General features: G+C 50.1%; 56 protein-coding genes (2 of these 56 cut by a window edge). 12 read left to right on the forward strand and 44 right to left on the reverse strand.

Features of this window, described 5'->3' with window-relative positions; genetic code table 11:
• From infC to ACFQ0N_RS08645, 3 genes are all read right to left on the reverse strand, one after another.
• Positions 1-472, reverse strand: the 5' portion of a protein-coding gene (gene infC, locus ACFQ0N_RS08635; protein WP_379324889.1) for a translation initiation factor IF-3. The gene continues 20 nt to the left of window position 1, outside the view; 472 of the gene's 492 nt are visible here — the first part of the coding sequence; the start codon lies at positions 470-472; its stop codon lies off the left edge, out of view.
• A 52-nt stretch (positions 473-524) separates the two neighbouring features.
• Positions 525-725: a cold-shock protein gene (locus tag ACFQ0N_RS08640; protein ID WP_379324891.1), complete on the reverse strand. Its 201-nt coding sequence runs from the start codon at positions 723-725 to the stop codon at positions 525-527.
• Between the two features lie 223 nt (positions 726-948).
• The gene (locus ACFQ0N_RS08645; RefSeq protein WP_204820473.1) at positions 949-1,149 is read right to left on the reverse strand and encodes a cold-shock protein; all 201 of its coding nucleotides are present in this window, start codon (positions 1,147-1,149) and stop codon (positions 949-951) included.
• A 322-nt stretch (positions 1,150-1,471) separates the two neighbouring features.
• Here ACFQ0N_RS08645 and ACFQ0N_RS08650 point away from each other — a divergent pair, with 322 nt between their 5' ends.
• Positions 1,472-2,551: an undecaprenyldiphospho-muramoylpentapeptide beta-N-acetylglucosaminyltransferase gene (locus ACFQ0N_RS08650; RefSeq protein ID WP_379324893.1), complete on the forward strand. Its 1,080-nt coding sequence runs from the start codon at positions 1,472-1,474 to the stop codon at positions 2,549-2,551.
• Here ACFQ0N_RS08650 and ACFQ0N_RS08655 read toward each other — a convergent pair.
• The 7 genes from ACFQ0N_RS08655 to ACFQ0N_RS08685 all read right to left on the reverse strand — a co-directional run bounded on the left by ACFQ0N_RS08655 (position 2,548) and on the right by ACFQ0N_RS08685 (position 7,810).
• Positions 2,548-3,081 carry a redoxin domain-containing protein gene (locus tag ACFQ0N_RS08655; RefSeq protein WP_379324895.1) on the reverse strand — a complete coding sequence of 178 codons (534 nt, stop codon included), beginning with the start codon at positions 3,079-3,081 and terminating at the stop codon, positions 2,548-2,550. The two genes, ACFQ0N_RS08650 and ACFQ0N_RS08655, sit on opposite strands and share 4 nt — an antisense overlap.
• 21 nt (positions 3,082-3,102) lie before the next feature.
• A complete protein-coding gene (locus ACFQ0N_RS08660) occupies positions 3,103-3,828 on the reverse strand; it encodes an ABC transporter ATP-binding protein (RefSeq protein WP_379324897.1) in 726 nt (241 codons plus the stop codon).
• Positions 3,821-4,639: an ABC transporter permease gene (locus ACFQ0N_RS08665; RefSeq protein ID WP_379324899.1), complete on the reverse strand. Its 819-nt coding sequence runs from the start codon at positions 4,637-4,639 to the stop codon at positions 3,821-3,823. The genes ACFQ0N_RS08660 and ACFQ0N_RS08665 overlap by 8 nt, the downstream gene beginning before the upstream one ends.
• The gene (locus tag ACFQ0N_RS08670; RefSeq protein WP_379324901.1) at positions 4,639-5,229 is read right to left on the reverse strand and encodes a nitrous oxide reductase accessory protein NosL; all 591 of its coding nucleotides are present in this window, start codon (positions 5,227-5,229) and stop codon (positions 4,639-4,641) included. The genes ACFQ0N_RS08665 and ACFQ0N_RS08670 overlap by 1 nt, the downstream gene beginning before the upstream one ends.
• Entirely contained in the window at positions 5,226-6,584 is a 1,359-nt protein-coding gene (locus ACFQ0N_RS08675) for a right-handed parallel beta-helix repeat-containing protein (RefSeq protein ID WP_379324903.1), read from the reverse strand. The genes ACFQ0N_RS08670 and ACFQ0N_RS08675 overlap by 4 nt, the downstream gene beginning before the upstream one ends.
• Positions 6,581-6,976: a FixH family protein gene (locus ACFQ0N_RS08680; RefSeq protein WP_379324905.1), complete on the reverse strand. Its 396-nt coding sequence runs from the start codon at positions 6,974-6,976 to the stop codon at positions 6,581-6,583. Before ACFQ0N_RS08680 ends, ACFQ0N_RS08675 begins: the two co-directional genes overlap by 4 nt.
• Positions 6,977-7,093: 117 nt before the next feature.
• Positions 7,094-7,810 (reverse strand): response regulator transcription factor, encoded by a 717-nt coding sequence (locus tag ACFQ0N_RS08685; protein ID WP_379325385.1) that lies wholly within the window; start codon positions 7,808-7,810, stop codon positions 7,094-7,096.
• Between the two features lie 203 nt (positions 7,811-8,013).
• On the opposite strand from ACFQ0N_RS08685, the gene ACFQ0N_RS08690 reads away from it, so the two are divergent.
• Positions 8,014-8,352, forward strand: coding sequence for a hypothetical protein (locus ACFQ0N_RS08690; RefSeq protein ID WP_379324907.1), 339 nt, complete (start codon positions 8,014-8,016; stop codon positions 8,350-8,352).
• 564 nt (positions 8,353-8,916) lie between these two features.
• Here the strand turns inward: ACFQ0N_RS08690 and ACFQ0N_RS08695 are convergent.
• The 25 genes from ACFQ0N_RS08695 to ACFQ0N_RS08815 form a co-directional block, all read right to left on the reverse strand.
• Positions 8,917-10,020, reverse strand: coding sequence for a hypothetical protein (locus ACFQ0N_RS08695; RefSeq protein WP_379324909.1), 1,104 nt, complete (start codon positions 10,018-10,020; stop codon positions 8,917-8,919).
• 51 nt (positions 10,021-10,071) lie between these two features.
• Positions 10,072-11,292, reverse strand: coding sequence for a leucine-rich repeat domain-containing protein (locus ACFQ0N_RS08700; protein ID WP_379324911.1), 1,221 nt, complete (start codon positions 11,290-11,292; stop codon positions 10,072-10,074).
• A gap of 338 nt (positions 11,293-11,630) precedes the next feature.
• Positions 11,631-13,394: a M56 family metallopeptidase gene (locus tag ACFQ0N_RS08705; RefSeq protein ID WP_379324913.1), complete on the reverse strand. Its 1,764-nt coding sequence runs from the start codon at positions 13,392-13,394 to the stop codon at positions 11,631-11,633.
• Positions 13,391-13,750, reverse strand: coding sequence for a BlaI/MecI/CopY family transcriptional regulator (locus ACFQ0N_RS08710; protein WP_379324915.1), 360 nt, complete (start codon positions 13,748-13,750; stop codon positions 13,391-13,393). Before ACFQ0N_RS08710 ends, ACFQ0N_RS08705 begins: the two co-directional genes overlap by 4 nt.
• 593 nt (positions 13,751-14,343) lie before the next feature.
• Positions 14,344-14,541, reverse strand: a complete 198-nt coding sequence (locus tag ACFQ0N_RS08715; protein WP_379324917.1) for a hypothetical protein — start codon at positions 14,539-14,541, stop codon at positions 14,344-14,346.
• A gap of 103 nt (positions 14,542-14,644) precedes the next feature.
• Positions 14,645-14,989, reverse strand: a complete 345-nt coding sequence (locus ACFQ0N_RS08720; protein WP_379324919.1) for a c-type cytochrome — start codon at positions 14,987-14,989, stop codon at positions 14,645-14,647.
• 135 nt (positions 14,990-15,124) lie between these two features.
• Positions 15,125-15,889: an SDR family NAD(P)-dependent oxidoreductase gene (locus ACFQ0N_RS08725; RefSeq protein WP_379324921.1), complete on the reverse strand. Its 765-nt coding sequence runs from the start codon at positions 15,887-15,889 to the stop codon at positions 15,125-15,127.
• A 177-nt stretch (positions 15,890-16,066) separates the two neighbouring features.
• On the reverse strand, positions 16,067-16,891 hold the full coding sequence (locus ACFQ0N_RS08730) for a carbohydrate ABC transporter permease (RefSeq protein ID WP_379324923.1): 825 nt from the start codon (positions 16,889-16,891) through the stop codon (positions 16,067-16,069).
• Positions 16,892-17,755, reverse strand: coding sequence for a carbohydrate ABC transporter permease (locus tag ACFQ0N_RS08735; RefSeq protein ID WP_379324926.1), 864 nt, complete (start codon positions 17,753-17,755; stop codon positions 16,892-16,894). It lies immediately after the preceding gene.
• A gap of 289 nt (positions 17,756-18,044) precedes the next feature.
• Positions 18,045-19,310, reverse strand: coding sequence for an ABC transporter substrate-binding protein (locus ACFQ0N_RS08740; protein ID WP_379324929.1), 1,266 nt, complete (start codon positions 19,308-19,310; stop codon positions 18,045-18,047).
• A 112-nt stretch (positions 19,311-19,422) separates the two neighbouring features.
• A complete protein-coding gene (locus ACFQ0N_RS08745; RefSeq protein ID WP_379324932.1) occupies positions 19,423-21,252 on the reverse strand; it encodes a cache domain-containing sensor histidine kinase in 1,830 nt (609 codons plus the stop codon).
• A gap of 39 nt (positions 21,253-21,291) precedes the next feature.
• Positions 21,292-22,908, reverse strand: a complete 1,617-nt coding sequence (locus ACFQ0N_RS08750; RefSeq protein ID WP_379324934.1) for a response regulator transcription factor — start codon at positions 22,906-22,908, stop codon at positions 21,292-21,294.
• Positions 22,909-23,107: 199 nt separating this feature from the next.
• Positions 23,108-23,830, reverse strand: coding sequence for a FadR/GntR family transcriptional regulator (locus tag ACFQ0N_RS08755; RefSeq protein WP_379324936.1), 723 nt, complete (start codon positions 23,828-23,830; stop codon positions 23,108-23,110).
• Positions 23,831-24,081: 251 nt separating this feature from the next.
• A complete protein-coding gene (gene aldA / locus ACFQ0N_RS08760; RefSeq protein WP_379324939.1) occupies positions 24,082-25,530 on the reverse strand; it encodes an aldehyde dehydrogenase in 1,449 nt (482 codons plus the stop codon).
• 101 nt (positions 25,531-25,631) lie between these two features.
• A complete protein-coding gene (locus tag ACFQ0N_RS08765; RefSeq protein WP_379324941.1) occupies positions 25,632-26,906 on the reverse strand; it encodes a TRAP transporter large permease in 1,275 nt (424 codons plus the stop codon).
• Positions 26,903-27,391 (reverse strand): TRAP transporter small permease, encoded by a 489-nt coding sequence (locus ACFQ0N_RS08770; RefSeq protein ID WP_379324944.1) that lies wholly within the window; start codon positions 27,389-27,391, stop codon positions 26,903-26,905. The genes ACFQ0N_RS08765 and ACFQ0N_RS08770 overlap by 4 nt, the downstream gene beginning before the upstream one ends.
• 66 nt (positions 27,392-27,457) lie before the next feature.
• Positions 27,458-28,477, reverse strand: coding sequence for a TRAP transporter substrate-binding protein DctP (gene dctP / locus ACFQ0N_RS08775; protein ID WP_379324946.1), 1,020 nt, complete (start codon positions 28,475-28,477; stop codon positions 27,458-27,460).
• Between the two features lie 3 nt (positions 28,478-28,480).
• Complete coding sequence (locus ACFQ0N_RS08780) at positions 28,481-29,509, reverse strand: NAD(P)-dependent oxidoreductase (protein WP_379324948.1); 1,029 nt, start codon at positions 29,507-29,509, stop codon at positions 28,481-28,483.
• Between the two features lie 39 nt (positions 29,510-29,548).
• A complete protein-coding gene (locus tag ACFQ0N_RS08785; RefSeq protein ID WP_379324950.1) occupies positions 29,549-30,331 on the reverse strand; it encodes an HpcH/HpaI aldolase family protein in 783 nt (260 codons plus the stop codon).
• Between the two features lie 210 nt (positions 30,332-30,541).
• Complete coding sequence (locus tag ACFQ0N_RS08790) at positions 30,542-32,173, reverse strand: MDR family MFS transporter (RefSeq protein ID WP_379324952.1); 1,632 nt, start codon at positions 32,171-32,173, stop codon at positions 30,542-30,544.
• Positions 32,174-32,177: 4 nt separating this feature from the next.
• Positions 32,178-32,615: a MarR family winged helix-turn-helix transcriptional regulator gene (locus ACFQ0N_RS08795; RefSeq protein ID WP_379324954.1), complete on the reverse strand. Its 438-nt coding sequence runs from the start codon at positions 32,613-32,615 to the stop codon at positions 32,178-32,180.
• Positions 32,616-32,963: 348 nt separating this feature from the next.
• Positions 32,964-33,794 carry a carbohydrate ABC transporter permease gene (locus tag ACFQ0N_RS08800; protein ID WP_379324956.1) on the reverse strand — a complete coding sequence of 277 codons (831 nt, stop codon included), beginning with the start codon at positions 33,792-33,794 and terminating at the stop codon, positions 32,964-32,966.
• Positions 33,795-33,815: 21 nt separating this feature from the next.
• Complete coding sequence (locus ACFQ0N_RS08805; protein ID WP_379324958.1) at positions 33,816-34,715, reverse strand: carbohydrate ABC transporter permease; 900 nt, start codon at positions 34,713-34,715, stop codon at positions 33,816-33,818.
• A gap of 83 nt (positions 34,716-34,798) precedes the next feature.
• On the reverse strand, positions 34,799-36,097 hold the full coding sequence (locus ACFQ0N_RS08810) for an ABC transporter substrate-binding protein (protein ID WP_379324960.1): 1,299 nt from the start codon (positions 36,095-36,097) through the stop codon (positions 34,799-34,801).
• 53 nt (positions 36,098-36,150) lie between these two features.
• Positions 36,151-38,247 (reverse strand): amylo-alpha-1,6-glucosidase, encoded by a 2,097-nt coding sequence (locus ACFQ0N_RS08815; RefSeq protein WP_379324962.1) that lies wholly within the window; start codon positions 38,245-38,247, stop codon positions 36,151-36,153.
• A gap of 337 nt (positions 38,248-38,584) precedes the next feature.
• On the opposite strand from ACFQ0N_RS08815, the gene ACFQ0N_RS08820 reads away from it, so the two are divergent.
• Positions 38,585-39,604 carry a LacI family DNA-binding transcriptional regulator gene (locus ACFQ0N_RS08820; protein WP_379324964.1) on the forward strand — a complete coding sequence of 340 codons (1,020 nt, stop codon included), beginning with the start codon at positions 38,585-38,587 and terminating at the stop codon, positions 39,602-39,604.
• Between the two features lie 59 nt (positions 39,605-39,663).
• On the forward strand, positions 39,664-39,876 hold the full coding sequence (locus ACFQ0N_RS08825) for a hypothetical protein (RefSeq protein ID WP_379324966.1): 213 nt from the start codon (positions 39,664-39,666) through the stop codon (positions 39,874-39,876).
• 480 nt (positions 39,877-40,356) lie between these two features.
• On the opposite strand, the gene ACFQ0N_RS08830 is transcribed toward ACFQ0N_RS08825, so the two are convergent.
• From ACFQ0N_RS08830 to ACFQ0N_RS08855, 6 genes are all read right to left on the reverse strand, one after another.
• Positions 40,357-40,668: a 2Fe-2S iron-sulfur cluster-binding protein gene (locus ACFQ0N_RS08830; protein ID WP_379324968.1), complete on the reverse strand. Its 312-nt coding sequence runs from the start codon at positions 40,666-40,668 to the stop codon at positions 40,357-40,359.
• Between the two features lie 15 nt (positions 40,669-40,683).
• Entirely contained in the window at positions 40,684-42,405 is a 1,722-nt protein-coding gene (locus ACFQ0N_RS08835) for an FAD-binding protein (RefSeq protein WP_379324970.1), read from the reverse strand.
• 18 nt (positions 42,406-42,423) lie between these two features.
• On the reverse strand, positions 42,424-43,197 hold the full coding sequence (locus ACFQ0N_RS08840) for a LamB/YcsF family protein (RefSeq protein ID WP_379324972.1): 774 nt from the start codon (positions 43,195-43,197) through the stop codon (positions 42,424-42,426).
• Between the two features lie 26 nt (positions 43,198-43,223).
• Complete coding sequence (locus ACFQ0N_RS08845) at positions 43,224-44,228, reverse strand: 5-oxoprolinase subunit C family protein (protein ID WP_379324974.1); 1,005 nt, start codon at positions 44,226-44,228, stop codon at positions 43,224-43,226.
• A complete protein-coding gene (gene pxpB / locus ACFQ0N_RS08850) occupies positions 44,225-44,956 on the reverse strand; it encodes a 5-oxoprolinase subunit PxpB (RefSeq protein ID WP_379324976.1) in 732 nt (243 codons plus the stop codon). The genes ACFQ0N_RS08845 and pxpB overlap by 4 nt, the downstream gene beginning before the upstream one ends.
• 131 nt (positions 44,957-45,087) lie before the next feature.
• On the reverse strand, positions 45,088-46,476 hold the full coding sequence (locus ACFQ0N_RS08855) for an MFS transporter (protein WP_379324978.1): 1,389 nt from the start codon (positions 46,474-46,476) through the stop codon (positions 45,088-45,090).
• Between the two features lie 202 nt (positions 46,477-46,678).
• On the opposite strand from ACFQ0N_RS08855, the gene ACFQ0N_RS08860 reads away from it, so the two are divergent.
• The gene (locus tag ACFQ0N_RS08860) at positions 46,679-47,434 is read left to right on the forward strand and encodes an IclR family transcriptional regulator (protein WP_379324980.1); all 756 of its coding nucleotides are present in this window, start codon (positions 46,679-46,681) and stop codon (positions 47,432-47,434) included.
• Between the two features lie 147 nt (positions 47,435-47,581).
• Here the strand turns inward: ACFQ0N_RS08860 and ACFQ0N_RS08865 are convergent, their stop codons facing one another.
• Positions 47,582-48,016: a hypothetical protein gene (locus ACFQ0N_RS08865; protein ID WP_379324982.1), complete on the reverse strand. Its 435-nt coding sequence runs from the start codon at positions 48,014-48,016 to the stop codon at positions 47,582-47,584.
• A gap of 117 nt (positions 48,017-48,133) precedes the next feature.
• On the opposite strand from ACFQ0N_RS08865, the gene ACFQ0N_RS08870 reads away from it, so the two are divergent.
• Positions 48,134-48,721, forward strand: coding sequence for a TetR/AcrR family transcriptional regulator (locus ACFQ0N_RS08870; RefSeq protein ID WP_379324984.1), 588 nt, complete (start codon positions 48,134-48,136; stop codon positions 48,719-48,721).
• Between the two features lie 816 nt (positions 48,722-49,537).
• Here the strand turns inward: ACFQ0N_RS08870 and ACFQ0N_RS08875 are convergent.
• Positions 49,538-50,512, reverse strand: a complete 975-nt coding sequence (locus ACFQ0N_RS08875) for an ROK family protein (RefSeq protein WP_379324986.1) — start codon at positions 50,510-50,512, stop codon at positions 49,538-49,540.
• Positions 50,513-50,686: 174 nt separating this feature from the next.
• On the opposite strand from ACFQ0N_RS08875, the gene ACFQ0N_RS08880 reads away from it, so the two are divergent.
• The 4 genes from ACFQ0N_RS08880 to ACFQ0N_RS08895 are packed head-to-tail and all read left to right on the forward strand — an operon-like array spanning position 50,687 to position 54,425.
• The gene (locus ACFQ0N_RS08880; protein WP_379324988.1) at positions 50,687-51,745 is read left to right on the forward strand and encodes an SIS domain-containing protein; all 1,059 of its coding nucleotides are present in this window, start codon (positions 50,687-50,689) and stop codon (positions 51,743-51,745) included.
• A gap of 24 nt (positions 51,746-51,769) precedes the next feature.
• Complete coding sequence (locus tag ACFQ0N_RS08885) at positions 51,770-52,567, forward strand: DeoR/GlpR family DNA-binding transcription regulator (protein ID WP_379324990.1); 798 nt, start codon at positions 51,770-51,772, stop codon at positions 52,565-52,567.
• A 29-nt stretch (positions 52,568-52,596) separates the two neighbouring features.
• Positions 52,597-53,463 carry a class II fructose-1,6-bisphosphate aldolase gene (fba, locus tag ACFQ0N_RS08890; RefSeq protein WP_379324992.1) on the forward strand — a complete coding sequence of 289 codons (867 nt, stop codon included), beginning with the start codon at positions 52,597-52,599 and terminating at the stop codon, positions 53,461-53,463.
• The gene (locus ACFQ0N_RS08895) at positions 53,460-54,425 is read left to right on the forward strand and encodes a 1-phosphofructokinase family hexose kinase (RefSeq protein WP_379324994.1); all 966 of its coding nucleotides are present in this window, start codon (positions 53,460-53,462) and stop codon (positions 54,423-54,425) included. Before fba ends, ACFQ0N_RS08895 begins: the two co-directional genes overlap by 4 nt.
• A 62-nt stretch (positions 54,426-54,487) precedes the next feature.
• Here the strand turns inward: ACFQ0N_RS08895 and ACFQ0N_RS08900 are convergent, their stop codons facing one another.
• The gene (locus ACFQ0N_RS08900) at positions 54,488-55,384 is read right to left on the reverse strand and encodes an AraC family transcriptional regulator (RefSeq protein ID WP_379324996.1); all 897 of its coding nucleotides are present in this window, start codon (positions 55,382-55,384) and stop codon (positions 54,488-54,490) included.
• Positions 55,385-55,965: 581 nt separating this feature from the next.
• On the opposite strand from ACFQ0N_RS08900, the gene ACFQ0N_RS08905 reads away from it, so the two are divergent.
• Both ACFQ0N_RS08905 and ACFQ0N_RS08910 read left to right on the forward strand, forming a co-directional pair.
• On the forward strand, positions 55,966-57,111 hold the full coding sequence (locus tag ACFQ0N_RS08905) for a Gfo/Idh/MocA family protein (RefSeq protein ID WP_379324998.1): 1,146 nt from the start codon (positions 55,966-55,968) through the stop codon (positions 57,109-57,111).
• Between the two features lie 36 nt (positions 57,112-57,147).
• Positions 57,148-57,671: the start of a glycoside hydrolase domain-containing protein gene (locus tag ACFQ0N_RS08910; RefSeq protein ID WP_379325000.1), read on the forward strand. Its footprint extends 1,147 nt past the window's final position; 524 of the gene's 1,671 nt are visible here — the first part of the coding sequence; its start codon is at positions 57,148-57,150; its stop codon lies off the right edge, out of view.

The raw sequence follows: 57,671 nt of genomic DNA on the forward strand, positions 1-57,671 counted from the left end.
CAGCAGCTTGCTTGCCGCTCACTTGAATGCCTGTCTCTTTTGTGCCGTGGACGGTCAGATCCTTTGCCAACTGCTCCAGCAGCTCCCGGGCACGCTGGCCTTCCTTGGCGCCCTGCAATTTAATGACAAGTTGAACAGAATTGCCGGAATCAAGCCATTTCCCGGCTTGCCGACGTTTCGTCTCGTAGTCGTGATCTTCGATGTTTGCGGTGAGCCGCAGCTCTTTTACCTTCATCGGCACTCCTGAGCGCTTGCGCTCATCATGCTTCGCTTTATTTGACTCTTGCTTGGCCTGCCCCCGCGCGACAAGCTTGCAGGGCGGCGGGCTGCTCATGAGCGATGTGCCCACAAGATCCGCCTTGTATTGCTTCGCCATCGCCAATGCTTCCGCGCGAGAGACGATCCCCATATCTTCGCCGTTCAGTCCCGTTAGCTGGACTTCAGACGCCTTGACCTTTTCATTCAAAATCATGTCTGGCTTCCCCCGGTTTGCCTCTTTCCCCCGATCACTGCAGCCTGGGCTGCTATTGCCGGCTGGTATGGTTGACGAGTGCAGGAAGTGTCTTCGTTCCACTCACCATGGACGACGAGCATAACGGGCAAACAGGCTTTGCCTCGAATGCAAAATCGTCCCTCATCCAGCCATTGCAGCCGTCATTGGTGCAGGACCAGATTGGCGTAACTTCTTCCGGAATTTCTTCTAACGGTTTTTTACGTGAATACATGGAACGAACCCCCTCAGTCAAAATTGGGCGAGAACAATGACTCCAACCATAATTGTATGCAAGCTTGGTCATTCTTAGACCTCACTTGCGGCATATCTGGAATGAGCGGTCACTCTTGCCTGGATCGAGCAGAAAAGTATCGGCCATCTACACTTGCTTGGTTGTAAAAAGACTGCCCTTAACCAGTTACAGTTAAGGACAGTCTTATGCTATAAGTTTTAACTTACAGTTTTACTACGTTTTCCGCTTGTGGGCCGCGGTTGCCTTGAACGACGTTGAATTCTACACGTTGACCTTCGTCAAGCGTTTTGAAGCCATCGCCAGTAATTGCGCTGAAGTGAACGAATACGTCGTTGCCGCCTTCAACCTCGATGAAGCCGAAGCCTTTCTCAGCGTTAAACCATTTAACTGTACCTGTTTGCATGCTACGTACACCCTCCAAAAACATATAATTGTTTCTCTCTATGCAAACGAAAATTCACATATTGGAAAAGGTAATATAAACAAAATATTAACCCTTTACAATATGTGAATTCAGGTCTCCATTTCGATTACACTCATTATAGCACACTCCTGAACGGATCACAAGCCGTTTCCAGCATTAGAAAAAATTCGCTCTTTGCCTCACAATTTCTTATGAGCTTCATACGATTACATTAAAGCTGCGTTCTCCAGTTGCAGGGGTTGCCCTGCCCGAAATCGAATTATTTATTACAGAATGACTTTATTGATTAGGAGCTTGAAGAATGAAAAAGATTATTTTTACCGGCGGCGGTTCAGCCGGACATGTGACCGTTAACTTAGCCCTTATCCCCCGCTTCCAGCAAGAAGGCTGGGAAGTCGAATATATTGGCTCCCATAACGGGATTGAAAAGCAGCTGATTCATTCCCAAACCGACGTTGCCTACTTTGGCATCTCCACAGGCAAGCTAAGACGCTATATCGATTTAAAAAATATAAAAGACCCTTTCAAAGTAATCGGCGGCATTTGGCAGGCTTACCGTTTAATCCGCAAGCAAAAGCCGGATGTCATCTTTTCCAAAGGAGGCTTCGTCTCCGTCCCCGTCGTACTGGGAGCGTGGATGAATAAAGTTCCGGTGCTGATCCATGAATCCGATCTTACGCCAGGGCTCGCTAATAGGCTCGCCATCCCATTCTCTACTATCGTGTGCACTACATTTCCCGAAACGGAGCGGCATTTGCGTTCAGCCAAAACCCGTTATATCGGAGCAGTGGTCCGGGAAGAGCTCGCTCAAGGCCAGGCCGCCCGCGGCAAAGCGTTTTGCAAGTTTCCGGAAACAAGCAAAAAGCCTGTCCTGCTTATTATGGGCGGCAGTCTGGGCGCAAAAAAAATCAATGAGACCGTTCGCGCAGCATTGAAAGAATTGACATCCAGCTTCCATGTTGTTCACCTTTGCGGTAAAGGGCAGCTGGATCCATCGCTTGAAAATCCATACTACCGTCAATATGAATATGTAAACGACGAACTGCCCGACATTTTGGCAATGACCGACATCGTCATCTCGCGGGCAGGCTCTAATTCTATATTTGAGTTTCTGTCACTGCGCAAGCCAATGCTGTTAATCCCCTTAACAAAAGCGCAAAGCAGAGGCGATCAAATTTTAAACGCCCGCTCCTTCGCGGCTGCAGGGTATGGCGAAGTATTGGAAGAGGAGGCGCTGACGCCGGCAGCGTTGAGCGGCAGCGTTGCCCGCTTGTATACCGAACGCGGCAAATATATTGCGAATATGGAAAAAAAACGAACGGCTAATACATTATCTGTTCTATTCGAGCTGATTAAAAAGACCGCCAAGAGCAAGCGCTAGTTCTTGCCGGGCCGCACAAGCTCCAGCAGCTCTTTCGCCTGGGCATCGCTGGCGATCTCACCGGGAACAATGTCAACAATTTTTTGTTCGGCATCGATCAAAAAAGTAGCGGGCAAGCCTTTTATCCAATAAGCTTCCGCTGCTTTCCCTCCCGGGTCGAGCAAGAGCGGGAATTCAATCCCGTTTTCCTCCGCGAATTCCTTCACCGTGCCCCGCGACTGCCCTACATTAACGCCAAGCACCTCTACTCCTGGAATTGCGCTGCGGTAGGCATGCTCGATTCTCGGCATCTCTTTAACGCAGGGGGCGCACCAAGAGCCCCAAAAATTGAGCAGTACGCCTTTACCGCGATAATCGGACAAGCTGACGGTATTCCCCGCCAAATCGGTAGCCTTAAAATCAGGAGCGATGGCTCCGATCCGCACAGGTTCCTTAATGTCCTTCCCGGGCTGCATGAACACATAAATGCCTGCGGCAAGCAGGACTATCAATAAAATACCGCCAAGCCAGCGCCGCATCGCAACATTCATCCGGCACTCCCCCCTTCCCGGTTAATCCGCTTCGTAGCCGAACAACTCTGTAAACGTCCGCTGCAAACCAAATGCGCCGTCAAGCTCGCGGTAAGACTCGATCGAGCCTGCCCTGGCAATTTGCCCGGCCTTTAAGAAGATGACATCATCTGCTACGGCATCCGCTATTTGCAGCTGGTGTGTAGAGAATATAACGGCATGCCCCTCCCGCTTCACCGCTCTTACCAGTTCCACAAAGGAATCCATCCAATAGGGATCCAGTCCGTTCGTCGGCTCATCCATAATAAGCAGCGGCGGCCCAGCCAGCAAAGCTTGGGCAAACAGCAGCCGCTGGCGCATTCCCTTCGAATATGAGCTTACAGCCTTGCCGCTAACATCGGCCAGCCCGACAAGCTCAAGCACTTCTTGCACCCGCGCTTTGGACACGCGGCGCAGCGCAGCCCAGAAAGCAAGCGTCTCCTTGGCTGACAGACCGTGACTAAATTGATAATCATCCGGCATATAGCCGATTTGCGCGGCATACCGCTTGCGGTCGTCCTTCCACTGCAAGCCATTGACAGAAATTTTGCCTGCAGTCGGCTGGGTAATGCCCGTTATCATGCGAAGAATCGTGCTTTTTCCCGCGCCGTTGCCTCCGCATAGGGCAAGTACCCGTCCGGCGCCGATGGCCAGCGACACTTTCCGGATGATCTCTTGCTTGTTGATTGTTTTGCCTACCTCTTCCAGCTGCAGGATCGGATCAGCCACGCGATCTCCCCCTTTCCCAAACAAAACGTGCCGCTGTTATGGCAGCGGCTACCCATGCAAGACAGACGCCTGCAAACAGCCAGCCCCCGCTTGGACGCCGAATCCATTGCACCCATTCATAATACTCGGGACCGAGTGCCGATCCGCCCCCCAGCTTTACAATGACGAACAGCCGCACCAGCTCCGCCGGGTTAAGAAAGGTCAATCCGGTCAAAGCCGGCTTGATCCACAAATAAGGCACGAAGCCAAGAATAGCCACAAGAATAGCAGGCCACCCTATAATGGCAAAAAACCAGATCGCCACACTGATTGTCAATGCTTGCCAGCGGTTGCGCGCAACGGTTCCGATCCCTAGGGCTACCGCCAGAAACAGCAAAACAAGCCCGCCGGAAAACGCCGCAAACAGCACAAAGGTCTGAAGTTCAAACCCGCTGCCCGCTATCGCTCCAATCAATCCCGTAATGCCGTATCCAACCGCCATAATCGTCCATAAAACGGCTATCAGACCTACATATTTGCCTAAAATGAACTGCAGCGTACCAAGCGGATAAGCGGAGAGCAGCTGCCAGCTCCCCTCCTCCTTCTCCGAAGTAAGGGAGAAAGACCCTAATAACAGGGTCATTAACGGAACTAAATACAAGACAAGATTCAACATCGTACTCGTCACACTGGAATAGCCTTCTACAACATTTTGGGCATTGATCAGCAGCAATGCGAGGCTGAAGATCGTAAAGAGCGCCATAAATGAATAGGCCCATGGATTGCGGAATCCAATACGCAACTCACGCGAAGCGACAATGAAAACATCCATTATGAATGAGCGTCCTTGTCATTCTGGTGATCGCCGCCATGATCGCTGCCATGTCCTTCCTCCATGCCATGCTCTTCTCCCGCATCGCCATCTTGCCCGTGATCATGTCCATGTCCGCCGCCCATTTGCTCCATGTTTTGCGACCAGCTATGGTTAGCCAGATCCGCCGCTTTCAGCAGCGTGCCTGTTTTCTCTGCATCAATAAACGCTTTGGCAGAAGCCTCGTCCTTGAACGAATAGATGCCGTAAGCCATTGGTGAACGGAAGGACGAGTCGTAGGCATAGTAAGCATCTTCATACTTGATCCACTCTTTATTATTATAATCCCGTACATATTGCGCTCCGATCTCATCCGTGCCGTTCTTCGACTTCCATTCATTCATACAGCCGATATCGTCAAACTTGTACGTCTTGCCCTCTTTCGTCGTCAGCTGCGTAGCAAACGCGTCATCCTTCACCTGCATATTGCAGATCGCACATTTATCCGTATCTTCATTAATCGCGACCGGTTCATATTTGTTGCTGCCGCAAGCAGCCAATACAGCAACGGCCAGGATGAGGAGCATCCCTGTTATTAAACCTTTTTTCATCGTCTTCTTCCCCCCGCATAATAAATAATAGTCGCACCTGCGATGAGCAGCATGACTGCGCTCGCGAATAGCACACCGGCTTGTCCATGCCTGTCTGCTCCCTCCGGCTTATATAGCGCGGGCTTCATAAGCGGCGCACGGTCAGTCGCCCAACTATCGCGTCCTTCTGCAAACATATTTTCCAAAAACAGCATCCCCGGCGATTGAAAAAACAGCTGAAAAGCCGGCGTACGCGAAGTCAATTGCTGAAAAAAGGGATTGATCGCATAGGTCGTATCGCTCCTGCCATCTCCGTCGACATCAATACCTTTAAAAGCATCCCAAAAGTTCGCTTCCAGCTCGTTTCCTGTGCTGTCTACAGCCTCAGCCTCAATCACATTCGCGATAAAATCATTGCTTTTAAAATGGTTGTTCTCCGATTCCAGCAGCTGAATGCCGATAAAATTGCGAAGCACCGCATTATGGATAAACGTGTTGTTATGCGACTGCTCGACATATAATCCGACGCGGTTGCCTTCGACCTTATTATCTTTAATAAGTGAATGCTGCACGTCAAATAAGAGCAGCCCTTGCGAGTTAACGCTCTCACTTTGCTTGAAAAAAGTGTTGCCGGTCACCTCCGCCCCCTTCACGCCCATTACCATTGCCCCGGTAATATTGAAGGAGCCGAAATTGCCCCGGACAGCCGTCCCTTCTGTATACATCAAATGTACGCCATAGCGCGAGCTGTCCACCTGATTGCCCGTCACCTCATTGCGATCGCTGCTCTCCACATAAATCGCATCGTTCATCCCGGCTACCTGATTGCCGGCAATGACATTATCGTGCGATTTGAACAGATCGATCCCATTGCGCTTGCCTGACATTTTGACTGGAGAGCGTCCTTCTTCATCCATCCAAACGACTTTCGAATCACGTATTTCATTGCGCTGTGCATCGCGCAGCAAAATGCCAAAGGCACGAGTTTTGATCGACAGCTCAGTCAGACGAACATCCGCAGCGGAGACAAGTACCGCCGCTGCTTCGCCTTTCACCTCTTGAATGATTTCGAGTCCCTGCAGCTGAACACCATCAGCTTGCACAGTTACCGCCGCATCCGGCGTCCGATTAATTAGTCTTGCTCCCCGCTCAGCCTGAATCGTCAGCGGCTTGTCGATGATAATAGCGCCTTCGTAGCTTCCGGTCGGAATTACGAGTCTCTCCCCGCTGGCAGCTGCATCAATCAAATGCTGTAGATTCGCCGTCTCCGTCTGATTGGCAGCACTAGCCGGATATATGCCGAATTGCAGCGCAAGGCAGACAACGAACAAACTTGGAGCCATTGCGCGAGCAGCTTGCTTGAATAATGGTCTCATTCTACTTTCAGCTGCTTCTTCTTCGTAATATGCAGCTCCTCTTGGTAAAGATGAACATAAATCGAATATTCGCCAGGATCCTTAAAGGATGTCTCCGCAGAATATTTTCCATCGCCCTCTGCCGTCGCATCCAAAAAATCCGGCAGCCCCTCATTATTCAGCTTCCGCACGTCAAATTGAACCTGTGCTCCTTCTTCAGTCAACAGCCCGGTAATTTGCACGATCAGCTTGGCATTTTGTCCGCTCTTTACAGGAGAGGGGTCGCTAAGCAGCTCGATTTTTACGGCCGCAGGGTCCTGCCCTTGTCCGCCGGCGCCGCCGCATCCGGCCAAAACGATCATCATCAACACGCAGCAGCCCAGAAGCCATCCATATCTTCTTTCCGCTCTCATCGTCCGCTCCTTTCCGTCACATAGACACTTTCTTTACATTGTACCCTTTTTCACAGCATCTCATATGACTCGAACGGGCTAAGAAACGCACAATAATATGAACGCTTCGTGAATCTTTCATCTTCGCAGACAATAGCCGATTCCCCAAATCGTCCGGATAAGCTTTCCCGCCTCAGTCGAGATGCGGTTCAGCTTTTCCCGTATCCGTTTCACATGCGTGTCCACCGTACGGACATCGCCGCTATGAATATAGTCGTAGTCCCACACTTCCTTCAGCAGCTCTTCTCGCGTAAAAGCAATCCCTTCATTCGTGCCGAGAAAATGCAGCAAATCGTATTCCTTCAAGGTCAGGCGCACCTCATACCCATTGACTTCAACCCGGTGGGCTGCTGTATTGATCGTCACGTGCGGTAAAATGAGATCACTTTCTTTTCGCCGCGCATTTGTCCATATCGGCTGCTGCCCGCTGCGGTTGACAATCGCCTTCACCCGGCATACGACCTCCCGCGGACTGAACGGCTTCACTACATAATCGTCTGCACCTGCGCGAAAACCCTCCAGTTTGCCCAATTCATCTCCTTGGGCTGTTAGCATCAGCACAGGTGTCTGCTTCTCCCGGCGCAGGCGGCTGCAAATCTCAATGCCATTCATACCGGGCAGCATTCGATCCAGTACAATCAAGTCATAGTTGCTCAACAGCGCCTTCTGCAGCGCCGTCTTCCCATCGCTTGCCTCCTCGATCCGAAAGCCTTCCTTCTCCAAGTACATCCGCAGCAGCTTGCGGATCCGCTCTTCATCATCGACGATGAGCAGCCGCCCCGCCTGTCTGTCCATCATCCCCACATCCTTTCCTAAGACCAGTATAGCTAGACGCCAGGCGGCTCACATCGCCCGATCGGGCTATAGAAAGAAGTTAACCTTGACCTTTTCGTGAACATGGTGAATAATTGATGACGTTGATTTTTAATGTATAAAATGGAATAATTATACTCATAAATCATTGCAGCCGTGGACGGTAATATGAAAGGGGGATTTTATTGCGAAACAAACTGGCTTGGCTGCTCCTTTGCTTACTGCTGCTCACGCTTCTTATTGCCGCTTGCTCCAACCGCTCCTTTCATTCATCTGGACTCGAAAAAGACTTCCCTGTCCCCAGTCAGGCAAAGCTGGTTGACAATGGCAAGTCGTCCGAAAGCTACACCTTAACAAGTCTAAAGGAAGAAGAAGGCTTGCCGGAATACTACCGGGCTGAAATTGAGGATAAAGGCTGGAAGGAAGTAGACCGGATGGGAGGTAAATATGTCTTTGCAAAAGACGGAAGGAAATTAAATCTGGTGATCGTAACAGAAAAATTCGAGTTAGAAAAAGTGCAATAATATCCCAGCGGACCTGAGCGGACCGTAGGAGGCTGTCGATTAATTCTGGACATCTGTAAATGCGGGCGAAGCGGGCCTGAGCGGACCGCGGTTCCATTGGCCGCATTTTGCCTGCTCTAAGGTCAAATCTGTATGATTTTTCATATATAATCCTCGGAATTTGCGCAGAATGATTAATTCTATATGATTTTTCATACAGATTTATCGGGTTCCCTGCCCCTAGGTCACTTCTATATGATTTTTCATATAGAATCGTTGTTTTCCGAGCAATAACGGATCATCTGTCCTCCTGACTCAAAGTTGCCCTTTTCTGTGGCAAAAAATCGTTATTCAGAGAAAATCGACAACCTCCGTAGATCCGTTATCTGTGAACAAACGCGGCAAAACGGCATGGCGGCGGACACTGGTTCCGTTATTGGTCTCAAATTGCCACAAAAACCAGGAAAAATCAACAAATAACGGATTCTGTGTCCGCGAACGCTCCCAATCGCCTGCTTTTCGAGCAAATAGCGGATCGTAAGGTCCGCATACCTCACGGCCCCCCTGACTGGCTGAGCGTTTTAGTCACCAAAACCTCCGTAAAATTCGGAAAATGATGAAGAGAAGCCCGTTGAAACACGCAACCAATAATCCATCAACGATAATCGCATCCAGCATCTCATCTTGAGCGGTTTGAAACAACCGTAAAAATCCCCAGCCTGCCAGCTGTGCGAAAAGGAGAAGCCCGGCATCTCTTAATGAACGATACCATTTTACCTGTTCACGCCAGTAAGCTCCTACGACCAAGAGAAGGATAGAGTTTATGCCGCACAGCCAATAAGATGGGGATTCATCTCCGAACATGCCATCATTTAATGGCCAAGACGGCATCCATCGAATGGCGATCAGCAAATTACCCATCAACGTCGCCAGCAAAACAAGATTGAACACCTTCTTGTCATGCATTAACTCTTTGCTCCGTTTTTTTTCCTTCATCTCTGAACTAAGCCATAACTTTAAGCTATTCGAACGATGACTGCCAATCCTAGGCGAACTTGTGTCGCTATCATAGGGCATTTTGGGCAATTCTTCGTATCCGGTCTGGTAATCTTCCGCCTGCACTATACTAACATTTGCACCGGAACTATAGACGGGAATACCATTTTGTTTGAATCGTTGAATCCATTCTTCCAAATTTTCACGATCTTCTATGCCGAACAAAGAATATTCGGGGCGGCCTTGCTCGTTTGTCCATTTCATAATAAGTTTGGCCCCGACTACGTGATACCCCATCCTGTTAGAACCTCTGGATTGATAGCGGGTTGTCCTAGCAATCAATACTTCCTGCATTTGCTCAAAAGTAACTAATTGCTCCCATTCTTCCCCCGTTTTTATGTTCTTGAAATAGGTATAATAACCGCCCTCTTGCAACTCACACTTCAGAATAATTTCTGTATACATCTTGTTGGATCTATATATGAACCGGACCGCCCAAGCGATAAACGCGCTCACTGCAAAGCAAACGATCACGCCAAACCATTGTTGCCCAAAGATCAATAATACCCCGAGGCCAAAGGCTACAAATCCAACCAAACAAAACAACCACAATATGACGGTATTAACAACAATCGCCCATTTGGGAATTGCGTTTGAGTATTTCAAATTTTCCTTTTCGCGCATTTCGATCAAAACCAGTTCCTCCTCTCCCATCTCGAGGCCTGCAAGGGCAACCAATCTTGATCAATACGTCTCATACACCAGTGTTTGATCCATCACAAGATTGCGGTTAAACACGACGAAGATATACAGTCGTCCTGCCGGCGTATCTCCCGCATCGTAGCCGATGCGAACCGTCCCGTTCTCCTCAAACATTAACTCGCTGCATTCGAGCTCTGTCACATCCTCCTCGGGATGCTGTTCGGCAATGAACTGAAGCGCCTGCCCCTGCAGTGCATCCAGACGTTCCCACGTCTTCTTGATGAGCGAAGACAATCGCTTCATTGCTGCTTTTGTCGCTACACCGACAGTAACAGAAAGCTCTGTGCCCTTAAAAAGCAATGCAGCTTTGTAATCCGACAGCGAAACATCGTATTGAAATGTTCCGACGTCTCTTACAGTATGATCCGGCTCTCGAATGAGATTGTTGGCGTAATCCAAACGCTCCAGCTTTAGAAGATGACTCGTTTCCAATGCGGCGATTTTATTTTCCGAGCAGTAAATCTCAACCAGGTGCGGATGGTTCAAATGAAGACTGCCAATATGATTGTTGAAGCATCTCAAACTTTGCAAAGCCTGATTGCCGCTCATATCCAGCTGGGTAAGATGGTTGTTGTTGCAGCGAAGCTCGAGCAAGCTCCCGCAGTTTGCAATCTGCAGGCCAATCAAATAATTGTGGCCACAATCGAGATATTCCAGCTCCGGATGATTGTTCAGCTCCAATACAAACAGCGCATTGTAGCAGCAGCTTAGCTTGCGCAAATGAGAGTTATGTTCCAAATCCAGTGTAGAAATGATATTCCAGTTGCATACCAGTTCTGCAAGCCGTTCATTTCTGCTTACATCCAGCGTTCGAATACGGTTTGACCCGCAGTCTAACATTGTTAGCGCTGTATTGGCCGTCAAATCCAATGCATGAATCTCATTCGTATTGCAGTTCAGCCGCTGTAAAAATGGATTGTGGCTTGTATCCAAGGATATCAATTGATTTCCTGCACATTTCAGAGCAAGCAGACGCGTATTGCGGCTAATGTCCAGCTCTTTCAATTGATTGTAAGCACAATCCAGTTGCTCCAATGAGGCAAAATGCTCCAGCCCTTTTAAACTTGTAAATTTATTATGCGAGAGATGCAAAGCAACAATTCCTTCCACATCGGCCGTCTGAATCAAATCGCGGTTGCCGCAGTAGTGTTCCAGAACGAAAGCCCGGAATTGTTCATCTATGAAATCCTGGGTAATATCCATAATGTGCTCCTCTCAAAATTGTTATCTCTGAAGGTACTCCGGTTCTTATATAGACTCATTCCCTATTGTATAATGGCAATAGACCGTCTTGCTACCGCCAAACCTCATGCTCTTTCTGGGCAAAAAGTCCTCGAAGTCTGGATGCAGTGCACAAATAGGTGAATCCTGATCTACTTATTTGGTATGAACTGTTGAGGTCTCTCCTAATACACAAACAAAAAAGCGCCGCGGCCCAAAAGGGGATTCGCGGCGCTCGCCTATTAGAGTCATTTCATCATTCGTCATCCTTGATATTATGGGCTTGAGGTATGCGGACCCACGTTCCACCCGACAAGACATCAGCCGCCTTGCTTCACTTCATAAGCACTAATTTTCCATTTGCCGTCCTCAAGCTTCAGCTTAATCGTCACAGCATCTTCTCCAACGTTTTCACCGGCGGCCATCCAAATCACTTTACCCTGCACCTCATAAGTTCCGTCAGCAGCTAATGCCACCGATTGTACTTCGGCCCTCTCCGGCCACGGGCTGGACAGTTCTCTGCCTGGCGTCAGCTCGATTTGCTGCTTCCATTTTGCAATTAATTCCTTCGTTACGTAAGGAGTGTAATATTGATCGATCAGCTCTTCGGTTGTTTCTTTTGGCACTACTGCGATTCTGACATTTTTCAAGTTTTGCCCAAAGCCTTCTACAGTCTGCGTAACCTGATCGGCTGCTGCCAATTCATCCGCTGTCTTTTCTAAAGTCAGGAAGCCCTCTTTCTTGTCTGTGCTCTCAAACAACGGGGTCTTTACTCTTGCTTGCGCCCATTCCCTGGTATAAAGCGCACTGCTTATCTTCGGCTCATCCTTCAATTGAAATACAATCTCATCCACATTGCCGATTAACCCGAACAGCAATAGAGCGTTTTTGTTGAAATCCGGAGCGGCTTGCGCAAGCTGCTCGGCAGACGCCGGCTGCTTGCCGCCAGCCGTTTCATTCATCGCAATGAAAACAGTCAACCGGTACGGCTGATTTTTCGTTTGTAGCTCAATGTGATCATATTTGAACGGCTCCGGATAGCTGAGGCTCCCGCTAATATTGCTTACCTTTCCGCCATTGCCGACATATTCCGTGCGCTGCTTCCACAGCTGCTCATCTTGCCCTTCCGGCTCCTTCGCTTCCAGCGGATTGGACAGCATGCCTGCGGCAAATATAATCAGAATCGCCGCCATTATACAGCCGATCCAAAAAACAGGTTTCTTGTAGCTCATAATATTTCGTACCCTCGCTTTCACATCGCTCTCGCCAAAAGATAATGGACCTGGAAAGCCGCCCTGCTTCGTTGCCAGAGACAGCAAAGTATAGGAATAGGCTGCGCGCGCGTCGCCCTCCGCTTGCTTCATTACACTTTCATCGCAGGACATTTCCATATCTTTAATCATCATGCGGTAAGACAGCCATGCAATTGGATTAAACCAATGCAATGCTGTTACAAAAAATGCAGCCGGTTTTATTAAGTAATCCAAGCGGCGGATATGCGTTTGTTCATGCTTCACAATGTAATAGAATTGCTCGGCAGATAATCCAAGCGGCAAATAAATCCGCGGCTTTATGACTCCCATAACGAACGGAGCGCTAATCCGGTCAGACTCAAAAATATTTCCCTCTACCTTTGTTGCTGTTAACAGCTTCAAATATAGTCTTATATACGATACAACGGCATACCCCGCCAAGATCGCAATCCCTGCCAGCCACAGACTTCCTGCCAAATATAAAATCACTTCAATAGCGTTAATTGAACTTTCAGGCCGTGCTGCCGGTACCGATGCCGCGATTGCTCCATTCACCGCCTGATCAATGGAAACGATGCCCGAGTCAATGCCGGGGGTTGTTGCTGCGGTAATCTGGTGCGGGATTATACTTGCCTTGACAGGCACCATACTGACCTGGCTTTCAAAAGACTGAGGTGTGATGAAGCGGATAAAAACAATCGCCCAAAGCAAATAGGCGAAATAAGCCGGCAGCTTTAATTTTTTTAATACCCAGCGTGCAAAAAAAACGAATACGGCAACATAGCTGGCCATGATGCTCATGTTTAACACCGTAATAAACAGGTCCGTCATTTTACCGCACCTTCAATCATCTTCTTAATTTCATCCGCTTCTGCCTTGGAAAGCTTCTTATCTTTCAAAAAAGCTGCAAGGAACGAAGGCAATGAACCGTCAAATGCTTTTTCCAGCAGCACTTCGCTTTCGTATTTCTGCACCTGCTCCCGGTTAATAAGCGATGTTACCACAGCCTGCTCATTCTGCAAAATGCCCCGCTCGGTCAGCTTGCGGATCATATTATACGTCGTTGACTTTTTCCAGCCTAGTTCCTGCTGGCAAAGCCTAGACAGCTCTGTTGAATTTAACGGCTCATGCTCCCAGATCAAATTCATAAATTTATACTCCGCATCAAACAGCTTGAACTGCTCCATCCCATTCACCTCCCGCAAAGGTTTGTTGCAACAAACCTGTTGATAACTAGTTTACTCCGACAAACCTCTGAAGTCAAGCGGAGAAAATGGCTTGCCGTGACAAAAAAAAGAAGAGGATGCCCTTTAGCCATCTCCGCGGCTATGAGCTCCTCTTTTCTTCTGCCATGAGAAGAAACGGCCCGCGCCGTCCTTCTATCGCCAAGTTTTTTCTTTTAATACGCCGGAGGTCAGAGGGCTACAGCTCTGAAGGAGGGCAACGAGCAAAGCGGTTTCATCTGACGGAAGCTACAGACGTTATTTCGCCAATTACCTTCCTTTTTAAAATCTAACGGATCTGAGCGAGCTTAATGGGATGTTTTTTGGCGAAATCGGGCTCAATATCATCAAATAGCGGCGCACAGTTCCGTTACAATTTCAAATCGGTCGAATTTTCGAAAATAGCGGCCGTGACATCCGTTAGCTTCGTTCATCCATAGTAAGCCTTTAAGTCCACCTAAAAACAACAATATTTACGAAAACAGCCTTTGAAAAAAAGTGCCGCAAAGTCCGCTGGACTTTGTCGGCACTTAGGCCTGTCTGGCTCCCCAGACAATCTATGCGATTCCCACAAGCTCTACAAGAAATATACTTGTCTTAATCGTGGTGTCATTCTTATCAAGCTTGACGAATATCCATTCATTCGTTCTGTTCGTAATTGTGCCTTTTCCATGAAGGGTAGTTACTCTCGTTTCATTCAACGTAACTTTAAACGGGTACTGCGCTGACTCGCTTCGAAGTATTTTTCGCGGCATATGTATACCATCCTTTGAAGTGTTCTATAGAGGATGGTACCACAACAAAGCTCACCTCATCTGTGAAGTATATCACAGTAGGGGATGCTTCCTTTCCTTACTTCTATTTCTTTTCGGCCAGCCATGCAGCCAAAGCGTCGATTTCTTCCTGCTTCAATACCTTTTTAAAAGCAGGCATCCCTTTGTTGCCATTCGTAATTTTTTCGGCAAGCTCAGCCTCTGTCAGACTCGCGCCAACCTTTTGCAGATTTGGCCCTGTCCGCCCCTGCAGGTCATTGCCATGACAGCCGAGACAGCGGTTTTTATAGATCGCCTCGGCATCAGTTACTGCCAGGCCATCCGTATTCCCGCCGCCTGACTCCTTACTGCTGCAGCCGGCAAGCACGATCATCGCAACCAATGCCAGCAGTAAAATTTGCAGCAGCATTCGCTTTTTCATCATCATCATTAAATTCTCCTTCCGCTCACACTTTTACCTCAATAATAGGCAATCCATTACATTTTGCCAATCACTCTAACGGGCTATTTCTGCGTTTTTTTGTGAATGGAAGGTGAATCATTTGGTATTGCAGAACTATTCTATTCAAATCGCCGGCATCACATTGCCGCCGCACACGGGGATGTATGCCCCCGTAATATAGCTGGATAAATCCGAGGCCAGAAAAGCTACGGCATTGGCGATTTCCTGGTCAGTCCCTCTGCGCCGCAAAGGCACATTGCTCTCATAGCCTTCGCTCCGTTCGGTTCCTTCGGAACGATCGCGGTCGCTAATCGTCCAGCCAGGAGCGACCTGATTGACCGTAATGCCATGCTCGCCAACCTCCTTGGCCAGCACGCGGTATACCCCGTCCATCCCCCGCTTGCCTGCCGTATAAGCGGATTGCGACGCGAAGTTCTGCATCGCGCATTCTGTATTTATGCCGATAAAGCGACCCTCCTTGCGCTCAATCATCGCCGGAATAAAGGCTTTGGCCAAATATACGTTTTGCATGACACACGACTCAAACTGACTCTTATAATCTTCCGCTGCTTGCTCCAGCACTGATGTCCATTCATATTGAATGACCGCATTGGCAACCACGATGTGTACGCCGCCAAAATGTCCGAAGGCAGCCTCCCGCATCGCCTGAATCGAATCCGCATCTGTAATATCCGCCTGCACGCATAGCGCCCGTCTGCCTAATGCCTCGACCTCGGCTTGCAGTTCCTCGGCCTTGGCTCCATTGCGGTGATAATGAATGACGATATTCGCGCCAGCTTTGGCCAGCGTACGGACCATGACGCGCCCCAAATCGCCGCTCGCCCCTGTTATCAAAGCCACTTTGCCGGTCAAATCAATTGCTATCATTGTCATATTCTCCTCTCATCAGATCGGATTGGATAATGATGTAAAAACTCCTGCAGTAGTTAATATATCACAGGAAGACCCCGTCCGTCACACTCCCATGAATCATGCAGCCCCAGTCACCATAAAACGTCAAAAGAGCGGGGGAAGCCGTTCACTTCCCCCGCTCTTTATGGCAAATCAGCTTTTCACAGCGCCTGATGTAAGGCCGCTGATGATCCATTTTTGCGCAAAAATATAAAATAGCACCGCCGGCAGCAACGCCATCAAATAAGAAGCGAAGGCCAGCCCGTAATCTGTATTGAACTGCCCTTGGAATACAAATTGAATAAGCGGCAGCGTCATCTGGCTTTTATCGCGGATCATGAGCATCGGCAGCAGGAAATCGTTCCAGACGAGCAGCATCGTAAAAACGGAAATGGTAGCGTTGATCGGCTTCATCAGCGGAAAAATGACTTTCCAGAACGTTTGCCAGACGCTTGCTCCGTCGATGACTGCCGACTCCTCCAGCTCTTTCGGTACAGAATGCAGATAACCGACAGTCAGAAACACGTTCTGCGACAGCCCGAAAAACATATAGCCGAGAATAAGTCCGGTAAAATTGTTCATACTAGCGCCGTGCAGCAGCTTGATTAGCGGAAGCATAATAATGTTAAACGGCACGAACATGCCGCTGACAAGGTAGTAGTAGACTGCTTTAAAAAACTTTCGGTGCATATTTCTCGCGACCGCATAGCCGACCATCGAGTTTGTTAACAGGACGAGCACGACCGAGCAGCCGGTAATAACGAGGCTGTTGAAGAGCGCTTTGCCATAATCGACCTTCTCAAAAACACCTTGAAAGTTGCCGAAATACAGTTTAGAAGGAAGCGCAATAAACGATTTTGCCGTCTCCGGCGCTGTCTTCATCGCGACAAGCACTGTCAGGAACAGCGGAAACAGCACTGCGAGAGAGGCAAATAGCAGCAGCGCAGTAACAAGCTTGTTCGTACGGATCGCAGCCATTTATTGATGCACCTCTCTTTTCTGCAGCAGCTTCAGCTGAATGAAGGCAATCGCGATCATCAGTACGGTGAACACGACAGCATTGGCCGATTGAAAGCCGTATTCGCCGCGCGTAAATCCGCCGCTGTAAATCAAATAGGTTACCGAGTTGGTGACACGTCCAGGACCGCCCTGAGTCAAGGCAACGATTTGATCGAAGACGCCGAGAAAGCCCCGGGTTGCGAGCACGACATTGATGGTGAAAAAAGGAGCCAGCAGCGGAAACGTCACATTACGGAACATTTGCCATTTACCTGCCCCGTCAATGGTGGCGGCTTCGTACAAATCTTTCGGGATACTCTGCAGTCCCGCCAGATAAAGAATAATATTAAAAGCGCATGCCTGCCATACGCCAACGATTACGATCCCCAGCCATGCTTTGTCAAAATCCATTAAAATGTTGCTTTGCAGAAACGGGACGCCCAGCTTCTGTCCGACCAGCGGTAGAACATTGGAGAAAATAAAGCCAAAAATATAGCCTACAATAAGCGTTCCCAGAACATTGGGCATAAAAAATACGCCGCGCAAAAATGTCTTAAACTTGATGCGGGCATTGAGTGCAAGCGCCATCGCTAAACTGATAATATTAGTTAAAATCGTACACACAAGCGCATATTTGATCGTGAATGCATACGCGTTATAAACATCCTCATCTTGAAACAGGTTGATAAAATTGCGCAGTCCAACGAAATTGAGACTGCTGACGCCATCAAAATCGGTCATACTGTAATACACGCCCATTAAAGCAGGCAGCGTGCTGAAAAAGAAAAAGCCAATAACGCCGGGCAATACGAATAAGTAGTAAACTAGCGATCTGCTGCGCATGTCGCGTTTGCTCCTTTCCAGACTTAAGGGGCTGCCCACAAGAAGAAACGGATGACGCCATCCTTAGTGCGAGGCAAGTTTCTTCCCTTAGAAATATAAGCTGTGTATATGGTGAAACTTATACTTTCTTATATTTTGAGAAGAAACGGCTGACGCCGTCCTTGGTGCGAGGCAAGTCTCTTCCCCTGAAATTTTATAGAATTTATCGAGTGAAACTTATAAATTCTATAAAATCAAAAAGTGGCGGGAAACAGCCCCTGAGAGTCCTCTGTCTGCTTGCTGATAATGTCTATCTGCCGCTAATTTTGGTGTATTCCTTGTCCATCTTGGCGAGTGTTTCCTCGACATTGCCCTTCATCATCATTTCCTGCAGGAAATCGTTCGGATTGTAGCCAGGGATAAACCGGTCCGTTACTGTGGCGCCCACCAGCCCTTTATCCAGCAGCGGCTGAAGATCGGACAGCGAAGGGTCATTTTGTACGACACCTTGAATCGTAGGGAGCAGCTTCTGGTCCTGAATGAATGTCTGCGCGTTTTCCTTTTCCATAAGGAAGGCGACGAACTTTTCGGCAGCCTCAACATTTTTGGAATTTTTCGAAATGGCCAGTATTTGATCGATACCGCCAATGATTTTCGTCTCTTCCGCTTTGTTTGCAGCAGGCAGCGGGAATGCGCCAAGCTCGATATCGGGGTTTTTCGCCTTCACAGGAGCAATGGCCCAAATGCCTTGAATGTACATATACGATTTACCTGTGGCAAATTCGGCATTCGCCTGATCGTAGCCGTATTCCACAACATTTTTGTTGCCGTATTTGTTCAGCTCAAGCGATTTATTCAGCGTTTCTTTCCACGCGTCAGCGAAGGTAGCCTTGCCTTCGGCAAGCTGATCAAAAAATTCGTTCGGAATCAATGTCCCGCCCAGCTGGTTGATCGGCACATTTGTCGTCCAGCTGTCCTTATAGCCAAATACAAATGGCTGGCCGCCCTTTTGCTGAATCGTCTCACAAAGCTGGATCAATTCATCCCAGGTCGTGGGAATTTTCAGTCCGGCTTCGGCGAACATTTTTTTATTGTACAGCACCGTTTGCGCATTGGCCGAGTACGGGTAAGCATAGAGCTCCTTCGTCCCGGTGTAAGCCTTGAGCTGATCCTGGAACGAGACTTGGATCGTATCGGCAAGCGGCGTACCGCTTACATCTTTAATCAAGCCGCCCTTCACATAAGATGTAAAATCAGCACTGCCGACAATGCCGATGACATCCGGCAAATCGTTCGCGGCTGCGCGTGATTTCAAGTATGTCGGATCGTTCGGACGGTTATTTTGCTCTACTGTAATGCCAGGGTTCTTCGCCTCGAAATCAGCGATCAGCTTATCATAAATGGCAACCGCCTCTGATTTGTGCTGATAAAACTCGATTTTCACTTTGCTGCCTGACGATTTATCCTTTGTGCCGTTAGCGGTTCCGCCCTCGTTCCCGCTTCCTCCGCTCGCGCATCCTGCAAGCAAACCGGCGACGGCGATTGTGCCGACAACCGTTTTCAATGAATTTCGCATGTTCGTATATCCCCCTTATGCTGTCATTACCAGATATCCCGTTGATGGGATGTGTTGTTTATTTTAAAGAAAAAAAGCACTCCTCGTAACGGGAGTGTCTTGCGAAATAGTGTCATATGTTGTCCGATTGTGTGATTTTGGGGAGATTGATGACGACTTGCGTCCCTTTCCCTTCCTCGCTGGACAGCTGCAGACGATATTCCGGACCGTACTTCAGTTGCAGCTGTGCCTGTATATTTCTAAGCGCAAAATGCCCCGCTGGATGCATCGTATGATGATCAAGCAAAATCGCGTTGATTTCCGCCAGCTTTTCCTTTGTCATGCCAACGCCGTTATCAATTGTCGTAAACACGATCGAGTCGCCCGCATCCTCAAATCGAACGTCCAGCCGCCCCCCGGGCTGCGACAGCTTCTCAAGACCATGATAAATCGCATTCTCGACAATCGGCTGAAAAATATATTTCAGCAGCTTGAAGTCTCCAATGGTCTCGTCCATCTGAATGGAGAATGAAAACCGGTCCTGGTAGCGGATTTGCTGAATGGTCACATATTGCTCCAGCAGCCGCTTAATCTCTCTTGCCGGCACCTCATCTTCCCCTTCGCTTAGACTAAGCTGGAAATAATCCGACAACGATCTGACCATTGCCGATATTTCCGCGCTTTTGCCCGTCTTGGACATCCAGTAGATGGAGTTTAGCGAGTTATACAAAAAATGCATATTAATTTGCGAGCCCAGCACTTTGAACTGCATTTCTTTTTTAATGAGCTGCTGCAGGTACAATTCCTCGATCAAGTTTTTTATTTTAGCCATCATATCGTTGTAGCCGGTAAAAATAAGCCCGAACTCGTCATTTCGCACTGCCGTAATCTGATTGGCGAAATCCCCCTCCTGCGCCTTCCGCATATGGCGGAGCAGCAGCACGATCGGCCCGTGCACGTAACGGGCAACCAGGTAAGCGATCAGCAGCGAAACCGCGATAAAGAAAAGCGCCAAATAAATCATATAGGTGCCAATCGTTTTCGACTGTTTGAACAATTCAGATAGCGGCAGCACCCCTACTACACGCCATGGAACGTCTTCCAGCTGGGAAAAAATCTCCACACTGGCGCGGCCGTCAACCTTAATATTGCGGATCCCGCTCGTGCTGTCCTGTTTCGCTGCAGGAAAAGGAATACTCTCATCCCCGGCTGTGCCAGCCACAATTTGCCCCTGCTCTCCAGTCAGCACGGCATATCCTTTCCCATTAAAGTCCATCTGGCTTAATATGCCCCCGATTTCATCCGGGGATACCTCATAGAGCATGACCCCGATCCGTTGAAAACTGCCTTCGACTTCCTTGATCGCCCGACCGAATGTAAATACTCGCTTCGCTTGCTCATCTGTGCCCCCGGCGAGAAATGAAGGCCCGACGCCGAAATAAACCGGGGCACCGTTAGCCTCGGAAATTTGTTTATACCAGCTTTCCCCGGAACGGTCCACTGACTCATAGGAGCCGGTTCTCTTTGTTCTTTCTGTCGTATACCGGTACTCGTAGCCGTTCTGCCCGAGAAAATAGACGTTAAGCGTATCCTTCTTGGAATAAATCATATTGGTCAAAAAGGCGCGGATCCGATTATCGGATTGAATCCGTTCGAACGGCTCGCGGTAGCGGCCTTTCATCGCATTCTGAATATCTGTATTGCCGAGAATGAGCAGCGTACGATCCTCATATTCCTTCAGCACACTGTCGATGCGATGCTTGGTTTGCTGCACGGATTGGAGTGCGATTTCGCCCAGCTGCTCCTGGATGACGCGGTTTGACCGCTCGTAGAACAGATAACCGGTAATCAAAATCACGATCATAATACTGAAGGCGTAAAACACAAATACTTTCAAGCCGATACCGGTGCGTATCGTCCCGCTCTTTGGCCCGGCCCGCCTTATCTCGTTCATACCTTCCATACGGCCCCTCCGCTCCATCCTCCATTCACGCCTTTGCCGTCATAGCTTACGATATTGGCCGGGAGTCATCCCTTCCACTTCCTTGAACGTCTTCACAAAATGACGTGCATCTTGATAGCCCGCCGCCTCGGCGATTTCGTACACCTTCATATGAGTTTGGGCGAGCAGCCGCTTCGCCTCATTCATTTTGATCTGCAGCACAAATTTGCTGAACGTAATCCCGACCGCTTCATGAAATACTTTGCTGAAATGCCAAGGGCTCATATGCAAATAAGCAGCCATATCGTTTAACGTAACGCCTTCCTTATAACGTTCCCTAATGTAAGCCATCGCTTGCTCGGCCAGCCGTTTATTGGCACCCGGCGGCGATGAACCGGCACTTAGGACAGCCAGCGCCGATAATACCCGCTCCTTCAGACCGGCGATCGTCCACCGGGAGGCCATCCAGTCTCCTTTTATTTTCAGGAACCGGGCCAACTGCTCGCCCTCGGGCTGAAGCTCGCTCATCCACTTCTCATACAGCTGCAGCAGCGCTCTTCGCAAGCGGCGGCCAGCTTCAAACGCCGATTGCTTGTCTTTCAGCGCTGCAAGGTAACTGGAAAATTCATCCATAAGCTGAGCAATTTGCTCCTCCTTATTCATGCGCAGCGCCATTAGCACCCGCGTCTCCCAGTCGCCTGCCGGAAAGATCGGCACTACCGCCTGAGGCGCGACTTGCCCCCGCCCTTCAAATAAACGCCCGCTTCCTTCAAACAAAGCCTGTGATGCCGCCTCGATCGCGATCTTCGCCGTCTGCGGCACTTTCGTAAGCGAATCGCACGGGGCCGTACCGATGCTGATCTCAATCCCCAAATACTGTCTTACGTTACGGATCACTTCTTCACCGCATTTTCGGAGCGAGTGGTTTTCTTCTTCCGCACTCCTTTTCTGCAGCGGGGACATGAACAGCAAAGCGTCCTTTTCCCCTTCACTGTACAAGCAGGTCACAACATGCCAATCCGGCTTCAACACTTCCTCTGCAATATTGCCAATTGCATAGCGCAGCAGCGTCTGGCCGTTCTCTTCCTCCCCCTTGGCGCCCCAGTCATACACAATAATGCACAATACGCCAGTACGGCCGATATCCAGCGGAATTTGCAGCGCCTGCAGCATGGAAGGAAGATCGCTCAGGGCGTAACGCTGTGCATGGATCAGGAGCTCCAGTAATTGCTGCCTGGCAAGGGGCAAGCTTTCTCTGACCACTCCCTGCATCCGCTGCAGCTCGCCTTTCTCCCGCGATTGTTCAGCAATAGCGGCCAGACAGCGCGTCAAAACTTCCATAAGCTGGTCTTCATAGACCGGCTTGAGAATATAGTCGAAAGCACCAAGCTGTACAGCCTTCTTGGCATAATCGAAATTCCGGTAAGCGCTAATAATAATGACACGGGCAGATATCCCTCTGCGGACAAGCTCCTCCATAAGCGCCAGCCCGTCCATGACAGGCATTTGAATATCGGCAAGGACAATATCGGGTTGGACTGCTTCAATTAAAGCCAGCGCCTCGGCTCCATCGCCTGCATCACCGGCATATTCAATCCCCAGCTGTTCCCAATCAATGACCGTGCGCAGCGCCTCGCGCATCCATATCTCGTCTTCGGCGACAATCAGCTTCAGCATGCCCTCATCCCCATTTTGATCAAATTACGAGTCTATATCATAATTGCAACGATTATATCGCATTCCCGAACCGGAGACAAAATTTCTCTTCCTCCACTCCACTGTGTGCTAGAGACTTTCACTCCTTAGTTGATTGCGCTGCCAAGCGCACAAAAAACAGCCTCCGCCGCGGCAAAAGCCGCAGCAGTGGAGGCTGCAATTATTCCGACTCTTTCTTATGGATGCTCAGCAACAATTCACTGACCGAATGCAAATGCTCCTTCATTGCGATTCTGGCTGCCTCAGCATTTTTTTGCTTCACGGCATGTAAGACCTTCTCATGCTGCTGAATAGCCAACTCTTTGGAAGTCTCCAATTGAATAACATTTTTAATCCACTCGCGACTTATATCTCTGAGAATAGTCATAACATGAAGCATGAAGGAATTTCGGCCAATCTCGGCTAATATAAAATGGAACTGCAGGTCGGACTGCAAAAATTTCTCATTGTCGCCCGATTTATTCGCTTCTTTCATCAGGTCCAGCCTCTCTTCCAGCTTGGCCAGATCTTCCTCAGTAACCTTCACAGCAGCGAGCTCAGCAATATCGGACTCAATGGCCGTCCTTGCTTCAATCAATTCAGCAATATTCTCAAAACTGATTCTCGACATCAGACCCAAATGCTTCGTGAAAAAGTCGCCGAACGACTCCTTAACGAATGTACCTTCCGGTACCCTCACTTCGATTAGTCCCAATGTAACCAGGGAGCGAATCGCTTCTCTCAAAGAGCTTCTCCCAACCTTGAACAGCTCCATCAGCTGCTTTTCCGAAGGGAGCTTCTCTCCATGACCGATCGTACCATTTAGAATTAAATCTATAAGCTGCTGCACAATATTTTGTGAGATCGTCGTTTTTTCAATTTGTGTTACTTTATCTCCTAACATCAGCGATACCCCCTTGGTTAAATATTCAGTATCATATCGTCTAAAAATCAGACGTTGCAGCCCGAAGCTATAGACAGCCTGTTTGTTGGTTATTTTAATAATAAGGTACTTCCAAGCAAATAATCAAGTCAGCTATTAATGAAAAAAAAGAACAACACCTTAAATTGAGCTTTTGTAGCGCGGTCTTGAGTAGACATCCGCCCTGAAAGTCTCAACCGTGAAAGTGGTTGTTCTTCCTCTTCATGTATACCTTACTTTTTACTCATATCGTATTGAATGTACACAATATGTGTCTGCAAATATTCCTCAAGCCCATGCTTGCCGTCCGCTCCTCCGATTCCGGATTTTCTCATTCCGGCATGGAACCCTTGAATCGCTTCGAAATTTTCCCGATTCACATAGGTTTCGCCAAACTTAATTTCCTTGCAGGCTCGCATTGCGATATCCAAATTTTGTGTATAGATAGATGAAGTAAGGCCATATTCCGAATCATTGGCCAATGCAATGGCTTCGTCCAGATCTTTAAAGGTCATGATCAGCAGCACAGGACCGAAAATTTCCTTATGCATGATTTCCATATCATGCGATAAATTTGTCAGAACGGTCGGTTCATAAAAATAACCTTTGTCGCGGCTGGCACGCTTGCCGCCCGTCTCGACTTTAGCTCCTGCTGCTACTGCACTGGCAACCAAGCTCTCTACTTTGGCAAGTCCCTGCTCGTTGATAAGCGGCCCCATCTCCAAATCTGTTTCGATAAGCGGATCGCCATATTTCGTACTGCTCATTGCCACGCTGATTTCCGCGATAAATTGCTCTGCAATCTTTTCATGAACATAGATCCGTTCCGCACAATTGCACGCTTGGCCGGAATTAATCACTCTGGACGCTTTGATGCTCCTTACGGCCAGTTCAATATCTGCATCATCCATTACAATCGCCGGTGCTTTGCCGCCTAGTTCGAGTGAAACTTTGGTAATGTTTTTCGCCGCGGCCGCCATAATTTTGGAGCCGGTATCCACACTTCCCGTGAAGCTGATCATGCCGATCTTCGGATTCGACGCCAACTCTTTGCCGACGACTCCGCCCCTGCCATATACAACATTGAATACCCCTGCAGGCAACCCCGCTTCAGCAGCCAGCTTGGCAAACTCGAACGCATTGTTCGGCGTTTCCTCACTCGGCTTAATGACAATCGTATTGCCTGTCACTAAGGCCGGGGCCATCTTTCTGGCAATTAACAGGAACGGGAAGTTCCAGGGCAGCACACCGCCGATTACACCGATTGGAACTTTAAACAACAAAATATGTTCATTTGGCCTGTCGCTTGGAATAATTTCACCCTCATATCTTCGAGCCCATTCTGCCATGTAATCCATATAATCAGCAGTAAAATTCACTTCAGCTTCGGCCAAGCTTATAATTTTCCCTTGCTCCTCGCTAATGACCCTGACCAGATGGTGAAAGTTTTCGCGGATTTTTTGCGCAATCTTGTGAAGATAGCCAGCCCGCTCGATCGCCGGCAACTTGGCCCATGATGCCTGCGCACTTTCGGCCGCCTCGATTGCCTGCCTCGTTTCCTCGATTGTACATTCCGGAATTTCCGATATGATCTCCCCGGTAGCCGGATTTGTAACCGGTATCATTTCTGTCGTTTTCGATACGACAAATTGACCATCAATGTACGGTTGACATCTTTTCATTCCATTTCTCCTCTCGCGAATCATCTTTTAATCTAATCATCAGACCATATGATTAGTTAAATCATATGCCGCTCTGTTTACGTTGTCAATACCTTTTTGCTTTATTTAAACAGGTTAACCATACTTAAGGAAATGGCAGGTATATAGCTAATGAGCAGCAAATCAACGATCAGCACGATAAAAAACGGAATTAGCGCCCTCGAAATATGACCAAGTCGAATATTCGCAATTTGACATGATATGAACAAATTAACACCAAGCGGAGGCGTACATAACCCCATGGCCAGGTTAACAATCATTACAATGCCAAAATGTACAGGGTCGATCCCCATACTAATCGCAATTGGAGTAAGCAGCGGAGCCAAAATGATGACAGTTGCCCCTGTGTCCATAAACATGCCGAAAATGAGTAATAAAATATTGGCCATGATCAGGAAGATGATCGGGCTATCTGATATTTGGATAAACAGCTCGCCAATTTTTTGCGGAATGCCTTCACGTGTCAGAATCCAGCTGAACAGGCCGGCATTGGCGATAATGTACAAAATAATCGACGTGGTGACAGCTGATTTTGAGAACAGCTTGACCAGCTGTTTTATATTCAATTCCTTATACACCAATACACTTACAACAAAAGCAAAGAGCACGCCGACCGCCCCCGCCTCTGTAGGGGTAAAGATGCCGGAATAAATACCCCCGAGAATAATGACAGGCAGGAACAATGCCAATACAGCCTCTTTTAAATATTTCATTCGCTCGCTCCAGCTTGCCTTTGGCATGCCCTTATAGCCTCTTTTTTTGGCAATAAAATAAGCCGTTAGCAGCAAAGACAAGGCGATCAGCAAGCCGGGCACGAAACCGGCCATGAACAAATCGCTAATCGAGGTGCCAGTGGAAATGCCATAAAGAATTAACGGGATACTGGGTGGTATAATAATTCCCAGCTCGCCGGATACCGATTGGATCGCGCCGGCAAAACCTCGGTCATAGCCTCGCGCAATCATCGCCGGGATGAGGATAGAACCGATCGCCGCAACCGTCGCCGCCCCTGAACCGGAAATCGCCGAGAAGAATAAAGAGGTAATGACGGCTACAATGCCGATTCCTCCGACAAAATGCCCGGTAAACGCATTGGCCAAATTGATCAATCGGCGGGATATGCCTCCAACCTCCATAATCGTACCGGCCAGAATGAAGAAGGGAATCGCCATAAGCGGAAAGGAATCCAACGAAGTAAAGCTGCGCTGCGCTACTATAATAAGCGGCACTCCTCCTAATGCCAATAGAGCGATTACCGAGGCGGCTCCCATCGATATTGCGATCGGCACGCCCAGCAAAAATAAGAAGAAAAGGGAAACGAATAACACCACCGTCAATTGACTTCCCCCTCCTTCGGTACAAATAAATCCAAAATCGTTGCAATAGCATTCACGATCAGCAAAAAGCAGCCGATCGGGATAGAGGCATACGGAACGGCCATGGATATTTGCAAAGCCACCGATTGCTGGCTGCTTACTTTATCCACTAACTGCAAGCCCTGAAATAGCACAACACCAAAAAATATAATCGAGATAAATAAAATTAGCGCTTTCAAAAACTTTCTTTTGTCCGCTGTCATTTTTTCCGCAATAAATTCTACCGCAATCAGACTCTTATTGCGCAAGGCGATCGCAGCGCCGAAAAACGCCGCATAAATCATTAAATATCTCGAGACCTCTTCCGTCCAAGATAACGAAATGTGCAAAAAGTATCTGGAGCTGATTTGCATAAGAATGAATACGCACATTAAGCCGATCATAATCGCCAGCAAAAGCATGATCGCTTTATTCAGCAAATCGATCATATGAATAATCTTTTTCATCCGCTGCCCTTCCCCCAATTAAGAGAAATCTTCCCCCTCTCTCATCGAAGAAAGGGGGGTGCCACATCATTGCGTTTGCGCGATCAAGTCTAATAAATCTCCAAATTTCTCTTTATACTTATCCCGAACCGGTTGGGTGGCATCCATAAAAGGCTGCTTCTCCACTTCTACAACTGTCATTCCGCTGTTCTTCAACTGATCGATATATTTCTGCTCGTCTTTATCCTTCGCTTCATAATTGGCCTGCTGCGCTTTTTGGGCCGCATCCAGAAGAATCTGCTGCTGCTCTTCCGACAGCCCCTTCCACAGATCCAAATTGATGTTGTACGCATAAGGATTATAGACATGGCCCGTTAGAATCAAATATTTTTGCACTTGGTCGATCCCGCCGGTGGCGATGACATCGACCGGATTTTCCTGGGCATCGATAACGCCTTGCTGCAGCGCAGTATACACTTCCGTCCATGACATCGGCGTCGCTTCCGCGCCCAGCGCCTTCCAAGCATCGATATGAATTTTATTTTCCATCGTTCTGATCTTTATCCCTTTTAAATCCTCTGGACTCTTCACCTCGGTTGCCTTGGTTGTTAAATGCCGGACACCGGTTTCCCCCCAGGTCAGCAGCTTCAAATTTTTCTCTTCCAGCTTCCGGGCGATACGTTCACCGACTTCGCCATTCATTACTTTGCGGGCGTGCTCAATATCCCGGAACACAAACGGCAAATCTACAACGCCCATCTCTTCGACAAAATTGCCAACAACCGCCGTCGACGTTGCTGTCGCTTCAATCGTTCCCAGCTCAACCGCCTCTAGAACCTCTCTCTCCCCGCCAAGCGAGCCGTTAATATGGAGCTTGACTTGCATTTTCCCGTTAGACTGCTTCTCTACTTCCTCCTTGAATTTTTCCAATCCGACCACCGCAGCTGTTCCTTCTGTTCCGGTAGACCCCAAATTAATGACGATTTCTTTATCATCCCCGCCGCTTGCCGGTTTGCCCTGCCCTCCGTCATTCCCGCATCCTGCCGCAAATACCGCCAAGCTAATCATTAATGTCGTAAATAAGGTTCGTTTTTTAATGACCGTCACCCCTTAATTTTTATGTTGTGCCAATTTAGCTTGAAATGATGGTTTATTTACGATCTGCTTATTCACAATTGCATCAGGCAGTTCGCCTCTCATAACCTTAAGGATGCCTTGAACAACGGAATGGCCGATCCCGCTGTATAGCTCATCCGTCCAGCATAGCGCATGCGGTGTGACGATGACGTTGTCCAATTGAAGCAGCGGATCATCCGGAGCAATCGGCTCGACAGCGAACACATCAAGTCCGGCACCTGCAATCCAATTGTTTTGAAGCGCTTTCACCAAAGCTTGTTGATCCACGATTGGGCCTCTGGCTGTATTAATCAAGTACGCAGTCGGCTTCATCGCACTTAATTCCGCTTCGCCAATCAGGGCGGTTGTATCTGGGGTAAGTGGACAATTGATTGTCAAAAAGTCCGACTGGGCGATCAGCGTATCCATATCAACTAAGGTTACGCCAAGCGCTGCTGCTGTCTCCTCGCCGGCATACGGATCATAGGCAAGCTGGACCATATTGAGCGGCCTGGCCAAATGAAACATCTCTTTGGCGATATTCCCTAGCCCGACCGAGCCAAATACTTTACCGGCAAGCCCGATTCCCGGATATGCCAGCTTGTCGCTCCATCTCCCTTCTCTGGTCATACGGTCTTTAATTAATAGCTTTCCGCTTAACGCATACAAAAAGGTCATAATCGACTGGGCAACCGGTCTTTTAACTCCCTCTGGCGTAATATACAGAGCAACATCAGCTTCTGTGCATGCCTTAACATCAATCATGTCATAGCCGACACCCCATCTGCCTATTGCGACTAATTGCTCCGCCCCTGCCAAGCTTTGCCGGGTAAAACGCGGCGTCATCGAAATGACCGCATGAAAACCCTTTAGTTGTTCAGGCGTGACTTCAGGCGTAAACGTACTCATAAACTCGCATTCGATGCCGGGCTGCCGCTTTAATTCTTCTAGCCAAGCTTCCCCGAACATCAACTCATTCTTCTCATTCAAAAAATCGCGTGTCAAACCAACACGGAAAGTCATAGCCGGCCGCTCCCCTTTATGCTTATTCATGCTTCCCGTCTAGAACCATAAATGGATGGGACGTTTCAACCCCGCCTTTTCCATATTGTCGACTGTCGAACGAATGAGCAAGCCGGCATCCGAGCCAAAACCAACCATGCCAAACTTCTGCTGTATACGCTGTATGCTATCTTCGACTCCGGTGCTCATAACGCCTGAAGCAATACCGCGCTGATCTGCCTTGGCCTTAATATCCAAAATAATCTGAGCGACACCCGGCCCTTCCCATTGGCCTAAATAACCGTAGCTTGCCGACAAATCAGCCGGTCCAAAGAAAATTGCCTCTAGACCTGGTACATCAAGAATGGAGTCAATCTGTTCAGCCGCATCCTTAGTTTCAATCAAGGGAACAACCATCGTCTCTTCATTGGCATATTCCAAATATTCTTGCAATCCCAGTCCCCACTTGACTGAGCGTTCGCCGCCAATCCCTCTGATGCCTGTATCCGGATAACGCGCATAATTAAACCCTGTTTGCAGTTCCTCGGCATTCCGTACTAATGGCAGCAATACACCATGTGCGCCCATATCAAGCACTCGTTTGATTGCGGAATTCGAAATTTCCGGCACTCGAACCAAAATGCTCGTATCGGAATTCCGTACAGTCCTTACATGCTCCATTACTTCCTTATAGTCTAAATGTCCGTGCTCCATATCGATACAGACCCAATCCAGACCGAGCGTAATCGCAATCTCCGAAATGGAGGGAGATTCCATCGTTACCCACATGCCAAAGGTTTGCTCTCCCTGTTTTAATTTATGACGTAAAGGATTTATAGCCATATCTGTCGCCTCTTTCTAATGTTATTCCTATTAATAAACCGCTTTCAAAACGTGTTCCAAAGTGCAGATGTCAATTCGCTTCTGTTATCTCCTCCTTCTTCATCATAAGATCATATGGTCATACTATCATTATATGAATCCGAAATTAAATGTCAACAAATAAAAAACAGCCTCTACCACGCTAATTGCGTAGGTAAGGCTGCTATTTTTTTATCCGCGGTTCAATGCAGGCTCCTGCTTGGTGCCTTTTTCTTTTTCCGCTTTGCCTTCCGCTTCAGGCATTTTGTTCGAGGTACGCAGCGGAATTTCTCTCAAGAAAGCTACCAGCACAACAGCGACGACAAGCAGCAGCGCCCCCGACAGGAAGACAACGGTCAGCGAGCTGGACAATACTTCGCGCATTGTCTCAATCAGCTTGTCGAATAACGGAACAATATCCGCTGGCAATGAATCGTGCATTTGTGCAATTGCCGGCTGATCCAACAGCTTTTGCGGATTAAGGAATGCCGACATTTGCTCTTGCACGGCCGGATCGATCTTCGCCAATGCTTCTCCGCCACCTGCGGCCATCTTATCCGTCAGCTGGTTTTTAAGGCTGGTTGCCATAATCGTGCCCATAACGGCAATGCCGATCGTGCCGCCCATGTTGCGGAACAGTTGGTTGGACGCTGTAACGACACCGAGCTGATCAGGCCGGACAGCATTTTGAACGGTCAGCGAGAAGACCGGCATGCCGAGACCAAGGCCAAAGCCGAAGACGATCATCGCCAGAACGGCCATCCATACCGAATTCATAAAGGCCATCAAAACCATACCGGCAATCATAACTGGCAGGCCGATCATCGCATAACGTTTGTATTTACCCGATTTCGAAATCCATTTCCCTGTAATGGCACTAACGACAACCATAGCGATCGACATCGGCATCGTCACATAACCGGAGTAAGTCGGGGAAATGCCCTCAACCCCTTGGACGAAGAACGGCAAGTAGATGAGTGCTCCCATCATGCCCGCGTTCATCAGGAAGCCGGCGACATTCGAAATCGTGACGATATCATTACGGAACAAGGACAACGGCAGAACCGGGCTTTTGGCCCGCAGCTCGACAAGAATGAAAAAAATCATAAATACGATGGCCGCGGCGAATAAGCCAAGAATTTCAGGAGAGCCCCAATCATATTTTGTGCCTGCCCAGGAAAAGCCGAGCAGCAGCGGCACAATCGTTAATGTCAAAAATAATGAACCCCAATAATCAATCGATTCCCCTTGCTTGCGGTCGACTTTTGGGAACAACACCACAATGAGAGCAAAAGCTACAATGCCGAGCGGCAGGAAGATCCAGAATACCCATTCCCAATTCATATGGTCGACAATCCAGCCGCCAAGCGTCGGTCCAAGAACGCTGGAGAAGCCAAAGACCGCCATCATCACGCCGGTCCATTTGCCGCGCTCGCGCGGCGCGAACAAGTCACCGACAGCCGTAAAGGCAGAAGACATAATAATACCGGCGCCAATACCTTGAATACCGCGGTAAGTAATCATCTGATAAATATCCTGGGATAAGCCGGATAAAAAGGCACCGATCATGAAGAATACGATACCGATCAATATAAATGGCTTCCGGCCGTAAATATCCGATAGCTTGCCGACAAGTACAGTAGCAATTGTAGAAGTCAGCATGTAGATGGTAATGACCCAGGTATAGTAGTCCATCCCTCCAAGCTGTGCGATAATGCGCGGCATCGCTGTACTGACAATCGTTTGGTTAATTGCGGAAAAAAACATCGCCGCTATAATGCCGAACATAATCGTTACTTTCCGCTTGTGTGATAATTGATCCAAGTAGTTACTCCTCCTCCGAATCCATACTCTCCAAGAGTACTGTAAAAATTCTCTTTAAATGTGCGATATCTTCTTCAGGCAAACGATCAAATAGGGCCACTATCGTCGCTTGCTGCTTTTCTAACATCGAGGTTATCAAGCGTATGCCGTCCTCGGTTATGACCAGATGCACAACCCGGCGATCCTCGGAATCGCGAATGCGGGCAACGAGCCCCCGCTCGATCAGCTTGTCGGCAATGCCGGTAATCGCGCCGGGCGTGACAATCATTTTCTCCGCCAATTCATTCGGTTTGCTTAAGCCTTGATGGTGAAGCAGATAAAGCATTCGAAACTGCGATAAAGTCAGTTTATCCTGAACCTTGCAATTCCACTCCTGTGTTACTTTTTTTACAACACTTTTAAATAGCGCAGGGAGCTCCACTAAGTGGGCATTTACCTGCATGCCCCCACCTCCTAAAACAGCTTCTATTAGTTTTCTTCAACGTTAACTATACGCGCCGCTTTGTTGTTTAATGATAAATATTTTAGTACTAAAAGATTCAATAGTGAAACTATACGCTAATTCCGGTTGTCCGGTCAACTTTTTTACAACCAAAAATAGCTGAAATTAGCCATTTGTCTCGTAAAATCCCCCATTTCAAGCACGCAGAGCTATGTATAATCATTTTTTTGCGCAAATTCTTAAAATATTACCGCTTTCCTGCAAAAAAATATGATGGGGTGGCGGAATGGATTGATCGGACACAAAAGAAACCGTCTCTTCTTATCGAAGAAACGGTTTCCTTGATCTCTATTTTCCGCCTGTAAAGGTAATCCCTTTAATAAAGAAGCGGTTAAAGATCGCGTAAATAATAATCGCCGGCAGGGTAAATACCATCGATGCGGCCATAATATAGTTCCAATGGCTAATATACTGCCCTTTGAACGTATTGAGGCCGAGCGTCAAGGTGAACATCGCCTTGTCCGAGACGAACATCAGCGGCTTCAGGAACTCGTTCCAGGAGCCCATAAATACAAAAATCGTCTGTGCGGCAAGCGCAGGTATTGCAAGCGGCAGAGCAATCCGGAAAAAGACGCCGAACCGCGTCAAGCCGTCCATTGCAGCCGCCTCCTCCAGCTCTTTCGGGAAGCTGAGGAAAAATTGCCGCATCATAAAGGTAAACGTCGCATTGGCCATCATCGGCAGCGTCAGCGCTGCGTACGTATTCAGCAGGTCGAGCTGCTTCATGATCAAATAAGCCGGGACGATCGTCAACTGCCCAGGAATCATCTGCACAGCAAGGATCAGCACAAACATGACCTTATTACCGTAAAAATCGATGCGGGCAAGCGCGTAGCCGGCCATGGAGTTGAACAAAATGTTGCTGACCGTCGCAATCACTGCGATAAGCGCACTATTATACATCCAGCGCAGAAATAACGGCTCTTTCACAAAAATATCATAGTAGTTTTGCAGCGTGAAATGCTTCGGGATAAAATTGATACTCCCCGAGACGATTTCACTCAGCGGCTTGAATGACGAAGAGAGCGCCCATACAAAGGGGACAACCGTCACACAGCCATAAAAGAACAGCAGGAAGTAAAGGACGCCCTTTACCCATTTCGGTTGTTTCACTGCCATTGACTTAAAGCCACCCTTCCTTTAATTGAGCTTCTCTTCAGCGAACAGCTTGCGCTGAATAAGCGTCATAATGAGAATTACGGCTGCCAGCATCACCGCAAGCGCGGAAGCATAGCCGAAATCGAGATTTTTAAAGGCATATTGATAAATGAGCAGTGCCACTGTGAGCGTGGAATTGTTCGGGCCGCCAGATCCCGCCGAAAAAATATACGACTGGTCGAACAGCTGGAACGTCCCGATAATCCCCATGACTACAGTAAAGAAGGTAGCCGGCTTGATCATCGGCAGCGTAATCGCCGTAAATCTTTTCCACGCATTGGCGCCATCCAGCATTGCCGATTCATAAAGCGCATCCGGAATGTCCTGCAGCGCCGCCAAAAATACGACCATAAAGAACGGAGCGGTCGACCATATATTCATAAGCATAATCGCCTTCATCGCGACTGCGGGATCGCCAAGCCAGTTGTAGCCGTTGAGGCCAATAAACTCCAAAAGCCGGTTCAATAAACCGTTGGAATTGTAAATCCACATAAAAATCAAGCTCAATACTGCCGAGGAAGTTACGGTCGGCATAAAAAACACAATACGGAAAAAGTTTTTAAATTTCAGTTTGGCATTCAAAATCGTTGCCAGTGCAATAGCAAAAATCGTCTGCAGCGGCACTACGAACAAGGCGAAGGACGCTGTATTTTTTAAAGCAATCCATGCCCGCTCATCATCGGCCATCCGCGTAAAATTGTTGATGCCTACCCATTTGTAGCTGACTTCACCTAAAAGATTCACCTTATGCCCGGATAAGTATAGTGAGTAAAACACCGGCAGAAATAAAAAGGTACCCAGAACCAGGATAGTTGGCAGCAGGAACAGATAGCCGGTCACCGTATTTTTCAGCTTCCGTCTTCTTGCCGAGCCATCGGCCATGCTAAATCCTCCCTTTCGCTAGCGGTTTGCGGACAGGGGCGTAAAGGAAGGCGCGGGGCGCCTTCCTCCGTCCTGTGTACTGCTTACTTCGCTGCCGCAATTTCTTTATTGGCTGTATCTTGCGCTTTCTGCATGGCATCCTTCAACTGGGATTTGCCCAGGAAGGCATCGACAAATTGGTTATTGAAGTTGTTCATAATCGTCGGCAGCGTCGGTCCCGCTTGCCAAGGCGTAGCGTAGGAGCCTCCGGCTACGATCGCGCCCCGCACTTCATCCTTGTCATAGCCCAATTCCGCTGCGACAGATTTGCGAGTTGGAAGCGCAAAGCCTTTGCTTGTCCAGGTTTTCATGCCATCCTTGCCCGTCAGGAACGACATCAGCTCCCATGCCGCTTCTTTTTTCTTGGAATCTTTATTCATTACGTAAGCAACGGTGAAGGCCATCGTTCCTTTTTTGCCGTTAACGGTCGGGAGCTCGGCTGTTCCATATTCCAGATCGCTATAGTTGCTTTCCAAAAACGGAACGGCCCAGTTTCCTTCAAATACGATGGAAGCTTTCCCCTGGCCGAACATTTCGCCGCCCCAGCCGGCGCCTACTTCTTTTGGCTCTCCGGAGATTTTGTCTTTATTATGCATATTTACAACGAGTTCAAGTCCTTTGAGCGCATCTTCACTGGCAAATGCCGCATTTCCCTGCTCATCGGCCACTTTGCCGCCGAACGCCTGGATCATATACATTTGACGGGCAAGCTCAGGCGCAACGCCAAAGCCGTAACGCGTCACCTTGCCGCCCTCAACCTTGGTCAGCTTCTTCGCTGCGGCCTGCAGCTCTTCCCATGTCGTTGGCGGGGATGTAATCCCTGCTTCGGCAAAATCCTTTTTGTTGTAGAACATCGCCAGCGTCGAAAAGTCTTTCGGGAAGCCATATGTCTTGCCGTCTTGCTTGAAGGCCTCAAGCAGCGGCTGCTCGAAATCGGCCGTATCGAATTCCGGCGTTACATAGCTGTCGAGCGGCTCAAGCACGCCCTTCTCGATTAAAGCCGGGGCTTCAAAAGCGTCCAAATAAAATACGTCCGGGCCTTCGCCGCCAATCAGTCTCGTCTTAATGACATCCATATATTGATCGGCAATTACTTCATAATTTACCTTGATGTTCGGATGCTTGTCCTCGAACTCTTTCAGCGTTTGGTTCAGCAAATCCTGCTCTTCCGGGCTGGCGCCCCAGCCTGCCAATGTGACCGTAACCGGCTCTTGCTGGCCGCCTGTTTCTTTGCCCGCGTTCGTCGCGCCTTGATTCGTCTTCCCGTCATTGCTGCTGCCGCAGGCAGCGAGCAGTGTTGCGCTTAGTGTCATTACGAGCATGATTGACAACGATTTTTTCATTCTAGCAACCTCCCTATTGTATGAAGCTATATATGAACATATTGCGTGAAACCTTACGCCATTTGCAGCGTGTAGCCGGTCGTATTGGCCAGCACTGTCGTCTCGACACTGCCTGCGCTGTTGCGGGTCAACCGCAAGCTCAATTCCCCGGCGCCTGCGCGAAGCCGCTCCACCAGCAGTTCATTCATGCCTGGCAGCAAGCTCGGCTTTAATGAAATTTGCTTGCCAAATGCATCGGGACGAATGCCAAGCAGCGCTTGAACAAAGGTGATCGGCGTACCTGCAGCCCAGGCCTGCGGCGAACAAGCAACTGGGTAAGGAACCGGATAACCGACGGAATCGTCATAGCCGCAGAAAAGCTCCGGCAGACGGTTATATTCGAACTTCTCGGCCGCTTTCATCAGACCGCCGATCACCTGATGCGTTTCCTGCTCAAAGCCAAGCTGGCTTAGTCCAAGCAAACACATCGAATTGTCGTGCGGCCATACGCTTCCGTCATGGTAACTCATCGGATTGTAGCCGGCAGACTGCGTGCTCATCGTCCGAATACCGTAGCCGCCAAACATATCTTCAGCTACTAGCCGCTTGGCAACCTGTTCTGCCCGTTCAGGAGCGGCGATGCCTGACATCAGAATATGGCCGGCATTGGAGGTTACCGAGGCGACCTGCTGCTTCTCGCCATCAAGCGCAATCGCATAATAGCTTTCATCCTGAAGCCAGAACTCGCGCTCAAACCGCTCCCGAAGCTTTTCCGCCTCCCGCTCCATGCGCTCCGCCCGCTCCGTCTCGCCCAACTGCCTGAAAATCGGGGCAAGCCGCATTTTCGCCTGGTAGACATAGCCCTGTACTTCCACCAAAGCAATTGGCGCCTGCGCGTAACGTCCGTCGGCATGCACGACCGAGTCGGCGGAATCCTTCCAGCCCTGGTTGGCGATTCCTTTGGAGGACTGCTGATAATATTCCACGAATAAATCGGCATCGCGGTCCCCATACTGATCGATCCAGTCCAAAGCCTCCAGTAAGTGCGGCATCAGCTCGGAGATAAACTGCGCATCTGCAGTCCAGTGAAAATACTCAGCCGCGAGCAGTAAAAACAGCGGCGTCGCATCAATCGTGCCATAGTAAGGCGTGAACGGTACTTGATTGGTGCCGGCCAGCTCGCCGTAACGAATTTCATGCATAATTTTCCCCGGCTGCTCATCGCGCCATTCGTCCTCATGCTTGCCTTGATAAGCTGCCATCGTGAGCAGCGTTCCTTTGGCAACCTGCGGATTTAACGGCAGCATTTGCAGGGCTGCGATCAGGCTGTCACGGCCAAAAGCGACTGCGTACCACGGCAGTCCCGCGACCGGAAAACGACCATAGCCCAAATCCGTCAGCAATACGCGCAAATCCTGCACGCCGCGATTGTAAAGCTGGTCAAACAGCGGCATATTGCTGCGCACCTGCGTCGTTGTCGCATCCCATTCCGCATAGGAAGCGCTTAACTTGCCCTTAGCCTCGGCCGGATCATACTGAATCGGTCGTTTGCCATCGATAACCGGCGCGATGAAGAAGACGATTTCCTCTGTTTGCCCGTGTCCAAGCTTCAACCCAAAATGGATCGCACCGTCCTCACTAATTCCGCTTTCAGCCTTGTTCCATTTTATAAGCGTCTCGCGTGAGACATTATCCGCTCCCATGTAACTGATTAGCCGCTCCTGCTCCGCTGTGCGATCGCCGGTAATCTTGCCGATGTCGCCATGCTGAAAGCCGCGTACGATAAACATGTCTACGAAATCGGCATCCAGCAGGACAGAAAAATCAAATTCAATCGGCTTCGGATAATAGCTGGTCAGCCGATAAGCTTCATACAATGCATCCTCATAAATAAAGCGTGTACGCTCAATTTCTACCGACTCTCGCCACAAAATAAGCTGGCCTTTCTCCTCCATATGCGGATTGGTAAGCCGAATGGTGGAAATATAATTTTCATCCGCCGACGAAGATAATAACAATGGCGCTTTTCCATTAATTGCGATTTCCAGTCTGCTCAGAAATCGGGTATCCTTCGTATACAGGCCGTGCCCTGCTGTGTTGCTGGCAGCAATGCTGCCATCCTTGTCCGTCATAAGAAACAAGTCGTTCTCTTTGATGACCCGGTAATCCAAAGTCTCGCCTCTTTTCACTTAAAACATTTTGACATTGGGGTACAGATAGTATTGCCAAATTTGCCGATCTTACCTGATTCGTCCGAAACGTTTCGGATGTGAAGAAAAAAATAATGGCCTACTTTCGGAGCCGCTTCCATTTTCGATAAGGAAAACAGAAAAACAGACTCTTGCGTTTTCCATTTTTCACATGATGTAAATACTATCCGAAACGTTTCGGATATGATACACTCAGATTATAGAGCAAGTAATCCCATTTTGACAACACGTTTTTTTTGAGAAATATTTGAAAGCCTCCTTTAACGGCTTTCCAACATCGTTTCTGGAGGGAATACCTTTGACCACGATTAAAGATATCGCCAAAGCTGCACAAATCTCCGTAACAACCGTGTCCCGGGCATTGAATGGACATGATGACGTCAATGAAGCAACGAGAGAGCGGATAAAAGCGATCGCCCAGCAGCTCGGCTACAGTCCCAATATTGCCGCAAGATCACTAATTTCCAAAAAGACGCACACCCTTGGACTGCTGCTATCCAATGTGACGCGCGCCAGCTCCAAAGATAATATTGCCTATCAAGCATTGTGCGGCATGAACGACCGGGCAGGGGCCCTCAACTACGACCTGGTCCTGTTCAGTACGACACCGCAAAAGCAAAAGGTCAAATCGTATAAAACGCTTTGTCAGGAACGCGGGGTCGATGGCGTCATCATTATGGGGATGCGGCTGGACGATCCTTATTTGAAGGAGATTGTCCGCTCAGAGATCCCTTGCGTACTGATCGATATTCCGTTGCAGGGACCGAATGTCGGCTACGTCACATCGGCCAATGAAGAGGGGGCTTACACTGCTGTCGCTTATTTGCTGCAGGCCAATCACCGCCGCATCGGGATGATTAACGGCCATACCCAGGCGGACGTAAGCCTGCATCGGCTGCGCGGTTACAAGCGTGCGCTGGATGAAGCGGCAGTTCCTTTCGACGACTCGCTCGTTGCCGATGGCGGCTTTTCCGAAAACGGCGGCAAAGAGTCGGCGCTCCAGCTTCTAAAGCGGCATCCCGATCTGACAGCATTGTTTTGCGCCAGCGATTTGATGGCCCTTGGCGCCATGCAGGCCGTAAGGGAGCTTGGGCTGCGTATACCGGAAGACATCTCCATTATCGGTTTCGACAACATCGATGTGACCGCCTACTGCACACCCGCCTTAACGACTGTTCATCAGCACACCTACGAGCTTGGCGAGCAGGCGGCGCAGATGCTCATCGATTTGCTGGAAAATCGCGGGAACAACCATCATACCGTACTAGCAACGGAGCTTGTTGTTCGGGATAGTGTCATGCCGCGCCCGCGCTCCTAGTGACCTGTGCAGCCCAGTCTGTTACAATAGGGTCACTATGTTGCAAAGGAGATCCGCCTGTGGCACAGCGTCGACTCGAAAGTGATCAGGATTTTACAGAGGCACTGGAACGCCAGGTGCGCCTGCGTGTATTTAAGGACGATCATGTTATTGACACCGGCTGCGTCATCGTTCGTTTTGACGACCGTACAATTGTGACGCAATCCGGCGTCAGCGATATCGCTTATCATAGCCGGGCCGAATGTGAGTTTTTTGAGATGAAGAAGCGTTAGCATTGTGCCTGAGGAAAATCAGCGAATAACGGATTCTGTGTCCGTGAAAGCTCCCAACCGCCTGTTTTTTGAGCCAATAACGGATCGCAGGTCCGCATCCCTCAAGGCACCCGCCTTAGTTGGGCACACCGGACGCCGAAAATCGCCGTCAAAGCATGAAAACGACGGCCTACGCCCACGATCCGCGGTTCAGCGAACGGAAAATGCGCTCAAATGTTGCAGTTTATACAACAAACCAGCGATGGGTAGCAAGCTTGCCCCCGAAATGCTGTACAAAATGCAACAATCTGCCCCTCCAAAGGGGTAAAGTGGCGATGATTGTTGCAGAATGTACATCATTTTCGCTAATTACGGGTGAATCATCAATCCAATGTTGTATTCTGTGCAACAATCGTGCCTCAGCACTTCCCGACAAAAAAAGCTCGCATGCCGCGGCGTGAAAACCTTCACTTTCGCTTCGCCGGCATACGAGCTTTTTGTTTAATCGAGGGCGGTCACCAAATCCTTGATCCAGCTGCGCGCTTTGAGCGGCTCGATCTGAAACTCCTGCTCCGGCACTGCGCGAATGGTGCACAGATAGCCCGCTTTGCCGTTCACGATCGCAGAGCATTCCTTGCAGGCATTGGCAGAGCGGCAAGAGTAGCGGACGGAAAGCGAAGGATCGCGATGCTCGCGAATCCAAAAAATAGCGTCCAATAAGCTCATCCCGTCCCGGTATGGGACATCATAGCTTTCCCGCACCGGTCCGCTTTGCTGATCGCCTCGCACAACTTGCAGCGTAACGGTAGACATTGCCCATCTCCCCCTTTACTGTCTGATGTCTTGCCATGCAACGACGGCTTCAAGCTCCCATTGCTGCTGATCGCGCAAGCGGTATCGATAGCGGTAGCTAACCGCCTTTTCCTTTGTTTCCTCATAATCCAGGCGCACATGCGCGCCGCGGGATTCCTTGCGCTCCAACGCGCCAAGTACAATGGCCTCACCGACCCGCAGCATGTTGGCCGCCTCCATCTTCTCGACAAGAGGTAGCGCATAGGTCGTTTGGCGGGCAAGCGCGATTTTCTCCAGCTCGCCTTGCAGTGCCCGCAGCTCCTCGAGCGCTGCAAGCAGGCCTTGCTCAGTCCGCAGCGGCCCGGCGCCTTTCCACATCACCTGCTGCAATTTCCGCTTGAACGCCTGCAGCGACACCTCATCCCGCTCAACCGGCTGCGGATGCCAGAACTGCTCAAGACGCTCCATCTCTTCAGCCAGCGTCTTCGCGATGACTGCCCGCTGCGCTTCGTCAAGCTCAGTACGCTGACGCGCCGCTGTTTCTCCCGCGATCCGTCCGCTCACAAGCGCTTCAGTAATCGCATTGCCCGACAAACGGTTTGCCCCATGCATGCCATAGATCAACTCGCCTGCCGCAAGCAAGCCCGGCACCCGCGTGCGCATCGCTGCATCTACCCGAATGCCGCCCAGCATAAAATGCGCCATCGGCGCCACTTCCATCATATCCTTGGTCAGATCGATATTTTGATTGCGTAAAATATCGATGACCGGCCCGAACGCCGCCTTCAGCTTCTCCTCCGGCACCATGCGAAAATCGAGGTAGGCTCCGCCATGCGGCGTACCGCGCCCTTCCTCTACCTCGCGAAAAATCGCCAACGTCGTCTGATCGCGGGTCGCTGTATATTTGCCGGCCACCTCGCCGTTATAGCGATCCATGAACTCTTCGCCGTTGCCATTCAACAGACGGCCGCCCAGCTTGTAGCGGAACGGATCCCACATAATCGGATCAATGCCGACCAGCGGCGGGAACAAATGCGCAATCGGGAAAAATTGCACCATCTCCATGTCGTACAGCTCCGCTCCCGCTTCCGCCGCTAACGCGAACCCGTCTCCTGTCATATTCGCCGAGGCGCTGTTGCGCTCATATACTTCCGTCAGCCCGCCCGTCGCTAAAATAATTGAAGAGGCCGCTATGCTTACAGGACGATACTGTTCAATATCAAAGCCTGCCGCACCGATGGCCCGCCCTTCATCATTGCAGACGATTTTTGTAATCATCACATTTTTATAACGCCCAATTTTGTCATTTTTCCAGATCGCTTTTTTCAGCCCTGCCGACGTCGCTCCGCCAGTATTCAATATATCGACATAGACACAGCGCGACCTGGAATGTCCGGGGGCAAAAGCTTGCGATCGCTTTCCTTCCGCCGTCCGCGCCCAGTTGACGCCATACCGCTCGGCTTCAAGGATCACCTCGGGTCCGCGTTCGACAATGGCCCGTACAATAGCCGGATCGGCAAGGCCGCGGCTGCCTTTCATCGTATCTGCAAAATGAATTTCCGGATTGTCATCATCAGCCTCGCCCAACGCGACAGCAACGGTCATTTGTGCAAGGATCGTCGCCCCGCCGCGCCCGATCAAGCTTTTGTCGATTAACAGCACCTGCGCGCCTTCGTCGGCTGCCGCTTTGGCCGCCATCATCCCGGCCGCGCCAGATCCTACAACGAGCACATCTGCTTCCAGCTGCAATGCCTCCATCCCGCTTCTCTCCTTCCCTTACTTGCTCTTGCCGATACCAACCGCTTGCACCAGCACCCCGGCCTCTGTCAAGGATCGGCGAATCTTTTCAGCAAAAGCTACGGCATGGATACCGTCTCCATGAATGCATATCGTGTCCGCTTGGATCGGGACATCAACCTGCTGCTGGGACATTACTTTCCCCTCAATAACCATCCGGATAACTTGATCGACCGACTGCTGATCATCGGTGATAAGTGAATTTGACAGCCGGCGCGACGTTAGCGACCCATCCGCTTGGTACGTCCGGTCGGAGAATACTTCGCTCGCCGTCCGCAGACCGGCCTTCTCTCCTGCCCGAATCAACTCGCTGCCGGCCAGCCCGAACAAGATGAGCTCCGGATCGATGCGGTACACCGCTTCGGCGATCGCCTCGGCGAGCCCTGCATTGCGGGCGGCCATATTGTACAGTGAGCCATGCGCTTTTACATGCTGGAGCTTCGCGCCCTCTGCACGGACAAAGCCCGATAAGGCGCCAATTTGATAGACGACGATGTCATAAGCTTCCTGGGGGGAAATATCCATATCGCGGCGCCCAAAGCCGATCAAATCCTGCAGCCCGGGGTGTGCGCCCAGCGCCACGCCATGCTCAAGCGCCAGCTTGACGGTACGGCGCATCGTAGTCGGATCGCCGGCATGAAACCCGCAGGCGATGTTGGCGGAGGTGACATGCTTCAACACTTCTGCATCTTTACCCATCGTATACGCGCCGAAGCTTTCTCCCATATCACAGTTCAAATCAACAATATGCATCCTCTTCATCCTTTCTCATGGTCACATCAATGAACCAGCTGCCGGAGACCAAGCTGCAGTGTCCGGAGCGCTGCCTGCTGCGCCAAAGCTCTTTGCTGCGCTTCGCGCAAATCAAGCAGTTGAAAGCCCACTTTCCCGCCCAAATTGACCTGCGCCAGCAGCGGCAAATCGGTCGAAATCACCTGCGCAATTTTCGGGTAGCCGCCCGTCGTCTGATGATCGGCCATCAGCACGATCGGATTGCCGTCCGGCGGTACCTGTACCGTACCGAAAGTTACAGCGGAAGACAGCATCTCTTTTGGCTCCGCCAGCTGCAGGCCGCTGCCTTGCAGGCGGTAGCCCATACGGTCGGACTGGGCCAGCACGGTAAAAGGCTCATGAAAAAAACGGTATTGGCTTTCTTGATCGAACAGCTCGTATTCTTGCCCGGCAGTCACATGAAGAACCGGCTGCGGGCTGTAGGCCGGAATAAGCTCTTGCGCTACCGACCAGCGGCTGACCGCAAGACTGTCGGCCGCAGCGGCGCCCGTCAGCAGCCGCTGCAGGCGCGCCGTGCGCTCCGAAGCACTGCCAAGCGGTATGCGGTCGCCCTCTTGCAGCGCTCTGCCTTGAAAACCGCCAATTTGCGCGCGCAAATAGGTTGAGCGGCTATTCATTTCTGCCGCCACATCGAGCCCGCCGCCGACGGCCAAATAAGCGCGGCAGCCCTCCTGCGGCTTGCCGAATTTCAGCACGCTCCCGCCAGGTGCGGCTATCGTTTTCCAGCGCGGGAGAGGATTGCCGTCCAAGGTCGGGGACAGATCGGCTCCGCAAATCGCAATTAGAACGGGCTGTTCCAGCACAATTTCAGGACCGATAATCGTCATTTCCAAGCAGGCTGCATTCTCCTCGTTGCCTACAAGCAAATTAGCGAGCCGCAAGGCCAGCCGGTCGACTGCGCCGCTGACGATAACGCCATATTTTTGCGCGCCGTATCTCCCCAAATCCTGCACCGTGGTCAAAAGCCCCGGCCTTTTAACTAACAAGCTCATTGCGGCTTCTCCTCCCACTGTTCATACTGCTCTCTGGAAATACGGCAGAAACGGACAATGTCCCCAGCCTGCAGCATTGTAGGCGGATTTAGCCCGGGAAGAAACAACGGCTGCGGCGTGCGTCCGATTAATTGCCAGCCGCCTGGCGTTTCAATCGGATATACGCCGGTCTGGTCGCCGGCAATCCCAACAGTGCCCGCCGGAATGGCCATCCGCGGCGTCTGGCGCCGGGGAGCGGCAATTGCGCCGGACATCCCGCCCAAATAAGCGAACCCGGGCGCAAAGCCAAGCATATAGACGAGATAATCGGCCGATGTATGAATGGCAATTACTTCCTCGGCATCCAGACCATTATGTGCGGCTACATCCACCAGATCAGGCCCCAAATCATCTCCATAGCATACTGGAATCTCTACCACGCGGGCCGGACTTACCGGCACGGCCTCCAGCTCCTGCAGCATATGGTTCAGCAACGCCGCAACAATCGCATATGGAAACTGCCGGTCCTCCGGCTCAACCAGCCCGGCATATTGGCTCATGACCGTCCAGCAATCGTAGTAAACGGTGACCGTCGTAAACGCCGGTACGCATTCGATCAGCCCTACGAACGGCTGCTCCTCAAGATAGGCAGTGAATTGCCTGACACGCTGATGAGTATCCAGTGAAATGGCATCACCCCACACTACTACAAGTGCCGAATCGCCCAGCGGCTTAAGTTCGTACAACAAACACACCTCACTACATAAGCCAAAGAAATCATGGCTTCAAATTACAAATTCCGTATTTCGGCATAAATAAACCGAAATACGGATATATAAGTATGCGACCATTATAGTCGAGATTGAAAAATATGCAAGTGCTACGCGTTTAGCTCAATTGCTTCATTTTCCACATCATGGCCGATTGGTTCCCACTTAATGAGCAATGTCGCTGCCAAGCCGAGAAACGGGACAATCGCCAACAGCAGTAATGTATTGTAAAGTCCGGCTGCCGCAAGCACTACCGGGAACAGGAAGAACCCCAGAATACTGCCAACCCGCGTCGCCCCCTGTCCGAAGCCAGCCCCGATGCCGCGCAGCTCGGTCGGATAGGACAATGTCGCCATCGTCATCCCTTGCGAGCCCGGCCCAAAGGCGTGGCCGAAGATGAAAGCTGCAAGAAGTACAACAGAGATGCCGATATATGTCTCGCCGAACAAGCCCATGCACAGCAAGCCAATGACTGCTGCGATGTATCCGACAATCGACAGCTTGCGCACGCCCCAGCTCGTATTTAAGGATGAACCGAGGAAGCCGCCCAGCGCGCCAAACAGGTTGAAGACGATCGTGCCGACAATCGCATAGATGACGCCTTTGCCGAATAGAAGCGTCGATATGGTAGGGATATAAAAGCCGACTGCGAAATACTCCATACTTTGTGTAAAGGTAATAATAGAAGCTAAAATTGTGCGAATCCGGTACTTGCCTTTAAAAATCGTCGTATACGGCACTTTTTTCTTCTTCTCCAGCCCGGCATGTCCCGCAGCCTCCGGATGAACGATTACCTCAATATTATAAGTTCTGCTGATAACCTTCGCGCCCTCTTCGATCGACAAATAATTGGCCGCCCACATCGGGCTTTCATTCATATAGAAGTAGCGCAAAAACAATACGATTAAAGCAAATACGCCGCCAAGGCCGACTGACCATCTCCAAATATATTCATGTTGATCAAGCAAGTAAAACGGCAGTGCAATCAATCCGGTCGCTGATGCTGCGCAAAACCATAACGGGCACCACAGCGTAACGTTAGACCCTTTTTTCTTCATATTGCTGTACTCCGCAATAAAGCTGAGCGCAATCGGAATATCCAGGCCAACACCAATGCCCATAAGCAGCCGAAAAATAATAAGGCAAGCATAGTTCGGCGACAATGCGGCGCCGAAAGCGGCAAATACCATCAAGAAAAGGTCAATCATAAACATCTTGTTCCGACCGAATTTATCGGTATAATACCCGCCAAACACAGCACCGAGCAAGGAGCCGACAGCCATAACCGCCGTCAGGCTGCCCAATTCTACAGAACTCAAATTGAACTGCTCCTGCAGCTGTGCGGTGCCGATGCCGATGCTCGTGAAATCATAAGCGTCTACGAAGACACCGGCTAGCGCGAGCAAAATAATTTTGAAACCCGACCTGCTGACTGGATTCGAATTGACGAAGTCAATAATATCCCGCCGGCTCCTGACTTCCAACACTTGTGTGCTCATCGTCGTTTCTAGCCTCCATAATAATTCCGAATTTCGGAATTCATGTACCGAAAATCAATCCCTATATATACGATCATTATAGTCGGTATTAAACGAATTGCAAGCAAAATTTTAAACGCGGACGATTAGGATTCGAATTATATTCGTTGTATACTGTTACAGAACAATGGATTACTGAGCATTAGCAAGCAGGAGGCAAACTGTGCAAAATAAAAACAAAACGGTCATGCGATCTATGGATCTTCTTAATCTATTCATCGCCCACCCGCAGCTTACCGTCAATGATATGGTGAAGTTGTCGCAAATACCGAAAACATCCGTACATCGCATGATCGGCTCACTCGAAGAAATGGGCTTTTTGACCAAGCGGGATGACGGCTGTTATACACTTGGTCTTCTCTTTCTCCAATTCGGCAATCTCGTAGCCGAGCGGCTCGATATTCGCCATATCGCCATCGATAGCATGCAGCGATTGCGCGATGAGACGAACAGGGCGGTACATTTGGCCATGCGGGATGACGATTCGTCCATCTATATCGAAAAATTGGAAACTGATCATCCTGTGCGGCTTTTCACCAAAATTGGCCGCAAGGCACCGCTATACGCAGGCGCTTCCTCACGCATCATCCTCGCTTTTATGCCCGAGAAAGAAAGGGAAGCGTACTTGCAAGCAATAAAGCTGCAGCCGCTATGTTCCGGCACGATTACTGACATGCAGCAGCTGCGGGCTGCGCTGGAGCAATCGCGAGCCGCAGGCTACAGCTTTAGCCGTTCTGAGCTCGAGCCGTACACGGCCGAATTAAGCGCGCCGATCTTCGACCATGCCAGCCAAGCAGTTGCAGCGTTAAGCATTGCCGGACTGGAGGTACAATTCGGGGAGGATGAGCTTCCAGCTCTCATTCAGAAAATTAAGCAGGCCGCTCGCCATATTTCACAAAAACTTGGCTACAGCGGGTAGCCTTCGTAAACGAATGGCTCGCCTCGGGCTTTTTTCGGAGTGATACTTAGAATTTATCTGCTGAAAATTTGCAAATATCACGGAAAAGCCATCTCATAGTAGTTACAACTACTTTTGAGATGGCTTTTCGTGGTTAATGTGTACTGATTAATCCCGAAAGGATTGAATCGCACCAGGCCATTGATCGCTTTCACAAGTGGCGGTAGCTTGCTTACCTTTGGCTGTGCTCTCTGACACTTTTTGATTATCGTAAAAAATTTGGCAAGTAATGTACGTGGCTGACTCTGAGGCTGTAGCCGAAAGTTGTGCTGACTTGAAATTAAATGGCTTGCTGTGGTCAACCTCTAGTTTTAGCTCATATGGCAGTGCAATATCTGTTTCTTCCTGTGATTCTGTCCCATTTCTTGTCTTCAACTCCACATAAACATGCTTAGCATTCGTACCATCACTTTCGATGACATACTTCACGATACCATTGTTACTAGCAGAAGTACCCGCTTCACCACATCCGAGCAAAGCAATCAGCAACATGATCGCGATGACGCAACCGCCCCACTTTGGTATGTTATATAAATGTCGCATAGGATCCTCCAATCATAATTTGAGGAAAAGTATATCACCCCCGCCGAAATAATACAACTGTATTATTTCGTTGTTTGCAGGTTCACCTTCTGCTACAATGAAAGCATGACAAAAATCGTGGATCATGATGAGAGAAGACTATTAATTGCTGAGGCTACACTGCGGGTCATTAAACAAGCGGGCATGGAAGGAGCGAGCGTTAGAAATATTGCCCGAGAATCCGGCTTATCGCTAGGCGCTTTGCGCCACTACTTTCCCAATCAGGACGAGCTGATCGCCTTCTCGATGAATCTGGTGAAAGAGCGGGCAACCGCGCGCATTTATGAAGTGATGTCCCGGGACATGCCGCTTTCCCGGAAGGCGCTGCATACTTTGCTTGAGCTTGTGCCCACAGATGACAACAAGCTGGCCGAAATGGAAGTTTGGTTCGCCTTTACCGCGCATTACCGCAATAAAAGCGCTGCCTTTGATGCCCAGCATGACGGGATCCTGCAGCTTATTGAACAACTGCTCGCCGCTCTGCATGAGGCTGAATTACTTAGGCCAGGACTGGATCTGGCCTTGGAGACAGAACGGCTGTACGCTTTTGTCGACGGTATCGCACTACATGCCCTGCTGGATAAGAAACGAGTAAATTATGAGCAAATCGAGAAACTCATCACCTATCACCTGAAATCGATCTGCACGGATGCAGCTTTCCCTTAAACCTTGTCTCTTGGCAGACTGTCGATGACTGTGGTAAGCGTGGACGAAGCTGCTCCGAAAGGCTCCGAGCGGACCGTCTGAGTATGTCGATTAATTGTGGATTGTCTGTTTACGTTGAATATGCATGTATATCGAGTCCAGTTCATTGCGCAATAACATGGAAAGATTTGCGGTACAATTGATGTAGCAAATACAACATTCTAACCCGCATTCTGCCGATTTAGACGCAAATGTTGTACGTTCTGTTACGTTCTGCAACAATCATCGCTAGTGAGGCCCCCTGGAGGAGCGATTTGTTGCATTTCATGCAACAATTTGGAGCCTACCTCCTTCCTCCCATCGATTTGTTGTACAAACTGCAACATTTGAGCGCCTTTTCCACAAATCCAAGTATCGGCTTTGCATGTTGAGACACCTCATTTTGGATTTGCGGGCGAATGACAGTCCCTCTTTTGCATCCAATTGGATAATTACTCATCGTTTCTAGTTGTCAACAGAAAATCGACAGACTCCGCAAGTCGGCCTACCTCAAGTCTGGAGCACAAAAAAGCCCGATGAACCTTGTTGATTCCTCGGGCTTGCAGAATTTATGGGGCCAAGCTATACTTCCCTTCAAATAACTGATTGTTCCATCCTTGTCAGCTTTGAATGCGAGCGGCTCGCCTACCTCATTGACAAACAGCAGCTCATCCACCTGTCTTAGCCTCGTTCGTCCATTCAAGCTAGGTAAAAACTTAGCCCCGGCCCCGGCGCGGCGCCAAACTTAAGCGCCGGAGCCAGCGCCAGAGCCGGAGCCTGAGCCGCAGCTCCCCGCATCTACGCGTCAGCCAGGCAGCGAAACGCCCACTTGGCGCTGCCGATAACGCCGGCGTCCTCGTTGCGTTCTGCGACAGCCAGCTCCAGCCGATCGCGGTAAATTTGCATGATGTTGGCAAACAGCACCTCTCTGACAGGAGCCATGAATCGCTCTCCGGCATGCAGCACGCCGCCGCCAAACACAATCATATCCGGGCTGAACAGCGGAACCGCGTAAGCAAGCGCGTGCCCAAGCATTGACCCGGTCAGCTCCATAATGGAAATCGCAACTTCGTCACCTGCATCATATGCGACAGAGACGTCCGCGGCGGTCAATTGCGCCGGATCAGCCTTCAGCTCAGCCAGCTTTGTCTGCTTGCCGGACAGTACAGCCTCCTTCGCCTGCCGCGCAATACCGGTAGCCGATACGACAGTTTCCAGGCAGCCCTTCAAACCGCAATTGCAATCGTATTCAACCCCTGGAATCGGAATATGCCCCAGTTCACCCGAGTAGTCTCCCCCGCCTTGATAAAGTCCGCCGTCATTCACCATCGCCGAAGCCAGCCCAGTACCGACTGTCAGCCCCAGCACATGGCGCCGCCCTCTGCCGGCCCCGGCAACGGCTTCCCCATATACATACATCCGCACGTCATTCTCCATGCAGACTGGAAGCTTTGTTAACTCCTGCAACTTGGCGACAACGGGATAATTGCGAAAATTCAAGTTAGAGGAATAAACGCTCATCCCCTTCTCAGGATCGACGAGACCGGGCATTCCAACCCCGATTCCGACGACGTCCTGAGCCGTCAGGCCGAACTCTTCAAGCGCCGCCCCAGCAAGCAAGGCAACGCGTTCCATCACATGATCGTTGCCTTTTTCGCACTCCGTGCTAATTTTCTTCGTCCAGACCACGTCACCTTCGCGGTCTACAATACCACAGACAATATTAGTGCCGCCAATATCAAATCCCAGCGCATAGCGCTGCTCTCCGTTCATCTTTCGATCCCCTCCGCAGGCGGTATTATGCAAAATGACTCTTCTTTCCTTTTAATATAAAAGTATGATCCGAAAAAATCAATCATGTCTTGCAAATTTCAATCAAATTTTGATTGAAATTTTCACCCTCCCGCGTTATAGTGAATACAAATTAATAATGAGGGGATGAACACCATGGGACAATACGGAGTATTGACTTATCCGGAAATTTCTTCACAGACTGAAGTTTTGCAAAGTGCATGGGATCAACTGGACGTTCAAAGCGGCTGGATTGAAACATACTTAAAGGACGACTCTTTCCGCGAAGTCATCTTCATCGGTTCCGGCTCTTCCTATTATCAGGCGCAAATTATGGCCGCTACCTTCCGCCGCCTGCTCGGCCGCTCCGCTTCGGCACAGCCATCTTCAGAATTGATGCTGTTCCGCGATCATGCGGCAATTCCAGGCAAAAAGCTGCTCGTCGGCGTATCGCGTTCGGGCGAGTCCAGCGAAGTTGTACTGGCGCTTAACGCCGTTAAAGAGTTGCCGGATTGGACAATTTGCAGTATTACTTGTTATGCTGACAGCCGTATGGGCAAAATGGCAGATTGCCTGCTATCGCCGAAGGGCGCTGAAAAAAGCGTCGTCATGACGAAATCGTTCAGCAGCATGACTTATATGATGCAAGCGGCAATTGCCATAGCATCGGGCAACGAGCAAGCGATCGCTGAAATGAAAGCAGTCCCGCAAATACAAGAACCAATCGTTGCGGCGGCCGATCAGCTCGCCAAACAAATCGTCGACGAGAACCCGATGTTCCTTAACTATATTTACCTGGGTATGGGGCCAATGACCGGCCTGACTCAAGAAGCTTGTCTGAAAATTAAAGAAATGTCCAATGTATGGACAGAAGCATTCGGCACACTTGAATTCCGCCACGGTCCAAAATCGATCATCGAGCAAGGCTCGCTCGTCGTGCTTCTGCTGTCCGAACAAGGCCGCTCCTATGAAGTTACTGTTGCTCAAGAAATGCAGCAATACGGCGCTAAAGTGCTGATCGTAACAGCAGAGCGCGGCGCAGACACCGACTTTGCCGACTATGTGCTTGAGACTGGCGGACGCAATGTCTCCGATGACGCGCGCTGCGCCGTTTATTTGCCTGTCCTGCAATATTTGGGCTACTATACAGCACTCAAGAAAAATGTAAATCCGGACGAACCGCGCAACTTGACGCAGGTTGTCAAAATTGACTAATTCCCGCATAAGGATGATGATGGCATGACGAACACCCACTTACCGAAACCGGAAGCAAGGCGCCAGCTGCTGCTCCAGCTTTTGAAGCAGCACAAGCAGCTCAGCATTCACGAAATGACCAGGCAGATGGGCTGCTCGGAGGCAACCGTGCGGCGCGATCTTGATCTGCTGGAACAGACCGGGGAAATTTTCCGGACGGCCGGTGGCGCCCGTTATGACGATCCGCTGCGAGGCATTAGCTTTCATGAGAAGGAACAGCTGTTTTGGAAAGAAAAAGAAGCGATTGCCGCGAAGGCGGCATCGCTCGTTCAGCAGGGCGATATTATCGGTCTGACTGGAGGAACGACAACGTTCCTTATCGCCAGAGCGCTTAAGGACCGCCATGAAATTACAGTCGTTACGAATGCAGTCAACATCGCAATGGAGCTTGCGGAAAGCAAAAAGATCCAGGTGGTGCTGACCGGCGGCGTAATGAGCAATGAAACGTTCGAGCTTTCCGGTCCGCTCGCCGAGGCCAAGCTGGACGGTCTGCATATTAACAAAATGTTTATCGGCATAGACGGTATCCATCATCAGAACGGCATTAGCACCCACTCCGAGCTGGAAGCGCGGATGACGAGCATAATGATGAGCCGCGCAGATCGCGCGATCGCCGTCTTCGATGGATCAAAAGCGAATAAAAGCTCTATTTTTCATATCAGTCCGATTTCATCGCTGGAAGCAATCGTATGCAATACGCCATTGCCGGCCGAGCTGCAGGAGGCCTGCGCCCGCGACAATGTAACCTTGCATATTGCCGATGGCGAGCCGGACGCGCTGTAACCAAATCATATCCTTCGGGAGGGAATTATATGCCATTAGTATCATCAACCCCGCTGCTGCAAGCTGCCCGTGCAGGCGGCTACTGCGTAGGCGCCTTCAACGTTCACACTCTGGAAATGCTGCAAGCTGTCGTCGAAGCAGCCGACGAGCTGCGCGCGCCGCTCATTATTCAATCAACTGTTGGTACGGTTAAGCATCTTGGCGCCGACTATATCGCCGCTGCTGCCACTGTTGCTGCCAACCGCAGCTCCGTGCCGATCGCCCTTCACCTTGACCACTGCTCCGACTTCGATCTGATCGTCAAATGTATCCGCGCAGGCTACACCTCTGTCATGATCGATGCTTCCCATTCGCCGTTCGATGAGAATGTCGCACGTACGAAGCAAGTTGTTGAAGTAGCTAAAGCAGCAGGCGTCAACACAGAAGCCGAGCTTGGCAAAGTTGGCGGCGTTGAAGACGATATCGTCGTTGAAGACCAGGACGCGATGCTGGCCGATCCGGAAGAATGCGCGAAATTTGTTGAGTTGACAGGTGTCGATACACTGGCTCCGGCAATCGGCACTGCCCATGGCATTTATAAAGGCGAACCGAACATCGATTTTGCCCGCATTGAAAAAATCGCATCGCTCGTGACGCTGCCGCTCGTACTGCATGGCGGATCCGGCATTCCCGACGAGCAGGTAAAACGCTGCGTGTCCCTCGGCATGGCCAAAATGAACGTAGCTACCGAGCTGCGCATCGCTTTCTCTGATGCGATTAAGAATGTATTTAAAGCTAACCCGGACGAAAACGATCCGCGTAAATATATGGTGCCGGCGAAAAAAGCATTGTTCGAAATGGCCGCAGAAAAAATCAGACTGATCGGCGCAGCCGGCAAAGCCGGAGATTTGAAATGAGTCAGCTTCATTTGACTACCGTCACCTTGAACGCGGCGGTAGATAAAACTTATTTTATCCCCTCGCTTGTCCCCGGACAGGCGAACCGGGCATCGCGCACGATCGCCCAGGCCGGCGGCAAGGGCATCAATGTAGCCCGCGTCGCCCATACGCTCGGCGAGCCGGTCATCGCGACCGGCTTTATCGCCGGGCTGAACGGCCAGGTGATTCGCGGCGGCTTGACGCAGGAAGGAATCGGCCATCAGCTCGTAGAAGCAGCCGCCGGCGAATCCCGCACCTGTCTCAACCTGATTGACGAATCGAACGGCGAGTCGCTGGAGGTGCTGGAAGCCGGCCTCAAGATCGGCGATGATGACTGCCGGCAGATGATTGATAAAGTGAAGCAGCTTGCCGCTTCCTCTTCCGTCATCGTCATGTCGGGCAGCATCCCGGCCGGCGGCAGCCCGGATCTGTATCAGCGCATTATCGAAGCTGTCAAGCCGTCAGGCGTGCCTGTCATTCTTGACGCGAGCGGCGAGGCGCTTGTCGCCGGAATTGAAGCCGCTCCTTTCATGATCAAGCCGAACAAGGAAGAAATTACTCGCCTGATGGCGAGCAGCAGCTTCATCCCTGAAGGCTCGGAGGAAGAGCAATTGCTGCAAATGATCCGCCACCTGATGGAAACGAAGCAAATCAATTGCGTCGCCGTCTCGCTCGGGGAGCAAGGCGCTATGGTCGGCTTCGGCGGCCATGTCTATAAAGTTGGCGCCGCCAAGGTGAATGCCGTCAATCCTGTCGGCAGCGGCGATTCCTTTGTCGCCGGCTTTGCCGTTTCCCTGCACCGCGGCTACGATATTGCGCGTGCACTGCAGCTTGCTTCAGCTTGCGGCGCATCCAACTCCTGCCACGAGGCCGCCGGCGTCGTGCAGCCTGCCGATGTCGCTCGTCTGGCCGAGCAGATTGAAGTGCAGCAAATTATATAATCAGTGCCCGCCGCACATGCCAAAAAGCTCCCTGATGCTCATAATCAGGGAGCTTTTTTTGTTTAATCAATACGCGCCTTCACCGATCTGGCATATTCCGACGGGCTCATGCCTGTCCACTTTTTGAAGGTGCTGGAGAACGCATGAATCGTGCTGAAGCCGAGCTTTTCGGATATTTCCGTGACACTGTCCGCATTCTCGCGAATATATTGCTTCGCCTGCTCCATTTTCAGCTTATTGAAATATTCCTTGATCGTGTGGCCTGTATTTTCCTTGAAAATCGTCGCTATCTGGGTCCGGCTAATATGAAAATGATCGCAAATATCAGCCACTGTCAGAGCTTTGCCGATATTAGCATACATATAATTGATCATCTGCCGGGCAATATCGTCCAGACGCTTTTCCTGGGCAAGTGTCGATAGCCCTTTGACCGTCTCGGGAAGCATATTGCGGCGCAGCAAGCGCAGCAGAAAAATTTCCAAATAATTTTTGACCAGCTGTTCGCTGCCTGCGGGCGCATCTTTGCGGCGCTGCAGCGGGTATTGGAACGGGAAGGTGAACGCATGCTGCGCCTCGGCAATGAATTGGGCAAGCAAATTGCGCTCATCGCTGTCCAGACGAATAATCCGCCCGTAAAAATTGCGCATCGCCTCCGAATGGCAATCAAACGTAATGACGATGAAATTCGGCGCCGTTCCCTTTATCGCGTGAAATCGGTGAAATTCATTCGGTTTATGGAAGATAATGCTCCCTTGCGACAGCAAATGCACATCCGCGTCGGCCGTCACTTCGATTTCGCCCTTATCGACGTAGAGAAGCTCCCAAAAATCATGCCGTTCTCCCCTAAAGACATAATTGCGATCCCGCTCAGAGTAATGCAGCGTAATTAAATTATCGATCACGATCGTTTGATCGAGAAAAGTGCGAGTCATATTGTCCAGGTCAAACTGTGTTGACATTGCACTTCTTGCTCCTTCCACACTGAAAGCTCCTGCTGTTTGGTTTAATAAAAACGCCTGACGGCGTCCTTGGCGTGGGCAAGTTTCTTCCCCTGAAATTTTATTAGTATTCATAGCCGGCAGGCAGTGGTCAATGGTTGAGCCCCGAAGAAGGGGCAAGCTGCAAAGCGAGTTCGTCCAACGGAAGCCACAGACCTTATTTCGCCAATAACCCCTCATTTTGAAATCTAACGGATCTGAGCGATCTTAATTAGACGTTTTCTTGCGAAATCGGCCAATTATCATCAAATAGCGGCGCACAGTTCCGTTACAATTTCAGATCGGTCGAATTTTCGGAAATAGCGGCCGTGAGATCCGTTAAAGTAGGCTACACTGACTCCGTCTTTGAGGCGCAGCAAGTTTCATCCCTTAAAAAATCTGCTCTCTCTATCATACCGCAAACGCTGGACAATTGGGAGCCAGGCCCCTCTAAAATCGCGAACAAAAATGACAAAAACTTAGTCCTTTTGAGTAAAGAAACAAGGGCGCCAATCCCTTATACTGACCATAAATCCACGAATACAAAAAGGAGCTTTACAATTATGAGATTAGGCGTTATTGGCTATGGTGAACGCATCCGTCATATGATCGGCGAAATCATCAAATTGCATCCGGCTGCGCATGTGGCCGCTATTGTAGATATACGTCAGGATGTCATTCGCGAGGAGCGCCTTCGCAATGGCGAGGACAATGTCAGCTACTTTGCATCCGCCGATGAAATGCTGCAATCCGGCAAAATCGATGCCGTACTGATCGGCACCCGCTGCTCGCTGCACACGACGATGGCCTTGAAGGTGATGAAAAAAGGCTTGCCGCTGTTTATGGAGAAACCGGTAGCGACCACTCCCGAGGATTTGCATCTTCTTAAACAAGGCTATGAGCAAACAAAATCCGGCGTCATCGTCTCCTTTCCGCTGCGCCTGACGAGCCTCGTCCAGCTGGTCAAGGAGATTGTAGATTCAGGCAAGCTGGGCACAATCGAGCACGTACAGGCCGTGAACAACGTACCTTACGGAAATGTATACTTCCAGAACTGGTACCGGGACGAGCAAGAGACGCAGGGGTTGTTTTTGCAAAAAGCCACACATGACTTTGATTACATCAACGCTGTTGTCGGCCTGCGTCCTACTGTCGTTTCCGCCATGGTTTCAAAGCAAATTTTTAAAGGCGACAAGCCTGCCGGCCTGAAATGCGTAGATTGCGAAGAAAACAGAACCTGCCTGGAAAGCACAGCCTTCAGCGATGAAGCGACGCAAAAAGCCTGGCCTTATTGCTGCTTTGCAGTGGATACGGGCAATGAGGATTCCGGCAGCGCGCTGGTCCGCTACGAGTCCGGCATGCATTTGTCTTACTCGCAAAACTTCTTTGCCCGCCGCGGCGCGGCTGCGCGCGGAGCCCGCTTCCTCGGCTACAAAGGAACGGTGGAATTCGATTTCTATACGGGCATCGTGAAAGTATTCATGCATCACACTGATCGAATTGAGACCTATGAGCTGTCGGCCAGCAACGACCACTTCGGCGGCGACAAAGCGCTTGCCCAAAACTTTATCGATATGGTTACGGGCGGTGCGCCGTCCCTATCCACTTTGGACGACGGCCTGATGAGCGCCTTCATGTGTCTGGCAGCCAAGCGCTCCTCGGAGACAGGCGTATTCCAATCGCTCGACTGGTCCAACAAGCTTGTCTAATTTTACCGCCTAAATCACCTATTATCGGAGGTTTAAATGATGCAAAATCAACAAGCGGAAATACAGTTCGAAACTCGTACGATCAGCTCGCTGTATAAAGTGTTTTGCGATGAGGAGCTGCACGCGCAACCGTTGGAGCGCGCTACCGCCCTTGCAGGCGAGCGCTACTCCTTCCAAGTTGCTTACCGTTCGCCTCATAACCATAAAATGGACATTACAGCCCATGCAGCCTGCGATATTGCCGCTGCAACTGTACGCGAGGTCGGCTACGCCCCTTCCAATGTCCCCAATTACGGCGACCACGATGACAATGTGCTGCGCACTACGCCCGGATTGTATCCCGATCCGCTTTTTCCTTTGGATGAAGGCAGCAGTCTGGCAGCTTACCCCAAGCAATGGCGCGCCGTTTGGGTAACGGTATCATTGCCGGCGGACGCAGCAGCCGGAGTTTATCCGATCCGCGTTGCTTTGCTCGATGGCGAGGGCAAGCAGGTTGGCGCGGCCGCTTTGGAGCTCACCGTACTTCCTGCTGTCCTGCCCGAGCAGCAGCTGATCATGAC

This window comes from Paenibacillus sp. GCM10027626 (genome assembly GCF_042676285.1).
In the GTDB taxonomy this organism is placed as follows: domain Bacteria; phylum Bacillota; class Bacilli; order Paenibacillales; family Paenibacillaceae; genus Paenibacillus_Z.

What these genes read in the sequence shown, in the direction of transcription:
- ACFQ0N_RS08640 (WP_379324891.1), bottom strand. Translation starts at nt 725, where the DNA reads ATGTATTCACGTAAAAAACCGTTAGAAGAAATTCCGGAAGAAGTTACG.
- ACFQ0N_RS08645 (WP_204820473.1), bottom strand. Translation starts at nt 1,149, where the DNA reads ATGCAAACAGGTACAGTTAAATGGTTTAACGCTGAGAAAGGCTTCGGC.
- ACFQ0N_RS08650 (WP_379324893.1), top strand. Translation starts at nt 1,472, where the DNA reads ATGAAAAAGATTATTTTTACCGGCGGCGGTTCAGCCGGACATGTGACC.
- ACFQ0N_RS08655 (WP_379324895.1), bottom strand. Translation starts at nt 3,081, where the DNA reads ATGAATGTTGCGATGCGGCGCTGGCTTGGCGGTATTTTATTGATAGTC.
- ACFQ0N_RS08665 (WP_379324899.1), bottom strand. Translation starts at nt 4,639, where the DNA reads ATGGATGTTTTCATTGTCGCTTCGCGTGAGTTGCGTATTGGATTCCGC.
- ACFQ0N_RS08670 (WP_379324901.1), bottom strand. Translation starts at nt 5,229, where the DNA reads ATGAAAAAAGGTTTAATAACAGGGATGCTCCTCATCCTGGCCGTTGCT.
- ACFQ0N_RS08675 (WP_379324903.1), bottom strand. Translation starts at nt 6,584, where the DNA reads ATGAGACCATTATTCAAGCAAGCTGCTCGCGCAATGGCTCCAAGTTTG.
- ACFQ0N_RS08680 (WP_379324905.1), bottom strand. Translation starts at nt 6,976, where the DNA reads ATGAGAGCGGAAAGAAGATATGGATGGCTTCTGGGCTGCTGCGTGTTG.
- ACFQ0N_RS08685 (WP_379325385.1), bottom strand. Translation starts at nt 7,810, where the DNA reads ATGGACAGACAGGCGGGGCGGCTGCTCATCGTCGATGATGAAGAGCGG.
- ACFQ0N_RS08700 (WP_379324911.1), bottom strand. Translation starts at nt 11,292, where the DNA reads ATGGATATTACCCAGGATTTCATAGATGAACAATTCCGGGCTTTCGTT.
- ACFQ0N_RS08705 (WP_379324913.1), bottom strand. Translation starts at nt 13,394, where the DNA reads ATGACGGACCTGTTTATTACGGTGTTAAACATGAGCATCATGGCCAGC.
- ACFQ0N_RS08710 (WP_379324915.1), bottom strand. Translation starts at nt 13,750, where the DNA reads ATGGAGCAGTTCAAGCTGTTTGATGCGGAGTATAAATTTATGAATTTG.
- ACFQ0N_RS08715 (WP_379324917.1), bottom strand. Translation starts at nt 14,541, where the DNA reads ATGCCGCGAAAAATACTTCGAAGCGAGTCAGCGCAGTACCCGTTTAAA.
- ACFQ0N_RS08720 (WP_379324919.1), bottom strand. Translation starts at nt 14,989, where the DNA reads ATGATGATGATGAAAAAGCGAATGCTGCTGCAAATTTTACTGCTGGCA.
- ACFQ0N_RS08725 (WP_379324921.1), bottom strand. Translation starts at nt 15,889, where the DNA reads ATGATAGCAATTGATTTGACCGGCAAAGTGGCTTTGATAACAGGGGCG.
- ACFQ0N_RS08730 (WP_379324923.1), bottom strand. Translation starts at nt 16,891, where the DNA reads ATGGCTGCGATCCGTACGAACAAGCTTGTTACTGCGCTGCTGCTATTT.
- ACFQ0N_RS08735 (WP_379324926.1), bottom strand. Translation starts at nt 17,755, where the DNA reads ATGCGCAGCAGATCGCTAGTTTACTACTTATTCGTATTGCCCGGCGTT.
- ACFQ0N_RS08740 (WP_379324929.1), bottom strand. Translation starts at nt 19,310, where the DNA reads ATGCGAAATTCATTGAAAACGGTTGTCGGCACAATCGCCGTCGCCGGT.
- ACFQ0N_RS08745 (WP_379324932.1), bottom strand. Translation starts at nt 21,252, where the DNA reads ATGGAAGGTATGAACGAGATAAGGCGGGCCGGGCCAAAGAGCGGGACG.
- ACFQ0N_RS08750 (WP_379324934.1), bottom strand. Translation starts at nt 22,908, where the DNA reads ATGCTGAAGCTGATTGTCGCCGAAGACGAGATATGGATGCGCGAGGCG.
- ACFQ0N_RS08755 (WP_379324936.1), bottom strand. Translation starts at nt 23,830, where the DNA reads ATGTTAGGAGATAAAGTAACACAAATTGAAAAAACGACGATCTCACAA.
- aldA (WP_379324939.1), bottom strand. Translation starts at nt 25,530, where the DNA reads ATGAAAAGATGTCAACCGTACATTGATGGTCAATTTGTCGTATCGAAA.
- ACFQ0N_RS08770 (WP_379324944.1), bottom strand. Translation starts at nt 27,391, where the DNA reads ATGAAAAAGATTATTCATATGATCGATTTGCTGAATAAAGCGATCATG.
- ACFQ0N_RS08780 (WP_379324948.1), bottom strand. Translation starts at nt 29,509, where the DNA reads ATGACTTTCCGTGTTGGTTTGACACGCGATTTTTTGAATGAGAAGAAT.
- ACFQ0N_RS08785 (WP_379324950.1), bottom strand. Translation starts at nt 30,331, where the DNA reads ATGGCTATAAATCCTTTACGTCATAAATTAAAACAGGGAGAGCAAACC.
- ACFQ0N_RS08795 (WP_379324954.1), bottom strand. Translation starts at nt 32,615, where the DNA reads ATGCAGGTAAATGCCCACTTAGTGGAGCTCCCTGCGCTATTTAAAAGT.
- ACFQ0N_RS08800 (WP_379324956.1), bottom strand. Translation starts at nt 33,794, where the DNA reads ATGGCAGTGAAACAACCGAAATGGGTAAAGGGCGTCCTTTACTTCCTG.
- ACFQ0N_RS08805 (WP_379324958.1), bottom strand. Translation starts at nt 34,715, where the DNA reads ATGGCCGATGGCTCGGCAAGAAGACGGAAGCTGAAAAATACGGTGACC.
- ACFQ0N_RS08810 (WP_379324960.1), bottom strand. Translation starts at nt 36,097, where the DNA reads ATGAAAAAATCGTTGTCAATCATGCTCGTAATGACACTAAGCGCAACA.
- ACFQ0N_RS08830 (WP_379324968.1), bottom strand. Translation starts at nt 40,668, where the DNA reads ATGTCTACCGTTACGCTGCAAGTTGTGCGAGGCGATCAGCAAAGCGGA.
- ACFQ0N_RS08835 (WP_379324970.1), bottom strand. Translation starts at nt 42,405, where the DNA reads ATGGAGGCATTGCAGCTGGAAGCAGATGTGCTCGTTGTAGGATCTGGC.
- ACFQ0N_RS08840 (WP_379324972.1), bottom strand. Translation starts at nt 43,197, where the DNA reads ATGCATATTGTTGATTTGAACTGTGATATGGGAGAAAGCTTCGGCGCG.
- ACFQ0N_RS08845 (WP_379324974.1), bottom strand. Translation starts at nt 44,228, where the DNA reads ATGAGCTTGTTAGTTAAAAGGCCGGGGCTTTTGACCACGGTGCAGGAT.
- ACFQ0N_RS08855 (WP_379324978.1), bottom strand. Translation starts at nt 46,476, where the DNA reads ATGAGCACACAAGTGTTGGAAGTCAGGAGCCGGCGGGATATTATTGAC.
- ACFQ0N_RS08865 (WP_379324982.1), bottom strand. Translation starts at nt 48,016, where the DNA reads ATGCGACATTTATATAACATACCAAAGTGGGGCGGTTGCGTCATCGCG.
- ACFQ0N_RS08875 (WP_379324986.1), bottom strand. Translation starts at nt 50,512, where the DNA reads ATGAACGGAGAGCAGCGCTATGCGCTGGGATTTGATATTGGCGGCACT.
- ACFQ0N_RS08880 (WP_379324988.1), top strand. Translation starts at nt 50,687, where the DNA reads ATGGGACAATACGGAGTATTGACTTATCCGGAAATTTCTTCACAGACT.
- ACFQ0N_RS08885 (WP_379324990.1), top strand. Translation starts at nt 51,770, where the DNA reads ATGACGAACACCCACTTACCGAAACCGGAAGCAAGGCGCCAGCTGCTG.
- fba (WP_379324992.1), top strand. Translation starts at nt 52,597, where the DNA reads ATGCCATTAGTATCATCAACCCCGCTGCTGCAAGCTGCCCGTGCAGGC.
- ACFQ0N_RS08895 (WP_379324994.1), top strand. Translation starts at nt 53,460, where the DNA reads ATGAGTCAGCTTCATTTGACTACCGTCACCTTGAACGCGGCGGTAGAT.
- ACFQ0N_RS08900 (WP_379324996.1), bottom strand. Translation starts at nt 55,384, where the DNA reads ATGTCAACACAGTTTGACCTGGACAATATGACTCGCACTTTTCTCGAT.
- ACFQ0N_RS08905 (WP_379324998.1), top strand. Translation starts at nt 55,966, where the DNA reads ATGAGATTAGGCGTTATTGGCTATGGTGAACGCATCCGTCATATGATC.